We start from the raw sequence: 51195 nt of genomic DNA, 5'->3' as shown, positions 1-51195 counted from the left end.
CTGCCGCGTCGGCTGCGCCTCCTCGCAGTGACGGGGGATCGCGGACGACGCGATGGTGGTACTTGAGGGAACCTCGGCCCCTGTGTTCCAGTCTTCCGGGACACCCCCCTTTAGCCGATACAAGGACGCACCATGAGCGACAATCCCACCGCAGGCTTTCGCTTGAACCACACCATGCTGCGCGTGAAGGATCCGCAGAAGGCGCTGGACTTCTACCAGCGGGTGTTCGGCATGCAGCTGGTCAAGACGCTGGACTTCCCGGAGTTCGAGTTCACGCTCTACTTCCTGGCGCAAATCGGCGAGGACGAGCCGCACCCGCCCAAGGATGGCGGGGAGGCCACCCGCTGGATGTTCAGCCAGCGCGGCATCCTGGAGCTGACCTACAACTACGGCACCGAAAAGGACGCCGACTTCCACTACCACGACGGCAACGAGGAGCCGCAGGGCTTCGGCCACATCTGCTTCTCGGTACCCGACCTGGACGCGGCCGTGCACTGGTTCGACGAGAACGATGTCGAGTTCGTGAAGCGCCCGGACGAAGGCGGGCTGAAGGACATCGCCTTCGTGAAGGACGTGGACGGCTACTGGATCGAGATCCTGGAGCCGGCGCGACTGACCGGGCTGGGGAAGTAGCAGACCCCAAGCCCTCGTAATGCCCGCGTTTGTTCGCGGGCAAGAGTTTTATTGCATATGCGCAGACGTATTTCGTTTCGCAATTCGTGTATGATGCGCGCTGAGTAGATTCATCCGATTTTCGCCGGGCCTTGTTCCGGCCCGCCCGAGTACCCCCTGAAATGTCCGAATCCCCCTCCTTCGCCGAACTCGGCCTTTCCGAGTCGTTGGCCCGTGCCCTGTTGCAACTGGGCTTTACCACCCCGACCCCGGTCCAGGCCGCGTGTATCCCGGCCCTGCTGGCCGGCGACGACGTGCTGGGCGAGGCCCAGACCGGCACCGGCAAGACCGGCGCCTTCGGCCTGCCGCTGATCGACTCGATCGATCCCGCGCAGCGTCGCGTGCAGGCGCTGATCCTGGCGCCGACCCGCGAGCTGGCCGGCCAGGTCGCCACCGCCCTGGAGGGCTTCGCGGCCAGTATCGACGGGCTCGAGATCCTGCCGGTCTACGGCGGCCAGCCCATGGGCGTGCAGATCCGCGCCCTGCGCGATGGTGCGCAGGTCGTGGTCGGAACGCCCGGCCGCGTGGTCGACCACATCAAGCGCGGCACGCTGACACTGGATGCGCTGCGCATGGTGGTGCTGGACGAGGCGGACGAGATGCTGCGCATGGGCTTTGTCGAGGAGATCGAATGGATCCTCGAACAGACCCCGGCCGAACGCCAGACCACGCTGTTCTCCGCGACCATGCCGGCGCCGATTCGCCGCATCGCGCACCGCCACATGCGCGAGCCGCAGGAGATCCGCATTGGCGCGGGCAACGAGGCCGGCACCGACATCGATCAGAGCTACTGCCTGGTGGACCAGCGCCACAAGACCGAGGCCCTGGGCCGGATGATCGAGGTGGAGCCGGAACTGGACGCGGCGATCGTATTCGCCCGTACCAAGGCCGCCACCGCCGAGATCGCCGAGGCCCTGAACGCACAGGGCGTGCAGTCCTCCCCGCTCAATGGCGACATGGAACAGGGCGAACGCGAGCGCGTGGTCGCCGACCTGCGCGATGGTCATCTGGACGTGATCGTGGCCACCGACGTGGCCGCCCGCGGCATCGACGTCCCGCGCATCACCCATGTCTTCAACTACGACGCCCCGGGCGATGCCGAGGTGTACGTGCACCGCATCGGCCGTACCGGCCGCGCCGGGCGCAAGGGCCGCGCGATCCTGTTCCTGGAGCCGCGCAAGCGGCGCATGCTACGCGATATCGAGCGCCTGACCGGCAAGCCCGTGCGCGAGCAGAAGGTCCCGGATCGCGCCGCCGTGATCGCCCGCCGCGAGGAGCGCCTGGCCGAGCGTCTGCAGGCCGAGCTGGCCGGCGAAGCGTCGCCGCAGCTCGACGCCCTGCTGGACCGGCTGCTGGCCAACGGCCAGATGGGCGAACGCGATCTCGCCCGCGCCCTGCTCGCCCTGGCGACCCAGGGCACGCCGCTGGATGGCACGCCCAACGCGCACGATCCCGTGACGGCGGCCGCCAGCCGCCCCGAACGCGACAGTCATCGTGCGGATCGCAACCGTGACCGCGCCCCCCGCCCCAGCCGCGGCAAGGACCGCGGGCCGGAAGCGGACATGGTGCGCTACTACATGCCGGTCGGGCGTAACCACGGCATCGCCCCCGGCGCCATTGTCGGGGCGCTGGCCAACGAGGGTGGCCTGAACGGCCGCGACATCGGCCGGATCGGCCTGCAGGACGACCACAGCCATGTGGACCTGCCGGCCGCGCTGGACGAGGCCGCGGTGCGCCGCCTGGGCAATATCCATATCGCCAACCGTCGCCTGGAAATGGCGCGCTCTGTCCCGACTCGCGACTCGCGTGCGACCGAGCGCCACGCCCCGGCTGCGCGCAAGCCCCACGGCCCGGGCAAGCCGGCCGCCAAGCGGCGTGGCCCGGCTCCGGCCAACGGCAAGCGCCCGGCCTATGCGGCCGCCGGAAAGCCGCGCAAGGCGCCGGGCCGCAAGGCCAACGCCAGCCGCGGTGACGGCACCCTGTCGGTCAAGCGCCGCTCCGCCTGATCAAGGCCAGGACCCGCGCGCCGGTCATTGACGGCCGGCGCGCGGTTACCTCAACCCAATAAAGCATCCACGATGTCGGCCAGGCGATCCGCCAGGCCGGCACCGCGGTGTTGTGCCCGCTGTTCGTCGCCGTCCTGATACTTGCCGGTGCGCACCAGACAGGCGGTCAGACCCGCGGCGCGTGCGCCGTCCACATCCCCCGACACATCGTCGCCCACCATCAGCACCTGCTCCGGTGGCAGATCCAGATCCGCAATCGCCGCATGGAACAGCCGGGCATCCGGCTTGCCGAAGTTCTCGGCCTTCAGATCGGCGGCGTACTCCAGCGCACGCACGAACGGGCCGATATCCAGCGACAGGCCATCCGCCTCGCGAAAATAGCGGTTGGTCCCCATCACCCACAGCGGTGCTCCCTCCATCAACACGCGAAACGCGCGGTTGAGCACGGCGTAGTCGAACGCGGCGCCCATGTCGCCCAGTACGACCACATCCGGCTCGCCCGTGGGCACGCCCTCGAACTCGGGTTCCAGCGCCGGGTGTACCAGGAGCAGCGGGGTGCGGGACTCGGACGCGAGCCGCTCGCGGATCGCGGAGGGGGCCGTCGTCAACTGCGCGGACTCGAACGCGAAGCCAAGGCCGGCCAGCTTGTCGATGATGGCCGCGCGTGGCTCGCGTGTCGTGTTGGTGATCAGACGGACCGGGAGCCCGGCGGCCTGTGCCCGCTGCACGGCCTCGATGGCGCCCGGGAGGGCCTCGCCGCCCACGTACAGCACACCGGAGAGGTCCAGCAACAGCGCGCGAACCTGCTCCATTCCCTCCGGCATAGAGTTAAGCATGAGTATCCCCCTTGCCGCGGCACTTCACGCGGTATCCGGCCGGAACCCATGGGTCCCGACTCGGGGCACGGGTGCGCCCTTTACCCGATTCAACGCCGAATCAGGCGATGAAGCAACTCGAACTTGCCATTGGTGTGTTCGGTCCGCCCGGCGTCGTTGCGCCACTCCCAGCGACTGTCCGGGAACAACGCCCGCATGTCCGCCATCTCGCAGTGAAACGGCGGCCCGCCCTCGCGCCCGGTCTGCATGAAGCACGCGAACAGCTCGCCGTCCGGACGCAGCCAGGCATGCAGCTGCTGCTCGTAGGCGGGCCACTGCTCGGGCGGGATCGCGCACAGGGAGGTCTGCTCGTAGACGCCATCCACCGGCGTCTCCGGCTGCCATGCCAGCATGTCGGCCTGGACGACCTCCGCCTCCAGCCCCTCCCGCTCCAGCTGTTCGCGCAGATGCCGCACTGGCGTGGGCGCCACATCCAGACCGATCGGGTAATATCCGTGGCGGGCCAGGGCCGGGACCTCGTGTCCGAAACCGCAGCCCGGCACCACGACCCGTGCGCCTTTCGCCAGATCGGTGATCGCCAGCCACGCTTCCAGCGACGGGCTGGGGCCACCGCGATCCCAGCGCGTGGATCCCTCCTGATAGCGGGACTCCCAGTCGGCCTCCGCATCCAGGGCGGCGTTAACGGCCGACGACTCTTCGTAATTTTGCATCTCTCTCCTTCCCTGCGGACGATGGAACCAGTAATGCACGGACCCTACCAAACTGGAAACGACTCAATGGAGGCCGCAATGGACCGCAACGACCTGCCCTACCGCATCCACCGCCAGGAACTCGGGCCGATGGAGAACTTCGTCTACCTGATCGAGGACATGGCGAGCCGCCGCGCGGCGGTGGTGGACCCGGCCTGGGAGCCGGACGCGATCCTCAACCAGGCGCGCGAGCAGGACGTGACCATCTCCGACATCCTGCTGACCCACAGCCACCACGACCACATCAACGGCGTCGAGGCGATCCTGGAGCAGTACCCCAATGCCCGACTGCATATCCTCAAGCCCGAGGCCGAGTTCTGGGGCAAGGAGCTGGAGCGCCCTGAACTCCACCACGGCGGCGACACGATGAAGCTGGGCGATACCGAAATCCGCTTCCTGCACACGCCCGGCCACACCCCCGGCTCCGCCTGCTTCCACATGCCGGCCGGCGACGACCTGATTACCGGTGACACGCTGTTTGTGTTTGGCTGCGGCCGCTGCGACCTGTCCGGGGGCGACCCCGAGCAGATGTTCCATACGCTGAACGGGCTGCGCGAGGGGCTCCCGGCGCATACCTGCATCCACCCGGGCCACAACTATGCGGAGAAGGCCGAATCCACCCTGGCGGAACAGGACGAGGGCAACCCGTTTCTGCACTTCCACGACCAGGACGAATTCGTCCACTACCGCATGCACGAACACGACCGGGTGCGCTCCACGCCCTACCATCCCATCCCGCGCGGCTGAGGCAAATCACTCATGGCGCTTGCATCCCTCGGGACCAATCGCGATAATGCGCGCCTTCAGTCGATGCGCCCGTAGCTCAGCTGGATAGAGTACCTGGCTACGAACCAGGTGGTCGGAGGTTCGAATCCTTCCGGGCGCGCCATATTCCAGAGAAAGGGATCAGTGACTTACAGTCGCTGGTCCTTTTTTCGTTTTGGGGCAGGTCGCGTCCCGTGACACTCTCGTGCCACTTCTGTGACAAACCCGTAATACGCAGTTTGGCTACTCGTGCCCTACGAGTACCTAGCTTCGTGACTCATTCCGTACCTTGTGGCTCGTAAGAAGCCCTCCGAGCGCATCCCAGCGGCCTGTCCTCAGGAGCGGTGCGACGCATCTCCTTCGTCAACAAACTCAACCAGTTCTTCGATGCGGCATCTGAAGTACTTGCACAGGCGGTCCAGTGTATCCGTACCGACGTTATAGCCTTTGTTGTTGGCGATCTTCGAAAGCGTAACGCGGTGGACCCCTGCCTCCTCAGCAATTTCCTTGAAGGTCACCACCCGTCCCTCTTGATACTCCTTCTCCGCTACGAGCTCTTTCAGCTTGATGCGTATAGCCATGACGCCCGAGCACTCCATTTGTAGTTGACACGCTACATCGATTGTGTACGATCGACATTGTGTGAAGCGCACACGCTACACACGAAACGAATGGACTTCATCGATAAGAGGGACGATACATGAGCTACACGTACCTGACCACAGAAGGTCTCGCCGAACGGATCCACTACGACACGCGCACGATCCGTGAACGCCTCAAGGACAGCGTCCTCATTGAGGGAATTCACTACTTCCGGCCATTCGGCGGTCGCAAGATCCTTTTCATCTGGGAAACGATCGAACGCGACATGATGGATACGGACGGCGGGGTGCCCGCCATCCCCATGGCCAGCGGGGGAGCGTGTCATGGCTAGAGTGCGAGCCAGAAAAGACACCGGGAAGCTCTACTTCGACTTCTTCTACAAGCACGTCCGGTGCCGCGAGTGCACAACACTAGATGACACCGCAGCCAACCGGCGAAACATGGAGAAAGTCGCGAAGAAGATCGAAGCCGAGATCACTCTTGGCACCTTCGAGTACAGCCGGTACTTCCCGAACAGTAGCCGAGCAGCCAAGTTCGCTACGGAGGCAGCAGCACCCACTGCCACCGACGTAATCGACCAACCAGGGAGCACTCCACTGTTCCGTGATTTCGCCGAACAGTGGCTGCAAGAAAACGAGGTCGCCTGGCGCTTCAAGACGCTGGAGACCAACCGCGGCTCCCTGCGACGGCACCTGTTGCCCTACTTCGGTGATCAAAGGGTCAGCGACATCAGCAAAGCGGACATCCTTGCCTTCCGGTCCGAGCTCGCCAAAGTTCCAGGCCGGAAAGGCAACGCGACCCTGTCCCCAAAGACCATCAATCACACCCTCGGGGTGCTCTCGATGGTCCTGGCCGAAGCCGCTGACCGCTTCCAGTTTACGTTCCCGATGAGCAATCTAAAACGGCTCAAGCAACCTCGGAAGGAGATCATGCCATTCACGTGGGAGGAAACGCAGCAGATCATCAATACGGTCCGAGACGACTACCGCGACTACTTCATCGTGCGACTTTTCACCGGACTGAGAACCGGGGAAGTGCACGGCTTGAAGTGGAAGTACGTGGACTTCGAGAAGGGCCAGATTCTGATTCGCGAGACTTACAACCAGGGACGCACGGAATACACCAAGAACGACGGCTCACAGCGTGAGGTGGCCATGTCTTCCGTGGTCGCTGATGCCCTGCAGCGACAGTTCCGAGCCACTGGCAAACAGGAATACGTCTTCGTCACGAAGGCCGGCCGGCCACTGGACACGAAAAACGTCACTCAGCGCGTCTGGTACCCCTTACTACGCCATCTCGGGCTTGAGCCTCGCCAGCCCTACCAGTGCCGGCATACCGCCGCCACGCTTTGGTTGGCGTCTGGAGAGAACCCGGAGTGGATCGCCAGGCAACTGGGCCATACCACGACCGAGATGTTGTTCCGCGTGTATTCGCGCTACGTCCCAAACCTGACACGCCAGGATGGTTCCGCCATGGATCGTCTCCTGCGTTCTCTTCAAGGCAACGCCGAAGAGCACACGGAGGTGCGCAATGAAGGCTAACGACGTTCAAGAACTGCAGCGACTGGTCGGGATGGATGACATCACACGCCATGAGCCTGTCATCTTCGCCGCACGGGTCGAGATCCAGTGCGAAGGCCGCGCGCCTAGCGGAGAACCCTACTACCGACTTCGGATCTACGATTCGACCGGTTATTTCACGGCCTTCGCGAGGATTCGAGACTGGGAGGGCCATCCCTTGGGAGGAGGTCAATTTCGATCCCTGGCCCTCCACACCATCGAAACAGAGCGCGGACATCGGCACGTTGTGGCTTATCCAGAGGTCGGGTCGGCACTGCCCGACAAGGGGCCACTGGATCTTCTCCCTGTCCACCACGCACCCGAGTCCGGCAGCCTGCAGCGCCTGGTCAATGTGGTCGAGAACCTTTCTATCGAGTCCTACCGAGAATTTGTCCGTGAGGCACTCTCGGATCAGGAATTCGCTATCCAGTACCTCACGCTCCCGGCATCCAAGCGATGCCACCATGCCAAGACGGGCGGGCTGATCGCCCACAGCCTCGAGCTGGCCGAAGCGGTAAATGCGGTGGGTCGGGCCATGGCATTGCCGACGCTTCAGACGGAAGCCGGCATACTCCTGGCCCTGATGCATGACATTGGCAAGATCGTCCTTGCTTCGGAAGTCGCCGAACGGGTACCCACTCGCTCTCATGAAGAGCTCATCGAATATGCTCTTCAGGAACCGCTGCTTTCCTCAAAGCAAATGGACGCAGACGCCTATCACACGCTGTGGGCACTCATCGTCGCCTACCGCAACGGCGACAGCTATTCAGCACCAATGGCAACGGTTGTGCGAGGCCTGGATGGCTGCAGCGCACAAACGGATGCGACCGTGCATGGCTCATCTCAGGCGCGGGTCCATCGGTATTGGCAATCTCCCTGCGGCGGTCGCAAAGTCTGGGTTCCGCCCCTCTTCAACCACGACACCCGTCGCCGCGCCGAATCACGTTAACAACTGGACCCCAGATACCCCTACTCCATCCATGCGGGGATCTGGGGCCTCTCCTGGCCTCCATCGACTTGGTTGGCCAATCCACCGCTAAGCCGCTACCAGGTCTTCGCGGACTGCACGGCGCAGCCAATGTGGGCAACGGCATCGGAAACCGCGCCGGTTCAACCTGCTCGCATGCAATACGGGAAGGTCACCCCAACATAACGACCCATTAATAAACATTTCGGCGTCTCGACGCGGATCCCGGGGAGCCTAGGGAGCCGCAGAAAAAGCCAGTGATTCCGCGGCGCAGGGTTGTGCTACCCATGGATCGATCGCGCCAGTGACTAATCCATGGAGCATGCCGCGGACATGCGCCTCGGCGCAGCGCCCTGAAACGTGCGATTCACTTTTTCGAAGTAAGCCGGTACTCGTGTTTTGCCTTCTCGCCCCCGGGCGCAATAAGCAAGAATTGCCCTGATCGTTTTTCTTTTCGGAGGGGGTCATACGCGCACGGCCTAGTATTGGCTGTTGTGACAAGATCAGACTTCTTCCTCACAATCTTTCGGGTAGAACAAGGCTGTGACAAAAATTCGATCCGTCAAGCGCCGCGGCCGCCAAGGCGGTTCAACTCCTCGTGTACGAACTCCTTGAACACACGCACACGGGCCGGTGCATGACGGCCCGCAACGGTGATGGCGTAAAGCTGGGCACTGGCCACCGTCCAGTCCGGTAGCACCGCCTGTAGCCGATTGTCTTCCAGTGCGGGAGTGGCCACCAGGCCGGGCATTGGCCCGATGCCGCCGCCGGCGAGCACCACGCGAGAAGCGCTGGCCAGCTCGCTGGTCTGGACGGCGGGCCTGAGCGCGACGCGCTCGACCCGGCCGCGCCGGGTCAGCGTCATGGCAGCCGTACTCATCAGGTCCCGGGCGACGACCAGATCATGGGACGACAGATCCCCGGGCACTTGGGGTTCGCCACGCTCGCCGAGATACGCCGGGGTGGCATACAGGCGCACGTCCAGGTTCACCAGTGGAATCGCGCGATACTCCATGTCCGGGAGATCGCTGCTCGCTCGCAGGGCGATATCGATCCGGTGCGAGGTGAGATCCAGGGCGCTGCTGGTCAGGAGCAGCTCCACCGTGATCTGCGGGTATTGCCTGCGGAAGCCGGTGATGATTGGCGGCAGGAGATCCACACCCAGGTCCGCCGGCGCGGTCACCCGCAGATGACCCTGTGGCAGTGAGCGTGCCTCGCTGGCCGCCTCCGCGGCATCGCCCAGTAGAGATAGGGCGTCCCGCGCCTTGGCGTGAAAGGCGAGCCCTTCCTCCGTGGCGCTCACCGCCCTGGGGCGGCGGGCCAACAATGTGGTGGAGAGCCGCCCCTCGAGGCGGGTAACGCGCCGGCTGATCGCGCCCTTGGTCTCGCCCAGCCTGCCGGCGGCGGCCGAGATGCTGCCGAGTTCCACGACGGTGCAAAACGCGCGGATGTCGTCGAGCGAGCCGCCAAGCTCCTGCGGATCTGCTACGCCCGCCCGCTTTTGCGTTTCCATTTTGTCAACCATAAGTTCCGAGTTTACAGACTTACAACTATTCGACAACCAAGGCAGGATGGTCCCCGTGGTCGCAACAGAAACGACCGGTTGAACGACAGGAGGCCCCCATGGCAACGACAACTTCCGCTCACTCACTGACCCGGACGCTACAGGACCCCGTGGCCTTGGACCGTTTGGAGCCGCTGGCTATTGAACGCAATTCTACGGCACTAGACGGCCAGGCTCAGGGGCAGGAGCGATACTCGAATTCGGCGCACGGGGGTTTTAAGGAGACCGGTGTGCCCCCTGAGTTGGGAACGACCGCCAGTGTTTTGTGCACCGCGCAGGAGGCCGAAATAGTCCGGGAAAACAACAGAGTGGATGAGATCGAACGGAGAAGGCGCGAGCTTGATGAGGAATTGGATCGACAGCTGCGCGACACCTTCCCCGCCAGCGATCCCCCGAGCATAGCGCGCACTCCCATCGCCGCGAGCAAACATTGTCGGAGAACGACAGAGCAGACCAGTTGATGGCCTTGCTGTGGCGTCGATCCGCTTCAACAGGCTGGCCAGACGCGGTAACAAGCCATGTTCACGTTGGTTGAAGCGAGTCACCACCTCACGGCAATAGCGGCGGAGGTAGTGCTTCGGTACGCCACAATGTGGATACAGTCAGTTTCTCGCCTAGCTCCAACATCTCCACCGCTAGTGTGACGGGCCCCTTGGGTGGGCCATTGCCTTGTGAATCAGATGTGCTCGCCCTACAGGGCCGCGAAGCATAGGCGTATTCCACTCGTCAGTGCAGTACACGGCCCCCAGAGGTATTGGACAAGGCCATCATTCTCAGCCCGTCCGGGCGGTGGCAGGCCCGAGCCCGACCTCTTGGTTGCCATAACGTCGACCATTAGTTCCAGTTTTGCACACTTACGACAAAATGACAACTAAGCCAGGATGGCTCCCGTGGTCGCAACGGAAACGACCGGTTCAACAACAGGAGACATTCCCATGGCAACGACAACTTCCAATCCATCACTTTTCCGGGCGCTGCAGGGGCCCGCGGCCCTGGACAGCCTGGCGCCGCTGGCCTGGCCGCTGGTGCGTATCACCGCCGGGCTGCTGCTCATCCCCCACGGCGCCCAGAAGCTGTTTGGCTGGTTCGGAGGCCACGGCCTCACGGGAACGGCTGAATACTTCGGCGGCACCCTGGGCTTTGAGCCGGGGCTGCTGTTTGCGCTGGCGGCCGGGATTATCGAGGTCTTCGGCGGGCTATTGCTGGCCCTTGGGCTGCTCACTCGGCCGGTGGCGCTGGTGGTCGCGGCATTCCTGGCGGTGACGATAACCGTGCACTGGTCCAGCGGGTTCTTCTGGACCGAGGGCGGCTTCGAGTTTCCCCTGATGTGGACCTTGGTGGCGCTGGCGATCTTCTTCCGCGGCGGCGGCCGGTGGTCGCTGGATGCGGCGCTGCGGCGGTAAATCCCGGGCCCGTGTGGCAACCGCGATCAGCCGGCGCCCACATCCAACGGTAATCAGTAGCCGAAAGTTTCACTGCAATAGAGCATTCAATTTGAAGAGGAACATGGACATGAGCATCAACGACAAAGTCGCTTTGATAACGGGCGCGGGACAGGGTATCGGCCGGGCAATCGCGCTGCGCCTGGCCAACGACGGTGCGGATATCGCCATCGTGGATATGAATGAGGAAAAGATGCAGGCCGTTGCGGAAGTGGCGCGGGCGCTTGGTCGTAACGCCACGACCTTCAAGGCGGATGTGTCAAAGCGCGACGAGGTTTACGCGGCAGTCGATCACGCCGAAAAGGCGCTCGGCGGCTTCGATGTGATCGTCAACAATGCCGGGATCGCAAGCATCCAGGCAATCGCTGATCTTACGCCCGAGGAAGCCGAGAAAGTCTTCAAGGTGAACGTCGAGGGTGTCTTGTGGGGCATTCAGGCTGCCGCCGCGAAGTTCAAGCAGCGTGGCCGGAAGGGCAAGATCATCAGCGCTTCGTCGATCGCCGGTCACGAAGGCTTTCCGCTACTGGGCGCCTATTCGGCAACGAAATTTGCCGTGCGTGCCCTGACGCAGGCCGCGGCCAAAGAGTTTGCCGGAGATGGTATCACCGTGAACGCATACTGCCCCGGCGTGGTGGGCACCGACATGTGGGTCGAGATTGACCGCCGCATGGCCGAAATCACGGGCGCGAAGATCGGTGAGAACTACGACAAGTTTGTCGGCGGCATTGCATTGGGCCGTGCGCAGACGCCTGAAGACGTGGCCGCCTTCGTCGCTTACCTCGCTGGGCCCGATTCTGACTACATGACCGGCCAGGCTCCCATCATCGACGGGGGCCTTGTCTACCGGTGAGCATGATCGTGCGCTCTTGAGCAGGGAGTTGGAAAAAGGCTATGCAGCACCCTGGGATGCGAGACCGCTCGTCATGATTTTTAACGAAATCAGTGAAGGAGAGAACAATGCCCAAGATTGCCATTGTAATTGGAAGCACCCGCCCGGGCCGCGCCGGCGAGTCCGTCGCGCACTGGGTCTACGATATCGCCACCCGGCGGACCGACGCGGAGTTCGCGCTCGTGGACATCGCGGATTTCAACTTGCCGATGCTCGATGAGCCGGTGCCGCCGTCGATGGGGCAGTACTCGCAGCCCCATACCAAGGCATGGGCGGACACGGTTGCGTCCTTCGACGGTTATGTCTTTGTGACGCCGGAGTACAACCATGGCCCTCCGGGCGCCCTCAAGAACGCGCTCGATTTCGTGTTTGGCGAGTGGAACAACAAGGCGGCGGGCTTCGTCGGATACGGCGCCGCGGGTGGCGTGCGGGCGGTGGAGCAACTGCGATTGGTGGCCAGCGCGCTGCACGTGGCGCACGTGCGGAATCAGGTCGAGTTATCGCTCTTCACCGATTTCGAGGATATGACTGTGTGCAAGCCGCATCCCAGGAACGAGGAATCGCTTAATGGGATGCTGGACCAGCTAGTGCCATGGAGCGTGGCCATGAAAGCGCTCCGGGAAGGCACGAAGGAGCAACGATGGGAACGCACAGCGTGAATTCACCGGATTTCGGTCCCATTGAGGCCGGGACGCGGATCGGCCACGTGCATCTTAAAGTGGCCGACCTGCAACGCGCGCTGGATTTCTACTGCGGCGTCCTCGGCTTCGAACTGACCCAGCGCTATGGCTCCCAGGCGGCCTTCATGGCAGCGGGCGACTATCACCACCATATTGCGCTGAATACATGGGAGAGCGCGGGAGGCTCCCCGCCACCGGCCGGGACGACCGGGCTTTATCACCTCGCCATCCTCTATCCGACGCGTGCGGCTCTTGCCAATGCCTTGCGGCGCGTGCGGGCCGCCGGGATACCACTGGACGGGGCCAGCGACCATGGCGTCAGCGAAGCCTTGTACCTGCGCGATCCCGACCAGAACGGGGTGGAACTTTACTGGGACCGTCCCCGCGAAGCGTGGCCCCGGAACCAGGAGGGCGACCTGGCCATGGTCACCCGGCGGCTCGATGTGGAAGGCCTGCTTAGCGAACCGGGACTGTAATTGTCGAGCAGTTGCTGACCGCGGTGGACGGTCGACACTGGCGACCAGCGTCCCCGTTCGTATTTTCCTTTGCTTCGGCGTCGGCGATCGCGCCGCTTAGTCGTTTGGCGGAGTACACCGACTCCCGCGGAGGACAGAATCACGATTGTCGAGGGGTCTGACTCCCATGACTCTCTGTCAGTTGCGGATTTCGGGAGGTCCGGAACGAAGGTCGCCCGGGCGTGATCAGGCGAGGAAGGCAATGGATTTTACGAGGGCTTGGCCGTGAGCGCCGGGCTGGAGGCCCAGCCGGTCGGTAAATAGCTGCGTCAACTCCGCCATCAACGTCTGCCCGTCGTCCTGTCGGCAGACGGCAACGACGCACCAAGAAGGAGGGCGCCCTCTTCTTCCGATTCGATCCACGACCTGACCGAACCGGACGATGGGAGCGGCGAGAACGGTTTGCCTCACGCGGTCCACGGGTGAGCCGCATGGACGCGCCGCATTACACCGCCGTCGAGAGCTCGTGCCGCGGTCACGGCCAATTCGCCTCTATGGATTCGCACTGGGCGATGCCGCGCACTGACAGGGTCACGCGCCAGCGTTGTACCCTTAACAAGGGGTCGCCCGGAACCGTGCACACCGCGAGCAATGTATAGATGTGCTGCCGCTCGATATTATGCACCTGAACCCCGTCCTGCATCCCTTCATCGATCGTCTCGGAAAACAACTGGTTCTGCCCACCTTCGATCAGTTTGCACAGGGGTTCCAGGTCCAGCCCCAGCACCTCCTGGACATGTCCCTGCCCCAGCGCCTCCGGCTCCAGAATCAATCGTGTCCTGTAGAGGACCGTCTGCATATCTTCACCGAGCTGCCCCCTCCCCGCGTTGCGCTTGACATTGCTTGGGAGGCGCGCCGGAGGCAAGTAATCGAACCAGGTGAGTTGAGTACCCATCCCCTCGCCGGTAAGAGGTTTCAGAATTCGCGTCTTGGCGAGAGGTTTTCCCTTGCGAATCCATCCCGTGATCCGGTTGACCATTTCGTCATGAAGATAATCCCGTAGCGCGTGGACCAGAGCGATCATGATCAGTAGCGTGATGGTCAGCCTGTGTACGGCCCTTATCGTGTGGAATATGAGTACGGTGAAAAGGGTCATGATCACCATCGTATAGAGCGCCTTCACAGCCCTGTACGTGGCACGCCACAAGTCGGTGGTTCGGGTCTTTGCGACAACCGAGTATTGCAGCAACTTGTGGTACATCGCCATCCGGTTCCACACTTGCGTCGGCGAACCTCGGAAATCCGCCAAATACCCCTGCCGCGCTCTGTATTGGCGCTCCGCATCTAGATAGGCCCGGATCCGTTCGCGGTAGGGTTGACCGACATCGCCAACCTGCACCTTGCTCGCGCACTCCAGGAAGAACTGTTCCGCGTACCACGAGAAATAGATGTCCATTCTTCTGAAGTATGACAGCTGCGCCTTGCTCTCAGGGGGAGACTGTCGCAGTCTGCGCGCAAGGTTTTCGCTGAGCTTCAGTGCGCGCCTCACAATCTCCTCGGGATTGTCGCTGTTCTCGAATCGCTGACGAAGTTGATCCATGGACGCCTGGTAACGCGACAGCCAGGTGCCACATAGCATTTCGTAATACGGCGACAGCAGAGAAATTGATGCATCCTCTAGGCTCGCCTTGTCCTCGGCAGGCAGGCCTAGCAGTCGAAAACCGTGATGCCAGCGCTCCGGCAACGCTCTCGTCCCACCGAGGGCGCGTTCGAGAGACCCTTGGTCATGAGGCGTCAACAGGTAAAGCGTAACCTCATGCTCGCCCACCTTCTTCAGGGCTCGCTCAAGCTGGATGCCAAACTTTCCCTTACGTCTCAACGTGAACAACGAACAAGCCCTCGCGACGCCGGTGTGCCCCACGGTAGCGCAGCACCTACCCTTGAGCCATCCGTACAGCCCCCTAATCGGGGACTCGGATGTACGGCATGTCGTAGCGGCGCCCCGTTAACCGGGCCTCCACCGGTTCCGCAGCCCGCTTGCCCGCAAGGCCTCTTCCCAGCGGCGACGGCAATCTGGCAGTTGCGGCGCGAAGACCGTTGCCATCCGACTCTACGGAATCGGCCCGTGCCTCGCCGCCACTATCCAAGAATGGAAGGTTCACCCCACGACCCTTTGCCAACCCATCCTGCCCGGATGCTCCGGCGCCTCCTTCCTACAACGGATCAGGATCCATGACAGATCGAACAACCCTTCCCGCGAACGAGGACGCGCACAGACCTGTGTCTGTCACGGTCATCTTCCGGAAGTTCCTTGCATTTCCAAGTCGACATAGCCTAGCTCGCACACAACATGATCACTCCGACGGAGGCGTCGGCTTCCGCAGATCCGAAATGGCCATCATGCCGGACGCATGAACGCGTCCGGTTCACGTCGGGCAAATGGCGTCTTCGAGGACAGAATGAGAAAAGGACTTGCAAGGCATGTGTTACGCGTACCGGCCCAAGAAGGTTCGCGGGCGATGCGCAGGCGCCGAGTCGATTAACAGGCCATTACATCCAACCAGTCCAAGGTCCGCGAAACAAGAAGGTCACCACCTGTGCCTGCTCATCGGCCGCATACGACCCGGTCCAGATACGTAATCTGGCGGAGGCTGCCATATCAAAAACCCCACACCATGGCTATGCCGTTTGCACACCTAGATCAGCATGACCTGCCGCGTGCCCGTCCTTGGTCGGCCACTCGCCCCCGATCGGGATTCGCGGCGTCTGCATCTGCGTTGACCGAACAGGGAGGAGCGGTCTGCGCTGCCAGACCTATAAGGTTGAACACTCGCCTGCCCCCGGTACGTTCTGGCAGCCGTCGTTTCGAACTGAACCATCCCGTTCCAAATCCAACCGGCGTGAAACGTGGATGCCATGCACACTGCATCCGCAGGCAGGCAGCTATCAATTGCTTTAGAGCCGTTTGACGGTATTTGTAACGCCACTCCAATGACTTGGCCCCGCTCTTGCTTTGGCTCTATCGGGATAGCCAGATGGTGAACGTGACCTCCAGTCTCATTCTGCACCTGGCGTCCCTTGAGTTGCCTGCACTCGCTTTGTTGCGGGCACGCGAGAACGCCTTAGGAGGATTACGATGATTCGAAACCAATTGAAGTCGTGTGTCACCGCCACCACCCTCTCCGCCGCGCTCCTCATGGCTGGATCCGCAATCGCTCATCCGCCCCACGGTCATGGCAGTGGATGGGAGGTCCCGGAGTCGGAAATCCAGCGTGAAAACCCGATTCCACCCAACGAACATTCGATCGTTCGCGGTCAGTCGCTGTACACGGAACACTGCTTGCGTTGCCACGGCGCAAAACTCCTCGGCGATGGGCCCGACGGCACAGAACTTGATCCTCCCCCCGCGAATCTGATCGAACACGCGCCGCACCATACCGACGGTGACTTCGCATACCGCATCCGGAATGGACGTGGTCCAATGCCTGCCTTCTCAGAGGTCTTAGACGAGCAGGACATCTGGCACTTGGTGAACTTCTTGAAGGACGAGGCTCGCAACGCTTCCCTCGCCGGCTCGGGCGGTCATCCAAACCGTCACAACGAAGACTCGGCTCCGCATGGCGGCCCGCACTAGGTCACCATGTGCCACGCCCGCCGAGGCCGCGCCACGCCTACTCCATCAGCGTGAAGCTGGGTCACGCCCAATATTGTACTGGCGCATCTTGCGCCAGAGCGTGGTGCGGCCGATTCCGAGGGACTTGGCCGCAGCGGTGAGATTCCAGCGGCAGCGCTCGATGCTTTCCTCAATAATCTGACGCTCATGCCCTGCGAGACTGCCATCCGTCGGCACCGCCTTCTCGCGAACCACTGCTGTTTCCTCACCCTGCTCTAACGGTGTGCGAACAGACCGTTGTGGCTGTTGGAGCGCCTCGGGAAGATCAGCGACCGCAATTAGGTGCCCCCGACAGACCGCTGCTGCCCACTCCAAGGCGTTTTCCAATTCGCGCACATTACCTGGATACTCCGCATTGCACAGCACCGACATAGCCTCGTCGGTTACCGCAACACCGTGTGAACCATCCCCGGCAAGACGGGCCAGGATGCCTCGTGCCAGCACAGGAATATCCTCCCTTCGTTCACGCAAGGGCGGTACCTGTAGCCGGGCGACATTCAGCCGGTAAAACAGATCTTCCCGGAACACGTCACGTGCGACCTCTTCTTCGAGATCCGCGTTCGTCGCCGCAATCACGCGCACATCCACCGCCTGAGGAGTGTTGCTGCCCACACGGCGAATCTCACGATCCTGCAATGCACCGAGAAGCTTTGCCTGCATATTTGCCGGCAACGTTCCGATTTCATCAAGAAACAGCGTGCCGTTATGAGCCTCTTCGAACAGCCCCCTTCGCGCCTGAGTTGCTCCGGTGAACGCGCCTTTCGCATGCCCGAACAGCTCGCTTTCCAGCAGCGGCTCAGGCAAGGCCGCACAGTTGACGGACACGAACGGCCCTGCGGATAGCTGGCTGTGATGGTGGATGGCCCGCGCAATGCAACTCTTACCGGTTCCCGTCTCCCCAGTAATCAAAACCGTCAGGTTTGTAGGCGCCACCTTTCGAATCCGTTCCAGTACCTCACACATCGCGGGGCTCTCTGCCACCAGCGCGCCCAGCCCAGACTTACAGGTCTCCTCGTTGCCCGGTTCATGCGCCTCGCTAAGCGATCGGCCCTCGAGTATTTTGCGCACCTTCCAAAGGATCTCTTCGTTCCTCGCCGGCTTGGTGATGTAGTCCGTGGCACCAAGTTTCATCGCCTCGACCGCCGTGTCGATACTGCCGAACGCAGTCATCACGAGAACCTCCGCCCCTGGAGATCGCCGTTTAACCTCTCGCACCACGTCCAACCCGGACATGCCATCCATGCGCAGATCAGTAAGCACCAAGTCGACGGGGCGCTCCTCGAATCGATCCATTGCCTGCTCCCCACTCTCCGCGACGCTCACCTTAAAGCCCTCTTTGGAGAGCAAGAACTCCAGCGTCCGGCGAACGCCCCGCTCATCGTCCACGATCAGCACGCTACCCGTCATAGCTAACCTCCTTCGGCATTGCAGGGGAACGGGGCAGCGGCAGACAGAACGCTACCCGTGTCCCATTGCCGGGCTCACTCTCCAAGTCTACTGTACCGCCCCAGTTCGAAACGATCCGGTGCACGATCACCAGCCCCAACCCCACGCCATCCGGCTTGGTGGTCTCGAATGGCTCGAATACCCGGTTGCGCATCTCGTGCGGGATCCCCGGACCCGAGTCTAAAATCTCGAACCACACCTGCTCCGCTTCCAGCCTCACCCGCAACAACACTGCGCCCTTGCCCTGGGTCGCGGCCGCAGCATTGTCTAGTAGATTGGCCAGGACTTGCTGGATCTCGGCCGCTTCGCCGGTCAAATCTGGCAGGTCCTCCGGGAGCTCTTTTTCTACGACCAGATCGGGAAAGCGAACCGACGCCATCCTCACGATCTGGTCAATCAACGGGCCCAGTTCGAAACACTGCTCGCGGGCCCGCGCCGGGCGGGCGAAATCGAGCGTGTCGGACACTAGATGATTAAGGCGGTTCACTTCGGACTCCATCAATTCAAGCAATTCTCGCCGCTCGGAACCGTCCAGCTGCTCCGATTGCAGCAGCCCCACCGCGCTAGTGACGGTACCCAGGGGATTCCGAATCTCGTGCGAAAGCGAGGCCGCCATTTCACCCAGCGACGCAAGCCGCTCTGATTCCACCAGACTTTGCTGTGCGTTATCGAGCGCGACGAACGCCTGTTTCAGGTCCTTTATTAGTACTGCGGTTTCGATTGCCAATCCTGCCTGCTGCGCGAACAGCATCGTCCGCTCGACAAAGTCACGCTCCCCCCCATTCATCGACACCGGAAGCATCATGTATCCCAGCATGTGTCCGCGTACGTTGAAGGGAGCAATCAATATCGGCGCGTTGTTATCCAGTTCCTCCTCAATGCCATCGAGACCCAGATCTTCGAGGCTACCGGGTGTGAGGCACACGGGAGCGCCACTACCTGCGACTGCTTCGTGGGCACGACGACCGACCCGCAATGCACGCTCGAAGCGCCGCAGATCGTTCGGCCCTTCATGCCGCGCCACGCACCCATGGAGACACTCCGTATCGTCGTCGATGAGGCACACTAATGCAGGGGAACAGTTCAGTAGTTTGACTGCCCCACAACAGACCACATCAACCACCGCATCCAGATCCCGCGCAGCGATCATCGACATCATCGTTTCACCAAGCCCGGTTCGAAACTCTGCGGAGCACTGGCTTTCACGAAAGAGGCGCCCATGATGAATGGCAAACCCGGCCTGCCCTGCTAGCGCCCGTGCAAGCGCCAGCTCGTCCCTCCCCAACGGTGACCCCGCGTCAAGGAGGAGGCCAATACACCCGATCACTTGCCCATCGGCGATGAGCGGTATGTACAGCGCCTCGTTGATCTCTCCCTCATCGACCGCTGCCTGAATGGCGGTTTCCGGAAAGTGTTCGGGTCCGTCTTCCTGCAAAGCCAGATGGAACGAACGTCGCTCACGCACGCAAGTCATTAACATCGGATGGCTCGTTACCGAACAAGTGGCGCCACGAAACCTCGGTCGCTCATCGCGTGCATATTCAGCAACGACAGTCGCCCGACTCTCGTCTTCCGATAACAGATACGCCAGGGCGTACCGCGCTTCTAGCACTTCCGACTCATGCTGAAGCAAGCTGTCGAGGATCCGGTCGAGGTCGATGCTGGAGGTCACCGCGCGCAGCGTCTCGTACATCCCCTTCAGGTGACGATGGCGCTTAGCCAGCTCCTCATGCAGCCTTGCCCGCTCCATTGCGACTGCGGCCTGGTTAGCAAATACCTGAAGCCGCACCGAGTCTTCTTCCGTGGGGGTGTAGTCCGAATCGTAATCAACCTGAATGCTGCCAAGAACGCGCTCTCGGCCCACCAGTGGCTGTACCAGCCTCCGGCTCTGGTCAGTGAAGTTTGGCTCCGCACGCTGCGCATCATGCCCCAAGGATTGGCCCGGCATGCCACGCTCAGCGACGGGCAGGATCTCGACGTCGGCCACGCCCGGCAAACGCCGGGCCGCCCTTAAGATCGAGTGCAGCACGCTCTCGGTATCGAGAGACTGACTGATGTCTTGCAAAATAGCGGCGTGCGCCGCGAGCATCTGGTTGTCGTTCTGGATTCTGCGATTGCTGTCCTCAATCGACTGCATCGCACCGAGCAGGCGCTGATGGTAGATCTCCAACTGCCGAAAGCCCTTCACGAATTCAATCGCAAGCATCACGATCAGCACTGCCACTACGCCAACGCGCACTCCGTGCCAGATCCACCAGTTCACATCCCAAAGCATGGAGTAGGGAAACATGAACTCGCTTTGGGCAAGGAGCAGCGACACAACCGAGAACACAAGGAACAAAGTCTCGCGTGACCGCAAGAACTCAGCAAGAAAGGCGCCCCCCACGAGCACAAACAACACCCCGGCCGCGAGATTCATGGCCACTGCCGCCTGAGAAAATCCCCCGTTGACCAGCATCACGTGGAGGTACTCAGCGAACTGTATCGACAGGAACGCCACCAGCACCGTGCCTATGACCACCGCGGCAAGTGGAGTCGCCGACGCGGGACGGAACCACTCGATTCGCCCGACCAACAGGGACAATCCCAAGAGCAGTGCCCCGGACAGCGCCGACAAAGAGTGAAACCATACGAAGAGAACCGACCCCGGGGAGGCAACAGCGTGGGCCAGAGCGAGTATGCCCATCGTCACAAACGCATAGGCCATGAACGCAAGCCGTGCATTACTGTACCGACGGCCTTCCTGAAACAAGATGAAGGCAACGACCAGTGACAAGAACCCGTAGAAGAGTTCAAGCACGAAGTGTGCCCCGGCGTTGTGGTGCAGGTCCGCTGAAACGGGCGCCACCAGATGCTGCATAATCATGGCGAGCGGAGGCACAAGCACGACCAGCGAAGCAATGCCAAGCTGACCCGCCGGCATACCGCGTTCTGGACCGCCCAAGGGCGTACGTGCCTTGTCAATCAGTCCGTTCCCGGACTTGAATGTCGTTTGGCCCTGATTCAACCGACCCTCCTGCTAACCACCCGCTCACCGCGCCTATCCCAGGCGAAGCGAATACCGGTTAGCACTGGCAACGGCTTTGGCGCGGACGGTACTCAGCTTGTGCCCTCGGCAGACACACGCACGGGCCGCCGTATCCGCTGAAATTGATCCGTGGCGTCGTCGTGATAGCGTAGTTCCAGTGTACCCCACCCCGTGGGACCGTCGACTCTAAAGCCGAACCGTTCCCGAACCGACTCTCCTGGCTCGATCGCGAGCTCATTCCGCGATACTGCACGCAGCCATGCACGGTCGAACCCCAACTCCTCAAGTGTAGCCCGCAAGTTCGTGTGCTCCGGTGAGGCTCCTGAATCCTCCACGACCGGGCTGACGTGGCGGATAAACGAACCATACCCGCTTGGGTCTCGTCCCTCTGGGATGAGCCGGACGCCATTAAGAAGGACATGCACCGCCCGAGTACCGTGGTTTTCTAAAGTCACAGTGACGAAGAGCAAGCCATCGCCTTCGCCCTCCCCTTCGCCTAGAAATACTTCCCGGGCCGTCTCCACCTGCACGTCAAGCGGGTCGCCACCCTGCCCGCAGCCGGCCAGACTAGCCCCGGCCATCACCATCACCGTCGCCGCGAACCTCCGAATCACGTCCGACACCGTTAGTGAGGGGGCATCGAGATAAACAATGGCGCACCGCTGCCACCGAAACGGTGCTTGCGCGCCAGCGCTTCAACATCCGCATCCCTCGGACGCAGATGGACGTAGTACCAGTCGGTGCGTTCCACGATATCGTCTTCGGGCTCAGCCTCGGGGCTCAGGTACATCGTGTTGTCAAAGCGGATGTGCATATAGCCCTCAAGCATCTCGTAGTATTCGTCATAGTCATCCGCCTCCAGCAACACATCCAGGTGGATACGGTCGGACAGATTCACGACCGAGCCAGGCACGCGAGAATTGCCATCCTCGGCTGCCTCAACTGGCACTTCCACCCAGCGCGGACCCACCTGCAGATACCCTCGGACCGACGGCACCATGAAATACATGTCGTTCTCTGGGTAGAGGTTCTCCATCCAGATCGTTACGCGGTAGCGCCCGTCAGGCTCCAACGTGATCTCGTCCAGGTCGGCACGCAGATGGCGCCAGGCCATGCGCTGAAGCTCCTCCATGCGCTGCTCGCGGGCCTCAATCAGGCTACTTTGGTAAGCGCCGAGCCCCCAGTCCAGCATGGTGAAAGAACCGGCAACGATCGCAAACCAGAACAGCACCTTGCCCAGAACGCGTTTCCAGCCATATCGGCGTTTGCCCACCCGGTTACGTGGCTGGCCCTTCCTCTCGATTGGGGACTCGGACGCAGCGTTCATCACGCAGCCTCCTGGAGTGGACGCCCATCGTCGATGCGGATGCATCGCCGGGTGCGCTCACCAATCTCTTGGTCGTGCGTGACAAGTACGATGGTATTCCCCATCGTGTTCAGCTCCTCGAATAGGTACACGATCTCCATTCTCGATTTTCGGTCCAGGTTGCCAGTAGGCTCGTCCGCCAGGATCAGGTCGGGCTCTTTCATCAGCGTCCGCGCGATGCTGACCCTTTGCGCTTCGCCGCCACTCAGTTCGTGCACCATGTGCTTCGCCCGTTTCTCCAACCCCACTCGTTCGAGACATTGGAGTGCGGCCGTACGAGCATCCGCTCTGCCCGCACTAAACGCTCGCGGCAACATCACGTTCTCGATCGCGTTGAGTGATGGCATAAGTCGAGCATCCTGAAACACGTATGAAACGCGCCGTCGACGAACCTCCAGCAGCTGGCGCTCGGACAATTGGTCAATGCGCTGATCAGCGAGCCAAACTTCACCGCTGGTTGGGCGGTCGATGCCACCCATCAGGTTCAGCAACGTCGACTTGCCTGAGCCGCTCGGCCCCATGATGGCGACATACTCGTTCCGACCAATATCAAGATCGACGTCATCGAGCGCGGCAACCTGCTCTTCGCCCGCTTTGTAGACCTTGGAGACACCTTTCAATTGCACGATAGGATCCACATCGACCTCCTTGGTTGGGCTGGCATCAGAGGGCCCGGAAAGCCTCGACAGGGCGTGCGTTGCAGGCACGAAATGCCGGATAGAGCGTCGCCAACAAGCTGGCCCCAAGGGCCGCCCCAACGGCTAGCGCCACGTGTTCCCACTCCCACCGGATCACAACATCGGGCATGACAATCGGCCCGAGCAGGTAGGCGATGCCCACTCCGATCAGATACCCGAGGAGTCCCCCGACAAGACCAATCAATGCAGCCTCGTACATGAATAAACGGGCCAGTTGCGCATGTGAGGCCCCAAGCACCTTCAGCAATCCGACTTCGCGGATACGAGCATGCAGCGATCCCATGATCATGTTGAAAACCGCCATGCAAGCGATCACGAATGCCATAATCACGAACCCCACAACGGTCGTGAAAACATTACTGAATATCGCTGCTTGGGCCGCTGCGATGTCTCGCTGCGAGGTAGCCCTCACGCCAACCACGCCCTGATTGATCGCAAGTTCCGCTTCACCGACGGGACAGTAGGCGCACATCGCGCGGACGCTAATCAGCGATACCTGCCCTTCCCGATTGAAGGCTCGCTGCACCGTCGGCAGCGTGGCGAAGGCCATGTAGTCATCTGGCGAGTTGGTCTCCTGCAAGATTCCAGCGACCCGATACGTCTCGCCGGCAATATCGACCTCGTCACCGACCTGAGTACGCGTCGCCGACGCAAGGATCTTGCCCAACATGATCTCGTCGTCCCTGCGAACAAGGTTCCCCGCATCGACTTCCCACCAGAATTTAGCGATATACTCTTTCCGGGGCTCGATCCCGGCGAACACGATGTCACGCCCTTTCAGCTCCGTCTCGGCATAGACACGAGGCGCGAAGGTCGCCGGATCCACCTGTTCTTGGTCGCCGATAAAGCCTTCGATCAAGATCAGGGCGTCGCGCGCACGCCATCCTTCGACAATGGCCTGCTCATAGACTTCCTGGAGATGCGGAATGGCGTCCTCCGGAATGTAATGCTCTCCGCCGATTCCAAAGCCCTGCAGGCTGGTCTCGTTCGTGGTCGCCGGAAGAATCGTGAGCTGATGCCCGTAGCGGTTGATGGTCTGGGTGAGATCCTGGTATCCACCACCGCCAACGGTGATGGTCGAGATCAGCAAAGCCACGGCAAGCGCAATACCGGAAGCGGTGTAGAGCGTCCGCATTTTTCGCCGGCCAACTTCCCGCAGTGCAATCTGGATAATGTTCATAGCAGCCTCCCATCTTTCATCTGCAGGACACGATCGGCACGGTCGGCAAGAGCGTTGTTGTGTGTCACCATCAACAATGCGGTGTTGTCCTCGTTTAGCGTCCGCAGCAACAGGTCCATCACTTCGGCCTCCGTCTGTTCGTCGAGATCGCCGGTCGGCTCGTCTGCGAACAGCAAGCTCGGCCGATTGATAAGCGAACGGGCGATCGCCACGCGGCGCTGCTGCCCACCCGACAGCTCGCTGGGGAAGCAATGGATCTTCTCCCCCAGCCCTACGGTTTCGAGTAGTCCCTCGGCCTGGGCATAGACGTCCTTGCTGACCCGTTCTCGCCCGAACATGCGAGGCAAGACCACGTTGTCGATAGCGGTCAGGGTTGGAATCAGGCTCGAGAACTGGAACACAAACCCAATCCGCTCGTTTCGTAGTAACGACCTAGGGACATCCCGTTGACTCCACACCGATTCATCCTCGAAGTACACAGCTCCAGACGTGGGCCGGGTAAGGCCGCCCAACATGCTCAGCAAGGTGGATTTCCCACTCCCCGAATGCCCAATGACCGCAACGAATTCACCCGGTGACAGATCGATCGAGACAGCATTTACCGCCTGGATACGCTGGTCTCCGATCACATAGGACTTCGACAGTTCTTCGCCACGTAACAGCATCATTCACCTGCCCGAATCGCGTCGTAAGGTTCAAGTCGTGCGCCCGATACCGCTGGATAGCTCGCACCTAGCGTTGCCACCAGCAGCGCCATGAGGATCGCCGCCATTCCCATCAAGGCAATGTTCTCAACCGGCGGCCAGAGAAACGGGATATTCAGCAGGTCGAGGTGGAAGCCGATCGTGCGGTTGAAGATGCGTAGCAGGATCAACCCCAGTGCGACCCCAGCCACTCCACCAGCAGCCCCGAGCATGGCCGATTCGGTGAGCACTAGATTGAAGACTCGGCTCTTACGTGCCCCAATTGCGCGAAGGAGGCCGAGCTCGCGCCGGCGTTCATTGATGATGGTGGAGAAGATCGCACTGATCATCAGAATGTTGCCCACGATCAGTACGCCCGTGAGCAACGCCGTGCCGGCAAACAGCGCGACCACGTTCTGACGCACGCCGGTCACCACGTTGCCAGCTGCAACAACCGAGATGCCCGAGTTCTGGGCTAGGGCAAAACGCACTCGCTCCGGGTCCGCTCCACTCTCGAGCCGGACCAACACCGCCGAGATGTCCCCTGGTCCGAAACCAAGCTCCACGTCGTCGTAGTCGCGCGATGCCTCCGCCAGTGCGTAGGCTTCGTCAAGGTCCAGGAAAATCGCGTTGTCGGACAGGCCAATGCCCGTGCGATCGAGTTTCCCGTACACAGTGAAGTATTGCCCGTAGTAGTAGACACTCTCGCCCAACTCGAAATCACTGCCGCCGCCGACGACCACGTCTCCGGGCTGCATCTCTCGATCTAGGCGATCACTCACCCACGGCATCACGGTGAAGTCGTTCTCGCGGTCGAAACCGACCAGGAACGCATCACCGACAATGCAGTGCTCCGCATCGGCCGTGGTCAGAAAAAGCTGCGATGCTACGGTGCTAACGCCCTGCAGTGCATTGACCTCGTCTGCGAGGTCGGCCTCCATATAGAAAGTCGACGGTTCACCGGTGAGCAAGGCCCGTTCCATACTGACCATAGTTCCCCTCGGTACCACCATCAGGTCGGCACCGAGCTTCGAAAACCCATGGTCCACACTGCGCTCAATGCCATGCATCAGAGTGGCGGTCGCAAACACCGCCGCCGTCGCGATTCCCACAGCAAGTACTAGCGCGGCCGTACGGAATGGCTTACGAAAGAGATTGTGTGCTGCCAGCGTAAAAAGGTTCATGCCGCCTCCCGAGCATCAATAGAGGGCCGCCGCCTGGCGGCCCTCGTGATACGACGATGTCAGGTCGTGGTGGAACGGCTGATGCGCAGGTCTTCTAGCGTGCGCGGCACAATCACGTTGTCATGGTGGCCCATCGGACTGGGCAGGAAGCCAAGCACCTCATCGGTCTCAGTTTCCATAACCACAATCGCAGACGCCGTGTTCTGGTAGCCGGAGAGCGTACCGATCACGAACTTGCCGTCGTACGTCATCGCCAACGTATGCATGTCGGGGCCGAGGTCGACTTCCTTCAGCAATTCCCAGTTGACCGCGTCGATAACCGCGATACCGTTCGGGGTCGGGGACGGCCACCACATCGTGACGTACAGCTTCTTGGCATCCGGCGTGAACACCATGTGGAACGTGTTCGGGTAAGCGCCACGCCAGTCCGGGCTCTCGACAACGGCTTTCTTGTCCCACTGGCTAGGATCGGAATGATCCGAACTGTCCCACACCATGATGTTGTTCTGGCGCAGGCTGTTCATAAACAGGAAGCTCTTTCCGTCGGGCGAGAAGCCCGCCTGGTGACCGGCGCTGACAACCTCCGGTATTTCCACCGTCCAGGTGTCGTCGTCGACTTTGACCAGCTCCAGCTGAGAAGGCGTGCCCTTCGGTCCGGAAAGAACCGCCACCGGCACCTCCTTCTCGCGGTCAAACACGACACAGACACCCGTCAGCCGCAGGGAGGCGACAGCCCACTTGCCCCGAGGGTCGAATACCAGGGCATCGTTCGCGCAGGCATTGAGCGGGCGATCACCAGAGACCTTGCCCTCTTCGATCTGGAGCTCGCCGCCAGGCACCAATTCCCAGTCAATCTTGTTGCCCTTTGATCCCTGCAGGTCATAGCGGCCGTCAGCCAAAGTCGGCTTCAGGCGCTTGATCGTCATTACGCCACCATCGAGCCAAGCGCGTTCCAGTTCCTTGACGTTGGGATCCCAGTCGAAGTACCAGGCATACCGCACCTTGTCGGTTTCACGGTCGAATTCGGCACAGATGTCCTTCTGGCCGTCGCCCACCGCATAACCATCCGCCTCGGGGTTAACGGTCACGTGTACACCCAACCCCAGACCACTGACCTCAGCGGCATCCCGCTGGAGGTTGATGCGCGTACCGTCGTACTGCATCCGGTAGATCTTCATGCCCTCGCCCGGCTCTTCCACTGTCGCGGGCACACCATAGATGAACAGGTTCTTCCCGCCCTGTGTGTTCACAACGAACTCGAACTCCTTGTAGGGGTCCGGGGACGGGAAGGCGGCCATGTGGTGCATGATTGGGCAGGTGTCGCCGTAGTTCCATCCAGCCAACCACGCCATCGTCCACCCGGTGCTGAGGTCGGTCGCAGCGACGGTGCCGGAGAACTTGCCCGGTGCCAGCAGTACGTATTCGCCGAGCTGGTCGTAGAAGTCCTGAAGCTTGATGTACTTGCTCCCGCTACGACCGAACATTTGAGCCTGAGCGTCCTGCGTGACCATTCCGCGGACACTTTCGGGCAGGAACGGGGCGGCAGCCGTGGCCGCGAACGCGGCACCGGTCCCGATCCCGACAGACTTCAGGAACTTGCGGCGGGACTCGGATGGGCCGGTTGCTTCGACGTGACCTTCAGTGGTCTTCGAGGCGATATTCGGATCAGACGGACCCTTGCCGTCAGTATGGTCGGAATTGCTCATGATGACTCCTCCAAATGAGTGATGTACTACCGATTAGCACTGGTGGCCGTTTCTAATGCCGTTCAACCGGCGACCAACAGACCGCGTTCGTTGCGGTGCCCTAGGCCCAGCGAAATTCATGCCAATCGGTCTACATCGCGTCGTTCGGTGGTTTCCTTCCGAGCACATCTCTATCGCCACGTTCCGGCCTGAAACAGCTTGTTCCATTTCGGGCCAGCGGTCCGCCTGCCGGAACGAAATCGGAACAAATGCGAGCGCCGGTCTCCTGCAACAAGCCGGTACGTCCGTTAGGCACGCTTTTCGCATGCATACCACCTACCCGCGGCGTCGGGGCTCGGCACCCTGATATCGGCAGCCGCAGCCCAGCACGCCAATTCGATCTACAGCCAGTGGAGGTGAGAGATGTACGCAGTGAGACTAAAGTTGTCGCGTCTGGCAGTGGTGATGCTCGCCACCGTTGGATTACTAGGCGCTCCTGGGGCGGCCGACGCACATGCCAACCTGCGTGCGGCTATCCCCCCCGAAGCCATCGTCGGCAACGGTGCGATCCAGGAGGTGCGCCTCGTCTTTAGCGAGCCAGTCGTGAGCCGCTTCAGCACATTCCGGTTATTTAGGCTGAACCTACCCGAGGAGGGCCTGCGGAACTTGGCCCAACTCAACACCCTGGCTTCGGAGCTGAACGCGAACCCCGACGATACGGTTCACGACGAGGTATCAGTTGAGAGCGATCTATCGTCGCAGGCCGCGGAAGTTAGCCTGAGTACCCGCGCACCGCTGCCCGCCGGGGCCTATGCTGTCATTTGGAAAGTACTTTCCTCGGACGGACACACGACCACTGGATTTCACACCTTCGTGAATGTAGGTGATGCGAAGGCGAGCAAGTAACCCGTGGAATTCACCTGGACAACGCTGGTGCTGGTGGGGCTTGTATTCCTGCTATCGCCGGGGTTCTTACGCCACGGAATTCTTCCTGCTTCGGCGCCAGACCACGTAGTCAACGGCCGCCGGCTCCTTCCATGGGCGGGCGCTGCGATGCTCGCAGCAGGCACCGTGGGCGAGGTAGCACAGGTCGTGTGGACTGCTCTCGGGACCATCGACCTGACGATGACCCTGGCGTACGTCACCGAGACTCGCCATGGGAGAGTGAGCCTGGCCCGACTAGGGCTCCTCGCCACATTCCTCGCTGCATGGCTTCTTCTACCACCGCTATGGCGCCGGATCGGTTACACAGTCGTGGGCTTGGCGCTCGTACTAAGCGTGAGTCTCACCAGCCATGCGGCTGGGGAAGGACGGTATTTCCTGGTGGCGGCCGACGCTGTCCATCTCGCGGCGGTCGCGGTATGGGTGGGCACGGTGGTATCTCTGGCCCTGATGCCTGTATGGGAGTTGCAGACACCACCACCATGGCTAGAGGCAGCCATTCACCGTACATCAGCCGTAGGGCTGGTCGCCGTGGCCGCAATCGTACTCACGGGGGCCTATGGCGTCTGGACCCATTTCTGGAACCCAATGCAATTGTTCGGAACACCGTATGGGCAAGCATTAGTGATCAAACTGATAGTAATAGCGCCCATCCTGGGACTGGCTGCACTTAATCGATGGATACTGGCGCCAAAGGCCACCGATCATGGCCAGATCAGGCAACTCGGATGGTCCATCCGTATCGAAGCGGCTCTCCTCATACTGGCGCTAATCGCTGCCGCCCATTACGTCACTCGATCGCCACCCGGGGAACCTTCGACTCTCCTCGAACCTGTTGAGGTCGAAGAGGCTCTCGGACCCTACTACATCCATGCCGTCTTTCTTCCCTCGACACCGGGGTTCCGGCTGCAACTCGAAATCACTGACGACACGGCATTACCAGTGGCGGCCGAGCCCGAACCGCGACTGGTGCTCGATATGATCGACCATCGCATGGTGCCGTTGCAGCCTGCCGTCGAGCCTATCGGGATCGGCGAGTATCAGGCCCATGATGTTTTCACGATGCCGGGCCGCTGGCAGGCCCGCCTGGAGATAGGCGACGATGCCCTGACTATTTTCCTCGACGCGAGGCCGTAAATAACTATCCCAAGATGGGCCAAACCGACGGCCCCTGCATCGTCTGGCTCCTCTTGCGCGAAATCCTCTTGCTTCGTCCGCCACGGCCACTTATGCACCCGCTGTTCCAACCGACAGACGGGTCCGAGACACGACGGCCGTGGACCTGCTCACCCCTCGGGGGAACCCAATGAAGGGCATTCCCCAATCTCTCAAGCCAACATTCTGACTGACTGGAGAAAGAACTATGGGAATCGGCGGTATTAGTGTCTGGCAGCTGGTGATCATTCTCGTGATCGTGCTCCTCCTTTTCGGTACCAAGAAACTTCGCAACGCAGGAGGTGACCTCGGCAGTGCCGTGCACAATTTCCGCAAAGCGGTGAAGCACGAGGATGGCGGAACAGCCCCGGATACCACCAGCAACGCCTTGCAACATGAGGAGCAGCCCCAAACGCGAGAGGGCGAGGACAGCGCCGAACCACTGAACCAACCCCGCGAACGGGACTGAGCGCCGACCCTTCATCACACCGACCACGTGCGTTCAAAACGTGCTTATGAGGGGGAATACCAAAAGTGGCCAGCGGGCGCTGTGACGACGATAACCGCCATTGTAACCTGGCCTTCACAATGCATTGCGTTGTCACAGCCTCCACAGTGCCAGTGCTGACTGGCTGGAGGTTCGCATACGAGTTCTCAGTAGCCCCAGCCGTAGCCGGCACCCGTTGAGGGTTGACGCAGCCGAATCATCCTCTCGCGCCACGGGCAACAGTATGCCTCGCCCGGGCCTCTGCCCCTCTTGCCCAGCCATACTCTCCCAATCCCGCGCTCTCGCATTCCACAGATGGGCCGGCTGGATCCTGGCATGGTCGCCACCATTGCGCCCCCATTCTGATCGTTCCATATGTTTCACCCTGGAACACTCAGTACCAACGATGGAACGCGTATGCCGCGTTTGCCCCCCAAACCCACATACAAAATTCGGCGCACCTTCTACCTTCGAGATCGTCCGCGTACCGACACGTCATAAGTACTGATCGCATCGTGATGGGCGCGCCATTCGATGGAATAGTAGGCACAGAATCGAGCACCCTACATGGGGCGCTACGCCATGAGCCAAAACGCGATTCTCGAAATGTCCGCCCGAGGGGGCTGCGTCTCAAGTCGCGGACTAGCTTCGAGGACGCTCGACACCCCCGAAAGCTGTGTTCCGGGTAGGTCTATGAGGCACTGCCTCCAGCACCCACAGTCACGCACCCCCGACGTACCACGTCTACACCTCCACCGTTCACGACGCCTCCCTAACCTCATCAAGCAGGTGACCAACAAAGGGCGGAGGCTGGCACGCTCATTGCATCTACCTCCTGTAGGGCGGCTCGCTTAGACGTCGGGAAACCCCCTCCTCCACGCACGGGCTCTTGGCGGGTCACCCTACAACACCAAGGAAAACCTATGCGGATAGTTCTAACGTCTTGTCACCTTAAGGGTGCGCCGGTAACGCAACCTGCTTAACTAGAACCCCACGGCAGACCCGAATCCGCCCAGCACCGAAGGTGTTGTTGACATTGTAGTTCTCCTCTTTGCTTGCCCTGAGCCCCAGGGCAAGCTCTTTTTAAGGAGAAACTAATGTGGATTTTTTGTTCAGATCGTCCATCGATCTCTATAGACCACGAAATCTATTTATCAACAAGAGAATGAACTATTAAACAATGAAAAAACACAGCCAATAAACCCGGATTCTTTGGATTGGCGACTCCGTCATCCAGCGCCGACACATGAACCGGATTTACAATCCGAAGGAGGCTAGTAATGAAGATACGTACGCAGGTCATGGGGCTAGTTGCCTCGCTTGTCGCGCTCAGCGCGGCACCCACAGTGTCCGCCGACCTCAATGACGAAATTACGCGCGGTCAACTCATGGCTGCCTCATGCCAGGCATGCCACAACGCGGCCGGAGCTAACAAAGGCATACCCAATCTGGCCATGTTAGGGGAAGACATCATTGCAAGTCAGATGCGCGCGTTCCGTGACGGGCAACGTGAGGCGACAGTCATGAACCGTCACGCAGAGGGCTACAGCGACGAAGAAATTGACGCTATGGCGGCGTACTTCGGAAACCAGTAAAAGGAGAACACCATGAATCATTTGACTCGACGTCGTTTCCTCAAAGCCGCCGGAGCTACGGGGGCTGCGACCTTCGCAGGCACAAGTTTTGCCGCTGACAACTCGCACGGCAGCAACGGGGCACACATCGTGGTCGTTGGCGGCGGTTCCGGTGGTGCCACAGCGGCCAAGTACATGAAGCAGTTTTTACCTCAACTCCGCGTTACGCTAATCGAACCCAACGCGACGTACTACACCTGCTACGGCAGCAACTGGGTTCTCAGCGGCCTGGCGTCCATGGACGACATCGCCCACACGTATGACAGCCTGCGCGACAATCATGACATCAACATAGTCGCCGACCGCGTCACCACGGTCGATCCCGATAGGCGGCGTGTCCACCTGCAAGGAGGCGACTCCATCAGCTATGACAAACTCGTCATGTCCCCAGGGATCGACTTCCGCTATGACGCTGTCGACGGCATCAGCGAATCCGACGCCAGCGAAATCCCTCATGCTTGGAAAGCGGGCGACCAGACTCGTCTTCTGCGAGATCAGCTGGAAGCCATGCCGAACGGTGGCGTCTTTGTGATGGTCGCCCCACCGAATCCGTTCCGCTGTCCGCCGGGACCGTATGAGCGTGTCTCGCTCATCGCGCACTATTTCAAGGAGCAAAAGCCACGCTCCAAGATCATCGTGCTTGATGCCAAGGACAACTTCTCCAAGCAGGGTCTTTTCGAGGAAGGCTGGGCACAGCACTACGGCGACATGATCGAGTGGCGAGCTGCTTCGGACGGTGGCCATGTCGAAGCGGTAGACGTAGCCGAGAAAACTGCACGGGCTGACAGTGGCTTCGAACGCGTCAAGGCCGATGTGATGAACTTCATTCCTCGCCAACAGGCCGCCCAGATCGCCCACGATGTCGGCCTCACCAACGACCAAGGCTGGGTCCCGGTCAACCAGCAGACCTTCAAGTCGGAGATGGACGACAACATTTATGTGCTGGGGGATGCCAGCGTGGCGGGCGCGATGCCGAAGTCCGGCCACTCGGCCAACAACCAAGGCAAGATCGTCGCCGCGGCGATTGTGCGCGAATTGATGGACCAGGAGCCGCTCAATCCTTCCTCGGCCAACACTTGCTACAGCCTGGTCACCCCAGAACACGGTATCAGCGTAGCAAACGTCTATCGATTCATTGACGGGACTCAAACGGCTGAGGGTGGGGGTGTTAGTCCCTCCGGAGCCAGCCCCGAATTCCGCGCCAGCGAGGCCGACTACACCCGGGCTTGGTACCAAGGCATCACTCAGGACATCTGGGGCTAGCTGCTGGTAATGCCTGACTCTATGGGCCTCGAGAAGGCATTCCTGCCCCATAACGATAAACCAAGCCCGGCCGCGTCGTTCGAGTGCACATTGCTTCGATGTGCTGCAGCGACCTCTCAACACAGGGAGACAAACGTGATTGCAGAACAATGGCGTCGCTTCGCGGCCGTGGGTGCTCTCACCGTGATGCTGTCAGGTGCAGCGCACGGTGAGAACGCCGTTCGTCTCGACCCGGTGACGGTGACCGTCACCGGGCAATTGTTTACGTCGACACTCCCAACCACCGATGACACGGCAGCCGAATTGGAGCGCGTCCCGGGCGGCACCTCCCTAGTAGACCTTGGCACAGTGCGCGAGGGACGCACCGCCAACTTGGAGGACGCCTTGGCTACCACACCCGGCGTCTACGCCCGCAGCCGCTTCGGCCAGGACGAAACGCGACTTTCCATCCGAGGCTCGGGGCTCACTCAGACCTTCAACAACCGCGGCATCCGGCTCCTGCGCGATGGTCTTCCGGTAACCGAGGCTGACGGCAACACTCGCAACCAGCTCATGGACCCGCTGACCTACGACCACATGGCCGTCTACCGGGGTGCCAACGCCATTGGATATGGGGCGGCCACCCTCGGTGGTGCCATCAACATGATCTCTCCCACAGGCTACGACAGCCACCCGTTCAGCTTGCGCGCGGAATCGGGTAGCTTCGGCTACCGCCGCCTCCAGGCCAAGGGCTCCACAGCGAACGAGCACACCGATGCAGTAGGTACGGTCACCGGTTCGTGGCAAGATGGCTTTCGCGACAACAGTCGCCAGGAGGCGGTGCGCGCCTACGGCAATGTGGGGTTTCAGCACAACAACCGCAGCCAGACCCGCCTGCATTTGGAGGCTCAGGAACACCAACTGGAGCTACCAGGCTCTCTAACGCGGAACCAGCTCCGCGCCAATCGGCTCCAGGCAAACCCGGATTTCGAGAATGCTAATGCCGCCCGAGATTTGCGGTTGTGGCGCGTCACCGCCCACCATAAGCACCAGTTGCGGGAGGCCGACCATCTCGACCTGGGTGTCTTCATGCAGGACCTCCGTATGGAACACCCCATGCCATTCTTCGACTTGGACACGTCCCGCCAAGACATAGGCGCGAGCGCTCGACACACAATTGAGTCCGGCGCCAACCGATTCACTTGGGGCACCCTCGCCGTCACCGGGCGCGAACGGGCGGATGACCACAGTGACGGCAGCCGCGAGCGCTCAACGGCTAGGACCGTGGAACTCTTCGCCGACAACCACTACGCGGTCACTGACGCCACCACCCTCATGGGCAGCGTACAGCTCGCCTGGGCCCGGCGCGAAGTGAACGTGACCCGCGGTGATGGCGATGGCGGGTCCCGCCATTACCACTCCGTGAATCCACGTATCGGCGCGCTTCATGACCTGCCCGGCGGCATGCAGTTGTTCGGGAATCTCAGCCGCAGCACCGAGGCGCCGGTCATTGGCGAACTGGTTGGTCATGGCGGCGACTTGCTTGACCAGCAGACTGCCGACACCGTGGAATTAGGTGTACGCCGCAGTGGGAACCGGTGGTCCGGCGAACTGGCCGTCTACCACGCCCGTATTCGCGACGAGATCTTGCTGTTCGAAGACCCGGACAACCCGTTCCAGCCTGCCACCCGCAACGCCAAGCGCACCGTCCACCAAGGCGTGGAACTGGGTCTTGGCCACCAACAGGGTGTTACAGACACACTCACTCTTGAAAAGAAACTCACCTACACTTACAACGACTTCCGATTTGACGGAGACCCCGACTGGGGAAACAACCGCCTGCCCGGTGTCCCTCGCCACATGGCACGGCTGGATCTACGCGCGCGGCACGCGAGCGGCGCATACGCCGGCCCGGTGATCGAGGCCGCCAGCGGCTACCCGGTGGACTTCGCCAACAGCGAGGATGCAGACAGTTTTGTTATCTGGGGTATTCGCGCCGGCTACCGTAGCCCCAATGGCTGGCGGGTGTTCGTGGAAGGCCGGAACCTTGGCAACCGAATCTACGCGGCCAATACCAACATCGTGGACTCCGCTGAGCCGAATAGCGCCGTCTACAATCCCGGCGCTCCGCGCTCGATCTACGGAGGTGTGGAATGGACATGGTGATTCGCTGCCTGACCGGCGTGAGTGCGGCCATAGTGCTGGCGGCATGCGGGAACGCAGAACCGGAATTCCAGAATGTGCTGTTCGATGCCGGCGGCGACGTCGTGAGCCTGGGCGTCACTTCTGACAACGACCGACTCCACGCCACCTGGGTAGAGCTGAAAGACGACACCGCCATTGCCTACCACGCGACCAGTGACAATGGTGGACTAGACTGGTCGGACCCCGTGGCCATCGAAACCGGCCACCCCCCCCCGGATCGTGTCCACCGCAGCAACGACCTGCGGATCGCCGCCGCAGGCAACCGTCTGCTAGTGGTCTGGCAGACCTCAGGCGACGGCTTCGCCGGCAGCGGCCCAATGGTGATGGCCCGGTCCAACGATGGCGGCAAACAGTGGGAACCGACCACCACCCCGGTCAAGGGGGACGGCACCGGGAGCCACGGCTTTTTCGCGCTATCCCGGGCCCCCAACAATGTGTTCCACATTGCCTGGTTGGACAGCCGAGACGGACAACAGGGGGTGCACCATGCGACCAGTATCGACGGCGGCCAATCCTGGTCCGACGTAACCACCCCGCGGGATACGACGTGTCAATGCTGCTGGAACAGCCTGGCACACGCCGGTGACGAGACGATGGTGCTGTATCGTGGCATCGAACCCCGAGACATGGCTGTAGCGGTGACCGGCGCCGGCGACGCCGGCTGGCGTGGGCACTCCCGTGTCGGCCAATTCGACTGGTACGTAGACGGCTGTCCCCATGTGGGCGGAGGACTCGCCACAGATAACGACGGCCTGTTGCATGCCCTTGTATGGACCGGTGACGATAACCATACGGGTCTTTACCACCTGCATCGCAACCATCGCGGCGAGTGGTCGACTCCTGAGCGACTGGGACGCCCCTCGGCTCGCGCCGCCGATCTCACTGCCACCCCCAACAGCGGACTGCTCGCCGCGTGGGACCACGGTACCGCGGATCACAGCATCGGCGTGGCCCGATACCACAACGGTACCTGGTCCACCACTTTTACCCTCGGCAGGAATGCCCATCGCCCGAGGTTTCCTTTGGTGACAGCCGCTGGCGACGCCATCCAGGTCTTCTGGACCGAGGACCGGGAGGATGGTACACGGACCTGGCGGATCACCCGGCTACCACCCCCATAGTCTGCAATTTCGCTCCCCAGAGCACCGTAGGCGTCCGAATGGGGTTTATGCGTGACCACTTTTGTGCGGGTCGCCTTAGTAGCGATCCATAGGCCCGCGCCCCATCGCCCAGCAGCCAACTAGGGAGCGGCTCTGCTCATAGAACGGCATGGGGATGTGGAAGCCGGGACGAAGGCCTTTCAGCGATCTCACCTTCCCGGCACAATGAGTTCCTTGGGGTGATCGGGGCCCCACCGGCCGCAGATGAGCAACGGGCGCGATTCCCGAACAGCTGCTACGCGACGGCCCGATCCAGATAACCCCTGACGCGCAACAGTCCCTGCAATCCCTCACGGCTGACGACTTCGACCGGGGGGCAGCCACCGAACGCACGGTTGTGCGTCTTCATCCAGCGATAGGCCTTATCCCGCTCATGCGGAAACAACAGGCGCAGGTTCTTGTGGATCCTCAGGATGTGGCCCGCACGATCCAAAGCATCGCGCTCATCCGGCAGTGGCTCCCCTCCGCGATAGCGCGAATGCGCGTCCACATCGCCCGGCGCATGGCCCAGCATCGCGAGGGCTTCGTCCGTTTCGAGACCCCAGTGATCAAACGCCTGCATCACCATTTTCGCCAAGGCGCTTCGGTCATGAGCCGATACCTCTGAGTGCGCTGAATCCGTCATACAGCCTCCGACTCCTTCTGCAGCCCTTTTCGCCTGTTACGAGAACACTCCGTGCTCGATCCGGTGCAGAACCGTTTCGACCATCTCCACACCCTCATCCGAGTCCAGCAAATCGATCGGCGCCGCCTCAAGAACCCGGTTCCTCGCCCGCATCCAGTGTTCTGCTTTTTCCGGATCCTCAAAGATCACTGCCGCCTTCTCGCGAATACGGGCTACGCGTGCCTCAATTTCGTCTTGCTCTGCCACGGATCCCTTCCCTAGTGCATCTCGACGAGGGTTCCCTCAAAGGTATCACTACCCGGTGTACATGCGCTCACAACGGCAGCCTACCTTAGACACCTTGCCCCAGCGCCACAGCCGAGTCGTTAGCCGGAACTTGTCGACGCGCCGCGCTCGCCATTACCGCGCCAGCCCGTCCCCAGTTCACCCGCTCCCTTCACGAATACACGCCATGCTCGATCCGGCCCAGGATGACCTCCACCCTGTCGGCGCCCTCCTCCGTGTCCAGCAGATTGATCGGGGCATCGCCGAGCACGAGATTCTCTGTGCACATCCAGTCATCGACGATTTCCTGGGTGTCGAAAACCGATGCGGCTTTCTCGCGGATCCGGGTGATGCGCACTTCGACTTCGCACTTATTGGCCATCGCTGCCATCCTGCCTGAGTGCCCGTTCCGGGCTTATTCACCAAGGTAGCACTACCCCACGGCCTGAAGCCCCTTCAGGCAATCGCTTCGATCAATCCGGGGTCGCCTTCGGCTGGGCGGTTCACGCGAGTCGAAACGGGGTGATAGACCAAGGCATCCGGGTTCAGACGGACGGTCCCGTCTCGGATCGCCTCACGTTCCGTCCGATCAGAGTCGAGCCAGTCCCAGCGACACGCGGCATCTAGTACCAGCGGCTTGCGGTCATGAATGTGCGACAGTCGCTCTGACGCGGGTTCGGTGATGATCGCGCAGCAGGCGCCGCCATCTGCCATGGGTTCCCAGATGCCCGCCATCATCAGGATGTCCTGCGGTGCGTCCTCGGCCAGGGCGATGTAGTACGGCTGCTTGCCGTCATCGGTCTTGCGCCACTCGTACCAGCCATCGGCCAGCACGATGCATCGCCGATGGGCGAATGCGGACCGAAAATACGGGCTGGTGGCGACCTTTTCGGCCCGGGCATTGATCGTGCGAGGGCCGTCCCCTACCCGTTTCGGCCGAAAGCCCCAGAACATCGGCTGGAAGGCGGCCCGCTCCTCCTCGCCGGCGCGGAACGTTTCCAGGTCAGTGCCGGGCGCGACGTTGTACCGAGGCGCATCGAAACCCTCGTCGACCGGCGCCTGGAAGTACCGCATGCCGAGTTCACTCGTCGCGCTGTAGCGCGTCATACGTCCGCACATCACGTTGCTTCCTATCGAAAGGGCATGCCCTTTGGCAGCGCCACTATGCACCCGATCGTGTTCCTTAATGCCGCCACTCGTTCAAATTGACCGGCATTAGGAACAATTTGCCGTGAAGCGGAGATCATTCACTAAGGGCCTTTGATCTCGTACGCAAGCGCAACCCTTGCCGGCCGAGGGACTTCGCGGCTTTGGACATCCCGAGCGTTTCCTTGACCAAACTCGTCCTTGACGGCGAGCCGTGTCCTCACCTCGTTCGCCTCACACATGACCGCGTGGAGGCAGCCCCATGGTCACTACTACATCAGGATGTTTGATGGCCCCCCTCAACTGAGAGTGCGGCTAACGCTGCGCGAGGAAGACTGACCGATGTCATCGCTTGGGGGGCACTACGGTATAACGGCAGGACAGCACTGGTGTCCGCGACGAACGTCAGTAGCGTTCGGAATCCCGCGCTGTACGAACCGTAACAACGGCGGTTTCCCGCATGGCCGGCAAGCCCTGTCGCAGGTCGGCACGGGAACGAAATCTCGGGGGATCCCCGGCAGGTTGAACCACGCGAGCGACGGGCCGACCTCGACGCAGAATGCATACCTCCCCACCCCGTTCCACTTCTTTCAGGATGCTGGAAAGCTGTTCTCGCGCGTCGCGGACGTCAATCTCTTTCATGTTGCCCCGGACCCTATGTGTACTTCGTGTACACATGAGCCTACTTCAGACCAAGCTACGGCGGCAGGTGCTGGATCCAAAGATTAGATGCCTACGACTGAAATTGGACAGCCGAGGCACGCACAGAGCTGCCTGAAATCACTTGACCACTACAATTACACGAGAAGCTCTTCCCTCGAGATCGGTATCGAGGGCGCCGCTTCAATACCGAGGCGGACACGATCCAATCGCGTTTCAAGGAGTCGAACGACCGTCGAATCACCGATACGCACTGTCTGGTCGGCATCCTGTTGCACCGTATGCCCAGGTGCGCTCACTGCGAGACGTACCTGCTGCTCGCCGATCAAAGCAAAGACATAGATGTCTTCACCGATTCGGATTCCTTCCCCATCGGAACGAGTAATTACCAGCACCATTCCCTCCTTGGCCGCTGTAAGGCTCCAAATCCATAGAACCCATTGTCTGGTCACCCGAGCACCGCTCAAATCCAACGGCCGCCCCAAGCGACTGCCATGCCAGTCGCCCGCCGAGTATGTCACCCTCCATTCTGGAAAAACCACCCCACTCGAGATCGACGCAGAACGCATCCAAGCCAGCTTAGATTTGCGAACCCCGACCGACTCTGATCGGAAAGATGACAGATCCGATTTCACGCGTTATGGTCGGAATCGAGATTAGATGGTGCGCTCTCAAGGGCTAGGAAGGCCCGGCCACCGTCTGGAATGAAAGGAAGACGCATGGACGCGCACACTCTCCGCAGCCGCCTTGGCTGCGGCACATCGTATAGCAACCACGCCTTGCACAACGCTCCCCACGGTGGGCGTTTCCCTGCGCGAATCATCGGAGCGTTCCGATGACCGCGGGGCCGCGTCATTGGGCGTCCGCGAGCTCGATGGAAGCTCGCTCCGAAGGCCTCGCGGGACTCGCGCAACTCGCGGGATACCCGCTGTTCCCAGTCCCGATCACTAGCATCGATGGCGTTGCCTATGGCGCGAACATCGCTCGGGTCATGCGGCGTACGCTGGATACATACGGCCCACGACTCCCCAAGCACTACGCCCACTTGCTACGCAGCTTTTCGGACGAGATCGAAGCCCTCAACTCCCCCTACGAGTCACACGACCGCGACCGTCCATTCCAGGGCCTGAGTCATAGCGCGACGATCGTCGCGCCCTTCCTCATCGAAAACCACGGCGCCGATACTCTCGTCGACGCCCTTCGCCTATGGCTCTTGTCCGCGGTATACCGGCTCACCGCCAATGAGACCCGGCGTGGAACCGGGCCTTTTCTGAAAAGTCTGAGCCAGCAAATCATTCTCTTGGACCGCTCCGGGGAGCCACACCGGAACGTGACCACCTACATCCACGAACTCCACTCAGGCCGCAAAATCCGGAAGGCAACAGCCGAGCTATTGGCAACCCATTTCGGATTTACGCGGGCACCATCGCGAGCGCTCGCGATCGACACCCTGACATCCATACGCCCCTCACGGCCCATCGACCTGGTTCATGGGGAGGTGGCGACAGCAGCGCCGGACACATCACGACCCCTGAGTCCCGATACCTCGGACACCTGCAGCGCCGAGGCGCCCGAACCTGAGGGCAAACCCGACCAGGAAGAATCCACCCCGAAGCATCTGACCAGTTACCTCCAGCGGTACTTCACCTCTCTCGTCCCCGACACCGAGGGGTGCCTCTCGACAGACGAAGCACGCGCTCTTTTCGATGTCCTGACCCGCAACGTGATCTGGGGCATCCGCGATCAAGACGACCTGTGTGACCTCGTGCTCGCGCTCATGCTCACTACCTCACGCGACGCTTGTAACATCATCCATGCGTTAGCGGGCCTGCAGGCGGATTCCGGGCTACCCCGCGACCATGCCCTGGAAACGCCATGCGGGGCAGCGAATCCCATATGGATGACCATGCATGGATGGTGGTCGACGCCGGGCCGCGGCCTTGAGTACTCCACAGCGGAAACCGATGGCCCCTATCAGGTTGATCATTCGAACGACCTGTATCTGCCTCACGCGGACACCATACGTCAGGCCCTTTCGGTGGCATCTCGCACCCGCATCGCTGCCCAGAGCATCACGCGGCAGGCGCTCGAGCAGCGTGTTCGCGAGCACAAGGCGACCGTCCCATCGGTGTCCCAGGAACGCATACGCCGGACGCTTCCTGTCCTCTTGATCATGGTCACCGGGCATCCGCGGACCTCGCAGATTATCGAGGGTACCGATGGTTTCGGGTCGGCGGCAGCGACTGCGTATTACGCGCCCCTACAGTCGAATTTGGCAAAGACCTATGCCGATGCGCTGCGCCTAGCCGATATCGTCATCCATACACCCGACCCTCTTCCCGGTGAGGACGACCCCAGAGTGGGCGCCCCTCGTGCGGCACTCGATGGAGAGGGCATTCGAACGTCCTTCGCTGGAGCCAGGGAAAGCGTACTGAGCGCTCGACGCGCAAACCAGAGTCTTGGAAACCTAATCGCGTGGCACCACCAATTGGTGCTCCACACTTCCCTGATGTATGCAGCAGCAACGGCCCACCGTGCGTCTTACTCGCTGTCCAAGGCCCGTATCACCGACATCATTCGGTTTCCCGATAGCCAGTTCGGAATTGCCTACATTGCCGATAAGCGACGAAAAGGCTTCGACCGTATAGCCGCATTGCCGGCCACCGTACTCGACCAGATCGACCAACTCGTGGCCACTGCAGACGAGTTGCGCTCCCAGCTGCTGACCCAACTCACACCGGCCGCAAGACACGCCGCGAAACAGCTTGAACAAGCCGTAGTGGGCGATGGGCCCTTATTCATCAGATTGGATCCCGACAAATGGACGCCGCGCGCGACAAATGCAGCCGCTCTCGAGACGTTCACCCAACTACCGTTTCGGCTGAGGCGCCTACGTCACTTTTTCGCGACCCGATCACAGGAACTGGGCGTCCCCGAATCCGACATTGCGCAGCAAATGGGCCATCGTATCGACGGCGAGCCTTATTCAGATAGCGACCCTGACTGCCCGTGGCACTTCGCCACACGCATCGGGCCCCATCTCGAGCGCTACCTAGCAGATATAGGGTTGATGCCTATTCCGGTGAATCGTCCGGCGGCGAGTACTCCTGCGCGCTCCCAGGCCATCGCAAACCTCGCCAACACCGATTGCATGCAACCTGCAGATGTCCACCAAAGACGTAAACACCGGCAAACCAAGAAAGAGGAATCTGCACCTCGCTCAGTCATCCAACCGTGCCACATCCACGCGTATCGATTGGCCCTGCAGCTCGAGACGGTCCTGGTCGAGCTATTGGCCGAACATTCGGCCACAGCCGTGGCGAATGAGCAGCACGCACGTTGGGTGGTCGGAGCCGGCCTGCTCCTCCTGCCCCTATGGGGGGTCACCACCCATCCAGCCACCTTGCGACGAGTCGTCACGGATGGACGACTCGTCGACGTGGACGGCGTAGAAGGTTGCGGTGGCCTCGTGATGCCGGACGCCGAAACCATTGGAGGCATCCAGCTGATTACGTCAGATCAAGCGATGGTTCTGCAGCGCACGATCGTCGGTGCGGCCCAGTTCTCACGATCCGAGCTTTGCCCTAATTTACTTCGAGACTATCCCCCGGCGGCCAAACTGCTTGGTTCCACAGCAACACTCGAGGATGTTTGCCATCTAGCCAGCGCTGCAAGACGTCTCACGGCTCCTGGACAGCGCGCGGCGTGGGAACGTGCACATCTGCGCGCCAGCGGCCCGCGGCCTAGTCGATTCCTGGCCATGATGACGGGGAAACGTGTCCGGCCGGTCGAAGAATTATCTCCTTCCGTGGCAGCCGCCAACTCCGAGAATCCCACAGCCTCTGCAAACCCTCGAGGTGCAAAGGAGGCCTATTACTCACTACGACGATCCATCAGAAGATGGGACGCCCAGCGCGGAGCTACCCATCGAATAACCCAGGCATTGGACGACGCACACCGTCTTATTCATGTCGCCCCAGATGGCTCTATCCCGTTCTTGGTCGCCCACGCCGTCCAAGACGAGATCCACAATCGGGGAAAAAAGGGTTCGATCAAACCTTCGTCGGTTGATCGATATATACGTCACCTCGAACCACCCATCCAGAATTCCATCCGGATCATTCAGAACGACACGGGAGAACACCTCGATCACACAGCGTATTCTGAGTTCGTCATTGACGATTGGGTTAGCCTAATCGCCGACGAGATATCTCCCCTTAAGGCGCTGCGCTGGATCGCTCGACGCAACCGAGACCGCCCTGACTCTCTGCCTGCCAACATCAACGAACGACTGGATGACCTCGACCTGGGGTGTGACAGGCCCGCTCGCGCTGGAGACCCTATCAGCGCCGCCGAGCACACCTATCTATTAGGACAGATAGAAGCCGGATCTACCCCTTATCTCTCGGGCCGAACACCACCCGCATCAGTCGTCGCGCCGTTCGCGCTGGCCATCCAGGCGATATTCGCTCTGCGTACGTCTGAACTCACACACCTCACCCTAGCTGACTACTTCAGTGGGCATCACCGCGTCCTCGTAAGGATCCGAGAACGTGTGAACCGCCCACTCAAATCTAATGCATCCATACGCACTGTCGCCTTCGCCCCCAATCAAGATCAAAAGCAGGGGATTACGGAGCTGTCGAAACGCATCCACAATACCCCTCGCCCCAAGACTCCAGCACAACACAATCTGCTCCCCGGCCCACCGTCCATGGGGCCACTAGACTGGATGGCATCAACGCAAATGCGGTTCTTATCCGCCGGCCGTTACATGATGAATACAACAGGGGGAATTCCCTTCCGCCCACACAGCTACCGCCATAGTTATGCGACTGCTCAGATCCTAGCCCTCATGCCGCGTTATTTCGAAGGGCTAGCGCCTAACCTACCGTATGCGGAACCTCGGATCCCTCATGCATCCCGTTGCTCCTTGCGGGCCCAACAGCGCTATGTCTCTCGACAGCTAGGGCACGGACACCCACTCACGACCCTTACTCATTACGCCCACCATATTCCACTCATGACGGCTGTCCGAGACGGATGGGCGCGCCTACCTTCGTCCACCATCGCGAAGATCCTTGGTACCAGCCCAGAAAGTTTGCGCAACAGCATCTCCCGCATGAAGAAGAAACACCGAACACCGCAAAGCGCGATCATTGAAAGGCTGAAGCTACCACCGTTGAAAACGCTCTACGTCATCGACTCCTTTCCAGAGCCTGCTCACATTAGTGCTTTGCCCGGCGGCCACGCTGCCCAAGCGAACTCGGTCTCCATCGACCCCTCAGCCCCTTCTGCTCTGACCGCTCTCGCTCTCACAGCGATCGCGTTCCGCGAACGCCAAGACCCGGAACAGCTCGCTCGTGCGCAAGGCAGGCGTATCGGTACGGTGCGCCGCGACATATCCGCACTTATAGAAACCTCAAACCTACTTGGACTGCATGAGACGTTGATGCCGGACACCCCATTATCCCGGACAAGTCGAACCGCTCCAGTGCTAACCCTCATGGAAGCATTGGCTAACTTGCCCCAAGGCGATCTCCACTCGATCGCACTCAAGCTTTTCCAGTATCGAAATAACGCCAGCAAGACCAAAGAAGCGATGAAATCCCTTCTACCGGACGATCCGACCCTGCCCAACCTTGGCCCATCGCAAAGAAAGATGGCAACCATAATCCTGAATACTTACCTATCCAACTCGGAGTGACTCAAAACAGCATGGACGCAAAATCGAACGACAGAACGATCGAAATTGATCTTTCAAACACAAAAACGCGCGGTCTGCATATAGGCGACCTGCTAAACCTTATTCTTCCCAAGGGGTTTGCCCCGGAAGAATCCCCGAAACAGACCATTATCGATACCCCAGACGAACGCACTCGGATTCGACTAGAGTTCAGAGATAAGAACCAAGTCCCGAAGTACCTTGAGGCTGCGTACAAGACCATTCAGAAACAACACAAAAAACTCCAAAACGCTCGGTCGCCAGAGAAACGCGGTGCAATGCGCGCTCTAGAGCGCCTCACAATCAACGGACTCGAACCCCAAACTGACCAAAAAACGGGCCACATCACCCAGCTGGAACTCCAGGACATCACGAACGAGGTAGAGCTGGATGACCCCGAAGTACACGTCAAGATCGCAGCAACTCTTCCGGGGGAAGGGACGCTCTACACCCAACATTTGGCAAAAGTTCGGCTGCAAGCTAAAGGCCTTTGTGGATCCCTGCGGTTCGTACCAAACCGCCACGGCACAGAAGGCCTTGAGATGCTCTCCTCGCAACAAGAGCTAGCGGTCGTTCGCTCATTGATAGCTCGACTGGAGGAGGTCGCAGCCAAACTGGAAGACGAAGAACAAGACATCACTAACACCACCGCAACCACGGGGTAGGACCCAGCTTGACGCGGCGGAATACTTGCCCATCGGCGACGCGATTGGACTCGCCTCGGCTCGTTAACGGATCAACCTGAACGGTCGTGTCGATCCCTCCCCCAATGTGGTTGCAGTGATTCAGGATACTGAGTGGAGACGGATTCACCGCAGTGCGGACACGAAATCCATTCAACGCCAGGAGCCGGGTGCTCAGCCGTGGTGAATGGGATCCGGCAGCCGCTGCAGAAGAACCAACTTGACCCCAGCGTTTGGCTGCTCCAAGAACGAGCAACCGACGGTGCATTTCGGCCTTGGGGCGGAACCCCATCCGCCGGAGAATGGGCGACGAGGTTTCGCGGCAGCGCTGGAAGGAAGGAATCTCGCTGACGGACTAAACGCTGCTGCGCGTTCGCTTCTCGAATGCGGGTACATAATCTGGCACGAGCCCGCCCACGCGCATGGGCCTCACCATGGTGGAGGATCCACCGGGATCGCTGACCCGCACCGCCCTCCAGCAGGATTCTACGAAGCTCGGCTCGGTCAAGGTCATAAGGCAGACCTGACAGGTCGATCTCAACGGTATCCAATCCAGTCCTGCGCAAGGCCTCGATCTTCTCGTCGGAGCAGAAATGGGTACAGGCGAATTCCACGAGCAGGGGGTAGTCTGCCAGAGAAGTGTGCAGATCCGGGATAACGCTACCCTCTCGACGCTCGGGAAGAATGGCCCCGGAAAGGGAATACTGACCGGACTCGACGACCAATTCACTTTCGACGTGTTCGCTTCCCATCGAATCGTGGTCTCTTACCTCCACGCGATATTCTGGAAGCCAGAGACGGCCAACCTCAGCGATGACGTCCTTCGCGAGGCGGTGTAGTGCGGACTCACCAGTGAAGCCGCAAGGCTCATATCCCACGTCATGCGCGAAATGATGGGCGTTCGTCCCGCCCTTCTTAGCGACCAGAGGGCTTCCACAGCCTTCGCATCGGCAACGACACGCTCGACCGCGCGCCACTTCTGAGATGTAGCGGCGCTCTCCCGTCGTCACGTCTAGACCCCACGGCAAGTCACCCTGATATCGTTCCATCGCTCTTCCCTCATCAATACGCCTCGATATCCCGTATGCGCTACGCTCACGGCCACATGGGGGGGCACGTCGTAGCTGCTTCGGTTGGGGGAAACATGGCGGTTCAATGCGAGGGGAAACACGGTCAAAACCCGTTTTCGGAGGGTTTCGACCTTGGGGTTGCAGCCGGGCTTCTAGGAGAAGAGATCGCCCGGTGGGGTGAGCGCGATAGTCGCCCACTGGTTCTGCTACGAGCGATTTGTTCGCTCGCGAGGAAGGCCGGATCAGGCGAAGCCGCCTGCACGACGTTCGAAGCCCAAGAGATCGCCCAGGCAATCGATCCAGCAACCGGTTTTTGGGGGCACAGCGCTAGTGCACGAGTCTCCACACCAAGCGACAAGGAAGAAATTTCTCGGGCGATTCGCATTGCCTGGAAAAAACTGGAGGGCCGCCACCAGGATGCGATCCACGATGCGTTCCAACGTCTGGGAGCAAAGCGATCTCTGGCGCTGGAGAAAGTCAGCAGCGCAGGTGGGCGACACAAACGAGCCCGATATGGACTTAAGTTCACAGACCTTCCGCAGGGCGGTGCGCAGTATCGAGCTCCGACTGGCGGCATGCGTTACAGGCTCGAAGAGCGGGCACCCGCACTTAGGCTACTTGGACCACTGACAGACGGACTGGGATTGAGCGGTTGGAGAAGCCTCCTCCTTGCCGGTCCACTGACCCTTGTCGCAGCCTACGCAGTCATCGCGGCGACAGTAGCCCTAGTAGCCCTTTGGACTGGGCCATTCACCGGTCAGCACATAGCAACCATCGCCATAACCGCCATTACCGTCATATGGCTGGGAAGGCCCTTCTGGAACCTAGCTCACAACCGCATTACAAGAGCTCCTTGGTGGATGCAGTCCCTGAAGATTGATGAGCCGGACGATCACGTACTGGAGATTATTGCTGCGAAGCCGGGCGCGCCGAACACGCTTCGGATGTCACGGTACCGAGGTGACTGCCCAGTTTGCGGGGGTACGGTTCAACTAGACTCGGGACGCCGCGAGTTCTTCCATCGCCAAGTAGGCCGCTGTCGCCGATCACCGAATGAACATGTGTTTTCGTTCGACCCCGTTACCCGGACCGGGGCGCCTCTTCGCACTCATGCGGAACGAATCGACGTCGGCTAAACAAATTGGCCAGTGCGAACTTTCCGAGAGGAAGCGTCATAAGGTTCTCCGAAGCGGGCGCGCGAGCTTCGAGATCACCCGAAATGGATAAGGCGCCTTAACGCCATTGGCCTTGACCACGCATTTCCTATCGCGCACGACCCAGAACGCTTTTGGCCCTGGCCCCCGAAACCACACTCGCGCTCGCACACCACCTAAAGATCCATCACGCCCGCAGGAATCCCGCGGTTCGAACCTACCGAGCCCGGGGACACCGCGAAGGAGAGCCCTACGCCAGGAGGTCATCCGGGAGACAAAGGCCTGTGCCAGTCCCCGTGACGGCGATCGCCTGATTCGCGGTCGGCGTAACACGCCTCGTCGGCCCCTGTCGGTCTGTGGCGTTATTCTTCGGGGACGGCGATCCCCCGTAGTATCCGACACTTATGGATTTCTTGTGCCATTTGACGCCGCTCTAAAACCCCCTTAGCCTACGCTCACCATTTACCCTTATTCTGGCTACGAACCAGGTGGTCGGAGGTTCGAATCCTTCCGGGCGCGCCATATTCCCGAGAAAGGGCCCCCACATCGGGTGGCCCTTTTTCATTTGTCCGATCTCAAAGGACTCGAACCTCCGATAAATTCGTTGGTTCGATCCCGAGCGTAGCGAGGAACGTGTCGGACACGGGCCGACACCCGGAAGGGCCAGGCGCGCAGCGCCGCCGCTATCCTTCCGGGCGCGCCATACTTCAGAGAGAGGGCATCCAGATCCGGGTGCCCTTTCTCATTTGCAGGAAGCCCCAAGAAACCGAACCGCCGGATGAACGCGGCGGCCCGGCCGACCAAGCAAACAGCCCCTCATGTACCAGACCACTGCCCCCGCTCCCGACTCCATCTCCGGCCTCCGTCCCTGCTGGATGGATGCGCTGATCACACCAAAGGCCTCTACCCGCCTGCGGCACGTCGCCCTGGGCCTGGTGCTGGCGATCGCCCTGCTGGCCGCGGAGCTTGAAGCCGCGGCGGCGGGCTGGATCCTGCTCGGCCTGCTGGGCTCGGTCGCGGTGCTGGCCCTCTCGGTCGATCCGCGCTGGCTCTACCGCATGGCCTATCCGGGCGTGGTCGTACTGGCGGTGGCCGTCGCCGTACCCACCGCCTATGCCGCCTACATCCTGGGTCTGGCCGGGGCCGTCGCACCGGCGACCGTGTTCGCCCTGATCGCCCTGGCGGCCACACTGTTAGGCCCCGAGGAAGGCAGCCGCTGGCTGGAGCGCCGCAGCCGCGAAGAGGACCGCCTGCGCCGCACCTGATCAGCACGGGCACCTTTCCCGCCCCGCCCCGCCAGGCCAGGCCAGCCAGCAGCCAGTCACGTGACGAGCTCCCCTGGAACCATCTGGCACGGTTCAAAGCACCGAAATTGGCGGGTCGATCTCCGGACGCCCCTGGAGCTGGAGCTGGAGCTGAAGATCCCCTGGCGAACGCGTAGCCGAAACCGCAAGCACAAAAAAGCCGGACACCCCGTCAAGGGGATGCCCGGCGCAATCGAACAGCCGAGGCGGGCTAGCCCCAGATGTCGTAGGTGATGCCCTTGTACCAACCTCGGGTGTATTCGGCTTCCCGCTTCCTGAAATCCGCGCTCTCGCCGGAGGGACTCACGCCCCCTGAACCGTCCACACCCGCCTGAGCGCCATCCTTGTATTGATACACAGCCGCAACACTGACCCCATGATCGGGCGTGATCAGGCTGTAGCAGGTGTTGGCGGACGAGGGATCGAAGGGCTCCTGATCCATCAGTTCGCGCACGATCGCCGCGGCGACGATCTTGCCCTGGTTGTTGGCCGAATGACCGGACTTCGGCATGGCACCGGCCACGCTCGAATCCCCCAGTACGTAGATGTTGCCGTCCATCTCCGACTTGAAGGTGCGCTGATCCACCGGGACCCAGCCCTCGTCATTGGTCAGGCCGACATCGTGGGCAATCTTCGCCGCATGCTGATGCGGTATGAAGTTCATCACGTCGGCCTTCACCCGCTCGAAGCCCTCTTCGGTGATCGCCATCTTCTCGCCAACGTCGATCTCCTGGACGTTGCCACCGTCGGACGCACCACGCCACTCGATCATGTCGCCGTAGTGCTCTTCCCAGCCTTCCTCGAACAGGCCCTGCTTGGAGAAGTTGTCCTTGGCGTCGAGCACGATGATCTTGGATTTGGGCTTTTCCTGTTTGAAGTAATGTGCGATCAGCGAGACACGTTCGTACGGCCCCGGCGGGCAGCGGAACGGGTTTGGTGGGGCGACCATCACGAACACGCCGCCATCCGGCATGTCGGTCAGTTGCGAACGCAAGATGCGGGTCTGCTCCCCGGCCTTCCAGGCGTGCGGGATCGCCTCGGCGTCGTCTTCGGAAATCCCTTCGACTGCGTCGTAGCGAAAGTCGATACCCGGCGACATCACCAGCTTGTCGTACTTGATCTCGTCGCCTCCGGCCAGATGGACGCGGCGCTTGTCCGCATCCACAGCCGTCACCGAGTCCGCGACGACCTTCACACCGTGCCGATCACGCATGGCGTCGTAGGTCTGGGCAATGTTATCCATGTCCTCGAAGCCGCCGATCACCCAGTTGCTGCCGTAACAGGTGTGGTAGGTCGAGTTGGGCTCGATCAGTGTCACGTCCAGCCCCGGAGAAAACGTCTTCAGGTACTTGGCGGCCGTAGCCCCACCCGAACCGCCGCCGACCACGACGATACGTGCGCCATTGGAATAACCACCGGCGATTGCGCCACTGACCCCTGTGACGGAAGCCAGACTCGTAATGCCGAACGCCTGCAAGAAGCGGCGTCGATTGAACTGTTGCATGATGGACCCCCTGTTCAGAATCGGGCGAAGTACGACGCCATGGCGTCGATTTCTTCGTCGGTGTAACCCTTGGCGTGACGATCCATGATCGTCGCGTCACGATCG

General features: G+C 61.0%; 44 protein-coding genes and 1 tRNA gene. 23 read left to right on the top strand and 22 right to left on the bottom strand.

Going from position 1 to position 51195, the window contains the following annotated elements; translation table 11 throughout:
* The first annotated feature begins 132 nt into the window (after positions 1-132).
* Together gloA and C936_RS0114125 are read left to right on the top strand one after the other, a co-directional pair.
* Positions 133-633: a lactoylglutathione lyase gene (gene gloA / locus C936_RS0114130; protein ID WP_018174057.1), complete on the top strand. Its 501-nt coding sequence runs from the start codon at positions 133-135 to the stop codon at positions 631-633.
* A 161-nt stretch (positions 634-794) separates the two neighbouring features.
* Positions 795-2678, top strand: coding sequence for a DEAD/DEAH box helicase (locus tag C936_RS0114125; protein WP_018137722.1), 1884 nt, complete (start codon positions 795-797; stop codon positions 2676-2678).
* Positions 2679-2728: 50 nt separating this feature from the next.
* Here C936_RS0114125 and C936_RS0114120 read toward each other — a convergent pair whose 3' ends face one another.
* Both C936_RS0114120 and C936_RS0114115 read right to left on the bottom strand, forming a co-directional pair.
* Entirely contained in the window at positions 2729-3490 is a 762-nt protein-coding gene (locus C936_RS0114120; RefSeq protein WP_018174058.1) for a TIGR01458 family HAD-type hydrolase, read from the bottom strand.
* A gap of 113 nt (positions 3491-3603) precedes the next feature.
* The gene (locus C936_RS0114115; protein WP_018174059.1) at positions 3604-4224 is read right to left on the bottom strand and encodes a methyltransferase domain-containing protein; all 621 of its coding nucleotides are present in this window, start codon (positions 4222-4224) and stop codon (positions 3604-3606) included.
* 78 nt (positions 4225-4302) lie between these two features.
* Between C936_RS0114115 and C936_RS0114110 the strand changes: the two genes are divergently transcribed.
* Positions 4303-5010 carry an MBL fold metallo-hydrolase gene (locus C936_RS0114110; RefSeq protein ID WP_018174060.1) on the top strand — a complete coding sequence of 236 codons (708 nt, stop codon included), beginning with the start codon at positions 4303-4305 and terminating at the stop codon, positions 5008-5010.
* 65 nt (positions 5011-5075) lie between these two features.
* Positions 5076-5152: transfer RNA gene (locus tag C936_RS0114105), tRNA-Arg, on the top strand.
* 211 nt (positions 5153-5363) lie between these two features.
* On the opposite strand, the gene C936_RS0114100 is transcribed toward C936_RS0114105, so the two are convergent.
* On the bottom strand, positions 5364-5609 hold the full coding sequence (locus tag C936_RS0114100) for a helix-turn-helix transcriptional regulator (RefSeq protein WP_018649427.1): 246 nt from the start codon (positions 5607-5609) through the stop codon (positions 5364-5366).
* Between the two features lie 119 nt (positions 5610-5728).
* On the opposite strand from C936_RS0114100, the gene C936_RS0114095 reads away from it, so the two are divergent.
* From C936_RS0114095 to C936_RS0114085, 3 genes are read left to right on the top strand one after another with little or no spacing between them, the layout of a single operon-like run.
* Entirely contained in the window at positions 5729-5962 is a 234-nt protein-coding gene (locus C936_RS0114095; protein ID WP_018174062.1) for a hypothetical protein, read from the top strand.
* Positions 5955-7172, top strand: coding sequence for a site-specific integrase (locus C936_RS0114090; protein ID WP_018649426.1), 1218 nt, complete (start codon positions 5955-5957; stop codon positions 7170-7172). The genes C936_RS0114095 and C936_RS0114090 overlap by 8 nt, the downstream gene beginning before the upstream one ends.
* A complete protein-coding gene (locus C936_RS0114085) occupies positions 7162-8139 on the top strand; it encodes a TraI domain-containing protein (protein WP_018649425.1) in 978 nt (325 codons plus the stop codon). The genes C936_RS0114090 and C936_RS0114085 overlap by 11 nt, the downstream gene beginning before the upstream one ends.
* 580 nt (positions 8140-8719) lie before the next feature.
* Here C936_RS0114085 and C936_RS0114080 read toward each other — a convergent pair.
* Positions 8720-9670, bottom strand: coding sequence for a LysR family transcriptional regulator (locus C936_RS0114080; RefSeq protein ID WP_018862965.1), 951 nt, complete (start codon positions 9668-9670; stop codon positions 8720-8722).
* A 986-nt stretch (positions 9671-10656) separates the two neighbouring features.
* Between C936_RS0114080 and C936_RS0114070 the strand changes: the two genes are divergently transcribed.
* The 4 genes from C936_RS0114070 to C936_RS0114055 all read left to right on the top strand — a co-directional run bounded on the left by C936_RS0114070 (position 10657) and on the right by C936_RS0114055 (position 13208).
* Positions 10657-11124 carry a DoxX family protein gene (locus C936_RS0114070; protein WP_018649422.1) on the top strand — a complete coding sequence of 156 codons (468 nt, stop codon included), beginning with the start codon at positions 10657-10659 and terminating at the stop codon, positions 11122-11124.
* A gap of 109 nt (positions 11125-11233) precedes the next feature.
* Complete coding sequence (locus tag C936_RS0114065; protein WP_018649421.1) at positions 11234-12013, top strand: acetoin reductase; 780 nt, start codon at positions 11234-11236, stop codon at positions 12011-12013.
* A 107-nt stretch (positions 12014-12120) separates the two neighbouring features.
* Positions 12121-12711 (top strand): NADPH-dependent FMN reductase, encoded by a 591-nt coding sequence (locus tag C936_RS0114060; protein WP_018649420.1) that lies wholly within the window; start codon positions 12121-12123, stop codon positions 12709-12711.
* Entirely contained in the window at positions 12693-13208 is a 516-nt protein-coding gene (locus C936_RS0114055; protein WP_018649419.1) for a VOC family protein, read from the top strand. Before C936_RS0114060 ends, C936_RS0114055 begins: the two co-directional genes overlap by 19 nt.
* Positions 13209-13722: 514 nt before the next feature.
* On the opposite strand, the gene C936_RS14400 is transcribed toward C936_RS0114055, so the two are convergent.
* Positions 13723-15108 carry a hypothetical protein gene (locus C936_RS14400; protein ID WP_018649417.1) on the bottom strand — a complete coding sequence of 462 codons (1386 nt, stop codon included), beginning with the start codon at positions 15106-15108 and terminating at the stop codon, positions 13723-13725.
* 1215 nt (positions 15109-16323) lie between these two features.
* On the opposite strand from C936_RS14400, the gene C936_RS14870 reads away from it, so the two are divergent.
* Positions 16324-16821, top strand: coding sequence for a cytochrome c (locus C936_RS14870; protein ID WP_231362410.1), 498 nt, complete (start codon positions 16324-16326; stop codon positions 16819-16821).
* A gap of 45 nt (positions 16822-16866) precedes the next feature.
* Here the strand turns inward: C936_RS14870 and C936_RS0114035 are convergent, their stop codons facing one another.
* The 9 genes from C936_RS0114035 to C936_RS0113995 all read right to left on the bottom strand — a co-directional run bounded on the left by C936_RS0114035 (position 16867) and on the right by C936_RS0113995 (position 28151).
* Positions 16867-18267, bottom strand: coding sequence for a sigma-54 dependent transcriptional regulator (locus C936_RS0114035; RefSeq protein ID WP_018649415.1), 1401 nt, complete (start codon positions 18265-18267; stop codon positions 16867-16869).
* Positions 18257-21313 (bottom strand): ATP-binding protein, encoded by a 3057-nt coding sequence (locus tag C936_RS0114030; RefSeq protein WP_231362411.1) that lies wholly within the window; start codon positions 21311-21313, stop codon positions 18257-18259. Before C936_RS0114030 ends, C936_RS0114035 begins: the two co-directional genes overlap by 11 nt.
* 92 nt (positions 21314-21405) lie before the next feature.
* The gene (locus C936_RS15235; protein ID WP_018649413.1) at positions 21406-21948 is read right to left on the bottom strand and encodes a hypothetical protein; all 543 of its coding nucleotides are present in this window, start codon (positions 21946-21948) and stop codon (positions 21406-21408) included.
* Between the two features lie 11 nt (positions 21949-21959).
* Entirely contained in the window at positions 21960-22661 is a 702-nt protein-coding gene (locus C936_RS0114020; RefSeq protein ID WP_018649412.1) for a hypothetical protein, read from the bottom strand.
* On the bottom strand, positions 22661-23338 hold the full coding sequence (locus C936_RS0114015; RefSeq protein WP_018649411.1) for an ABC transporter ATP-binding protein: 678 nt from the start codon (positions 23336-23338) through the stop codon (positions 22661-22663). The genes C936_RS0114020 and C936_RS0114015 overlap by 1 nt, the downstream gene beginning before the upstream one ends.
* A gap of 25 nt (positions 23339-23363) precedes the next feature.
* Entirely contained in the window at positions 23364-24578 is a 1215-nt protein-coding gene (locus C936_RS0114010) for an FtsX-like permease family protein (RefSeq protein WP_018649410.1), read from the bottom strand.
* Positions 24575-25246 (bottom strand): ABC transporter ATP-binding protein, encoded by a 672-nt coding sequence (locus C936_RS0114005; protein WP_018649409.1) that lies wholly within the window; start codon positions 25244-25246, stop codon positions 24575-24577. Before C936_RS0114005 ends, C936_RS0114010 begins: the two co-directional genes overlap by 4 nt.
* Positions 25243-26445 (bottom strand): FtsX-like permease family protein, encoded by a 1203-nt coding sequence (locus C936_RS0114000; RefSeq protein ID WP_018649408.1) that lies wholly within the window; start codon positions 26443-26445, stop codon positions 25243-25245. The genes C936_RS0114005 and C936_RS0114000 overlap by 4 nt, the downstream gene beginning before the upstream one ends.
* A 59-nt stretch (positions 26446-26504) precedes the next feature.
* Positions 26505-28151, bottom strand: a complete 1647-nt coding sequence (locus C936_RS0113995; RefSeq protein WP_018649407.1) for a YncE family protein — start codon at positions 28149-28151, stop codon at positions 26505-26507.
* Positions 28152-28553: 402 nt separating this feature from the next.
* Here C936_RS0113995 and C936_RS0113990 point away from each other — a divergent pair, with 402 nt between their 5' ends.
* From C936_RS0113990 to C936_RS0113960, 7 genes are all read left to right on the top strand, one after another.
* Positions 28554-29036, top strand: a complete 483-nt coding sequence (locus C936_RS0113990) for a copper resistance CopC family protein (protein WP_018649406.1) — start codon at positions 28554-28556, stop codon at positions 29034-29036.
* A 3-nt stretch (positions 29037-29039) separates the two neighbouring features.
* Positions 29040-30209, top strand: a complete 1170-nt coding sequence (locus C936_RS0113985) for a copper resistance D family protein (RefSeq protein ID WP_038038837.1) — start codon at positions 29040-29042, stop codon at positions 30207-30209.
* A 226-nt stretch (positions 30210-30435) separates the two neighbouring features.
* Positions 30436-30696, top strand: a complete 261-nt coding sequence (gene tatA, locus C936_RS0113980; protein ID WP_018649404.1) for a twin-arginine translocase TatA/TatE family subunit — start codon at positions 30436-30438, stop codon at positions 30694-30696.
* Positions 30697-31994: 1298 nt separating this feature from the next.
* Positions 31995-32309: a c-type cytochrome gene (locus tag C936_RS0113975; RefSeq protein WP_018649403.1), complete on the top strand. Its 315-nt coding sequence runs from the start codon at positions 31995-31997 to the stop codon at positions 32307-32309.
* Positions 32310-32321: 12 nt separating this feature from the next.
* Positions 32322-33611, top strand: coding sequence for an NAD(P)/FAD-dependent oxidoreductase (locus C936_RS0113970; protein ID WP_018649402.1), 1290 nt, complete (start codon positions 32322-32324; stop codon positions 33609-33611).
* Positions 33612-33746: 135 nt separating this feature from the next.
* A complete protein-coding gene (locus C936_RS0113965) occupies positions 33747-35756 on the top strand; it encodes a TonB-dependent receptor domain-containing protein (protein WP_018649401.1) in 2010 nt (669 codons plus the stop codon).
* On the top strand, positions 35744-36916 hold the full coding sequence (locus C936_RS0113960) for a sialidase family protein (RefSeq protein ID WP_018649400.1): 1173 nt from the start codon (positions 35744-35746) through the stop codon (positions 36914-36916). The genes C936_RS0113965 and C936_RS0113960 overlap by 13 nt, the downstream gene beginning before the upstream one ends.
* A 274-nt stretch (positions 36917-37190) precedes the next feature.
* Here the strand turns inward: C936_RS0113960 and C936_RS0113955 are convergent, their stop codons facing one another.
* The 6 genes from C936_RS0113955 to C936_RS0113935 form a co-directional block, all read right to left on the bottom strand.
* Entirely contained in the window at positions 37191-37523 is a 333-nt protein-coding gene (locus C936_RS0113955) for an MbcA/ParS/Xre antitoxin family protein (protein ID WP_018649399.1), read from the bottom strand.
* A 93-nt stretch (positions 37524-37616) separates the two neighbouring features.
* Positions 37617-37826: an MbcA/ParS/Xre antitoxin family protein gene (locus C936_RS0113950; RefSeq protein WP_018649398.1), complete on the bottom strand. Its 210-nt coding sequence runs from the start codon at positions 37824-37826 to the stop codon at positions 37617-37619.
* A 190-nt stretch (positions 37827-38016) separates the two neighbouring features.
* Positions 38017-38226 (bottom strand): MbcA/ParS/Xre antitoxin family protein, encoded by a 210-nt coding sequence (locus C936_RS0113945; protein WP_018649397.1) that lies wholly within the window; start codon positions 38224-38226, stop codon positions 38017-38019.
* Positions 38227-38300: 74 nt separating this feature from the next.
* Entirely contained in the window at positions 38301-38951 is a 651-nt protein-coding gene (locus C936_RS0113940; protein WP_018649396.1) for an SOS response-associated peptidase, read from the bottom strand.
* 444 nt (positions 38952-39395) lie between these two features.
* Positions 39396-39632, bottom strand: a complete 237-nt coding sequence (locus tag C936_RS14865; protein ID WP_081616872.1) for a type II toxin-antitoxin system Phd/YefM family antitoxin — start codon at positions 39630-39632, stop codon at positions 39396-39398.
* 155 nt (positions 39633-39787) lie between these two features.
* Positions 39788-40048, bottom strand: coding sequence for a carbon storage regulator (locus tag C936_RS0113935; protein ID WP_018649395.1), 261 nt, complete (start codon positions 40046-40048; stop codon positions 39788-39790).
* 476 nt (positions 40049-40524) lie between these two features.
* Between C936_RS0113935 and C936_RS0113930 the strand changes: the two genes are divergently transcribed.
* The 4 genes from C936_RS0113930 (at position 40525) to C936_RS0113910 (ending at position 49547) form a co-directional block, all read left to right on the top strand.
* Positions 40525-45357, top strand: coding sequence for a hypothetical protein (locus tag C936_RS0113930; protein WP_231362412.1), 4833 nt, complete (start codon positions 40525-40527; stop codon positions 45355-45357).
* 11 nt (positions 45358-45368) lie between these two features.
* Entirely contained in the window at positions 45369-46040 is a 672-nt protein-coding gene (locus C936_RS15065; protein ID WP_018649393.1) for a hypothetical protein, read from the top strand.
* Between the two features lie 611 nt (positions 46041-46651).
* Positions 46652-46897, top strand: coding sequence for a hypothetical protein (locus C936_RS0113915; protein ID WP_018649391.1), 246 nt, complete (start codon positions 46652-46654; stop codon positions 46895-46897).
* Positions 46898-49157: 2260 nt separating this feature from the next.
* Complete coding sequence (locus C936_RS0113910; RefSeq protein WP_018174391.1) at positions 49158-49547, top strand: hypothetical protein; 390 nt, start codon at positions 49158-49160, stop codon at positions 49545-49547.
* 250 nt (positions 49548-49797) lie between these two features.
* On the opposite strand, the gene C936_RS0113905 is transcribed toward C936_RS0113910, so the two are convergent.
* Together C936_RS0113905 and C936_RS14390 are read right to left on the bottom strand one after the other, a co-directional pair.
* Positions 49798-51090, bottom strand: coding sequence for an NAD(P)/FAD-dependent oxidoreductase (locus C936_RS0113905; RefSeq protein ID WP_018862917.1), 1293 nt, complete (start codon positions 51088-51090; stop codon positions 49798-49800).
* A 14-nt stretch (positions 51091-51104) separates the two neighbouring features.
* Positions 51105-51195: hypothetical protein (locus C936_RS14390; protein WP_038044201.1), on the bottom strand; the 91-nt coding region annotated here is incomplete at its 5' end.

The sequence above is a fragment of the Thioalkalivibrio sp. ALJ4 genome, assembly GCF_000377225.1.
Taxonomy (GTDB): Bacteria; Pseudomonadota; Gammaproteobacteria; order Ectothiorhodospirales; family Ectothiorhodospiraceae; genus Thioalkalivibrio.
Note: the sequence above shows the minus strand (reverse complement) of the source record. Positions and strands in the feature narration are given on the sequence as shown.

Coding starts and splice junctions, on each gene's coding strand:
- gloA (WP_018174057.1), top strand. CDS start 133: ATGAGCGACAATCCCACCGCAGGCTTTCGCTTGAACCACACCATGCTG.
- C936_RS0114125 (WP_018137722.1), top strand. CDS start 795: ATGTCCGAATCCCCCTCCTTCGCCGAACTCGGCCTTTCCGAGTCGTTG.
- C936_RS0114120 (WP_018174058.1), bottom strand. CDS start 3,490: ATGGAGCAGGTTCGCGCGCTGTTGCTGGACCTCTCCGGTGTGCTGTAC.
- C936_RS0114115 (WP_018174059.1), bottom strand. CDS start 4,224: ATGCAAAATTACGAAGAGTCGTCGGCCGTTAACGCCGCCCTGGATGCG.
- C936_RS0114110 (WP_018174060.1), top strand. CDS start 4,303: ATGGACCGCAACGACCTGCCCTACCGCATCCACCGCCAGGAACTCGGG.
- C936_RS0114100 (WP_018649427.1), bottom strand. CDS start 5,609: ATGGCTATACGCATCAAGCTGAAAGAGCTCGTAGCGGAGAAGGAGTAT.
- C936_RS0114095 (WP_018174062.1), top strand. CDS start 5,729: ATGAGCTACACGTACCTGACCACAGAAGGTCTCGCCGAACGGATCCAC.
- C936_RS0114090 (WP_018649426.1), top strand. CDS start 5,955: ATGGCTAGAGTGCGAGCCAGAAAAGACACCGGGAAGCTCTACTTCGAC.
- C936_RS0114085 (WP_018649425.1), top strand. CDS start 7,162: ATGAAGGCTAACGACGTTCAAGAACTGCAGCGACTGGTCGGGATGGAT.
- C936_RS0114080 (WP_018862965.1), bottom strand. CDS start 9,670: ATGGAAACGCAAAAGCGGGCGGGCGTAGCAGATCCGCAGGAGCTTGGC.
- C936_RS0114070 (WP_018649422.1), top strand. CDS start 10,657: ATGGCAACGACAACTTCCAATCCATCACTTTTCCGGGCGCTGCAGGGG.
- C936_RS0114065 (WP_018649421.1), top strand. CDS start 11,234: ATGAGCATCAACGACAAAGTCGCTTTGATAACGGGCGCGGGACAGGGT.
- C936_RS0114060 (WP_018649420.1), top strand. CDS start 12,121: ATGCCCAAGATTGCCATTGTAATTGGAAGCACCCGCCCGGGCCGCGCC.
- C936_RS0114055 (WP_018649419.1), top strand. CDS start 12,693: ATGGGAACGCACAGCGTGAATTCACCGGATTTCGGTCCCATTGAGGCC.
- C936_RS14870 (WP_231362410.1), top strand. CDS start 16,324: ATGATTCGAAACCAATTGAAGTCGTGTGTCACCGCCACCACCCTCTCC.
- C936_RS0114035 (WP_018649415.1), bottom strand. CDS start 18,267: ATGACGGGTAGCGTGCTGATCGTGGACGATGAGCGGGGCGTTCGCCGG.
- C936_RS0114020 (WP_018649412.1), bottom strand. CDS start 22,661: ATGAACGCTGCGTCCGAGTCCCCAATCGAGAGGAAGGGCCAGCCACGT.
- C936_RS0114010 (WP_018649410.1), bottom strand. CDS start 24,578: ATGAACATTATCCAGATTGCACTGCGGGAAGTTGGCCGGCGAAAAATG.
- C936_RS0114005 (WP_018649409.1), bottom strand. CDS start 25,246: ATGATGCTGTTACGTGGCGAAGAACTGTCGAAGTCCTATGTGATCGGA.
- C936_RS0114000 (WP_018649408.1), bottom strand. CDS start 26,445: ATGAACCTTTTTACGCTGGCAGCACACAATCTCTTTCGTAAGCCATTC.
- C936_RS0113995 (WP_018649407.1), bottom strand. CDS start 28,151: ATGAGCAATTCCGACCATACTGACGGCAAGGGTCCGTCTGATCCGAAT.
- C936_RS0113990 (WP_018649406.1), top strand. CDS start 28,554: ATGTACGCAGTGAGACTAAAGTTGTCGCGTCTGGCAGTGGTGATGCTC.
- tatA (WP_018649404.1), top strand. CDS start 30,436: ATGGGAATCGGCGGTATTAGTGTCTGGCAGCTGGTGATCATTCTCGTG.
- C936_RS0113975 (WP_018649403.1), top strand. CDS start 31,995: ATGAAGATACGTACGCAGGTCATGGGGCTAGTTGCCTCGCTTGTCGCG.
- C936_RS0113970 (WP_018649402.1), top strand. CDS start 32,322: ATGAATCATTTGACTCGACGTCGTTTCCTCAAAGCCGCCGGAGCTACG.
- C936_RS0113960 (WP_018649400.1), top strand. CDS start 35,744: ATGGACATGGTGATTCGCTGCCTGACCGGCGTGAGTGCGGCCATAGTG.
- C936_RS0113955 (WP_018649399.1), bottom strand. CDS start 37,523: ATGGTGATGCAGGCGTTTGATCACTGGGGTCTCGAAACGGACGAAGCC.
- C936_RS0113945 (WP_018649397.1), bottom strand. CDS start 38,226: ATGGCCAATAAGTGCGAAGTCGAAGTGCGCATCACCCGGATCCGCGAG.
- C936_RS0113940 (WP_018649396.1), bottom strand. CDS start 38,951: ATGACGCGCTACAGCGCGACGAGTGAACTCGGCATGCGGTACTTCCAG.
- C936_RS14865 (WP_081616872.1), bottom strand. CDS start 39,632: ATGAAAGAGATTGACGTCCGCGACGCGCGAGAACAGCTTTCCAGCATC.
- C936_RS0113935 (WP_018649395.1), bottom strand. CDS start 40,048: ATGGTGCTGGTAATTACTCGTTCCGATGGGGAAGGAATCCGAATCGGT.
- C936_RS0113930 (WP_231362412.1), top strand. CDS start 40,525: ATGGAAGCTCGCTCCGAAGGCCTCGCGGGACTCGCGCAACTCGCGGGA.
- C936_RS15065 (WP_018649393.1), top strand. CDS start 45,369: ATGGACGCAAAATCGAACGACAGAACGATCGAAATTGATCTTTCAAAC.
- C936_RS0113915 (WP_018649391.1), top strand. CDS start 46,652: ATGGGTACAGGCGAATTCCACGAGCAGGGGGTAGTCTGCCAGAGAAGT.
- C936_RS0113910 (WP_018174391.1), top strand. CDS start 49,158: ATGGATGCGCTGATCACACCAAAGGCCTCTACCCGCCTGCGGCACGTC.
- C936_RS0113905 (WP_018862917.1), bottom strand. CDS start 51,090: ATGCAACAGTTCAATCGACGCCGCTTCTTGCAGGCGTTCGGCATTACG.